The organism is Salmonella sp. SAL04162, assembly GCF_046551535.1.
Classification (GTDB): Bacteria; Pseudomonadota; Gammaproteobacteria; order Enterobacterales; family Enterobacteriaceae; genus Salmonella; species Salmonella enterica.
Window position 1 is genome coordinate 395,186 of the sequence record NZ_JBGDVX010000002.1, and the last position, 57,671, is coordinate 452,856.

The following is a 57,671-nucleotide window of genomic DNA, read 5'->3' on the forward strand; positions in this document are numbered from 1 at the left end:
CCCGAGCGACGCGCGCAATAGCATCAGTTTACGCCCTTTACGATCGGCGAGACTGCCCCACATCGGCGACACAATGGCGGAAATAAGAAACGTGATGCTAAACGTTAACCCGGACCACATTGATAACGCTTCATGGGAAGAGACGCCAAGCTGGGAAATATAAAGGGGTAAGAATGGCAGGATTTGGCTGATTGCCAGCCCGGTAAAAAAACATCCAAACCAAACGGAAATTAGATTAACTTTCCAGGATTCCATAAGACTCGTAACGGTAAGTAGCTGAAAATACGCGTTAGCTTAGCAAGCTCTCATTTTCCTGGTGGTTCCAGAGGTGCGATACGTCACACTTTGCTATTTTGTCTCCCCGTTCATCATTTTTGTGAAACATATCACATTATATAGCCGCGCAAGGCAGACGTTTATGCTTTAACGACACACGCCGTAGCCCCGCATTCCAAGATGAAAATGGTTAGCATGCGCAGCGTTATAGTCAGGCCCGAGCCCATTGCCATAATAATGGCAACTGGCGTTTAACATAGCGCGTAACCAGAGCCCCGTCTCCTCACGCCCCCAGCCGCGCAGAACAGTGATTTTTCGGCCATCCGATAGCTGAAACCCGCTGATATCCAGCGCTTCTGCGCTGGCATGTTCACTGCGACGTGCATCCGGGCGGTGATAAATATTACGGCAGGCATAGCTGCCCAGATGTTCGATGCGGGTCAGGCGGCGCTTCATCCACGTTTCTGTTAAAGGTTTTGCCTGCTGTTCGACAAACAGCGCGGAGCGCAGCGCCAACGGGCAGGAGGCTAAAAAACTGCTGCTCAGTTTGACCTGGCCAAAATCTCTGACGCGCACAACATGGGACAAGGGACATTCACCAGTGCTATCCGCAACAGGTTGTGATGAAATTAATCCCTGTTGATTGGCCGCCGTCAAAAGCTCCCGGCACTGCGACAGCGTAAGGCGCTGTAGTTTGAAGGTAGTGATCCAGCCTGGCGGATCGGCAAGTTGTAGCGGAGCAAAAGGATTATAATAAGAGGGAAGATAACGATATCCCAGTCCGCCAATGCCGCCCAACAGCACAATAATCAGAAAACCCTTACCTCTCACGCGGCCTCCGTTCTCACATCCCATAAACATTATGGCAGAAGCCCGCGAAACCCGCGTTTTGTCGTGGTAATGTATACGCTTTGCATTCGATGGAATGGGTTTTTAAGATGGCGAAATTGCGGGTAGGAATAGTATTTGGCGGTAAGTCGGCGGAACATGAAGTGTCTTTGCAATCAGCGAAAAATATCGTTGATGCGATCGATAAAACCCGCTTCGACGTGGTGCTGTTAGGGATAGATAAGGCAGGACAATGGCATGTTAACGATGCGGAAAATTATTTGCAGAATGCAGACGATCCGGCACATATCGCGCTACGTCCTTCGGCAATCAGTCTGGCCCAGGTGCCTGGCAAACACCAACACCAGTTGATTAACGCCCAGAACGGGCAGCCGCTACCGACGGTAGATGTTATTTTTCCTATCGTCCACGGTACGCTGGGCGAAGACGGCTCATTGCAGGGGATGCTGCGCGTCGCAAACTTACCGTTTGTCGGTTCAGACGTGCTGAGCTCCGCAGCCTGCATGGATAAAGACGTCGCCAAACGACTGCTACGCGATGCAGGACTGAATATCGCCCCGTTTATTACACTCACCCGAACGAATCGTCACGCGTTTAGTTTTGCCGAGGTTGAATCCCGTCTGGGACTGCCGCTGTTCGTTAAGCCCGCCAATCAGGGCTCTTCGGTCGGCGTTAGTAAAGTCGCTAACGAAGCGCAATATCAGCAGGCGGTCGCGCTGGCTTTCGAATTCGATCATAAAGTGGTGGTGGAGCAAGGGATCAAAGGGCGCGAGATCGAATGCGCCGTATTAGGTAACGATAACCCACAGGCCAGTACCTGCGGCGAAATCGTACTGAATAGCGAATTTTACGCCTACGATACTAAGTATATTGATGATAACGGCGCACAAGTTGTCGTGCCTGCGCAGATCCCTTCCGAGGTGAATGACAAGATCCGCGCGATCGCGATCCAGGCTTATCAGACGCTGGGGTGCGCGGGTATGGCGCGTGTCGATGTCTTCTTAACGGCAGACAATGAGGTCGTGATTAACGAGATCAATACGCTGCCAGGTTTTACCAATATCAGTATGTATCCAAAACTCTGGCAGGCGAGCGGATTGGGCTATACCGATTTGATCAGCCGCCTGATTGAGCTGGCGCTGGAACGCCATACGGCGAATAACGCCTTAAAAACCACGATGTAATAGCGCACGCCCGATAGCGCAACGTTTATCGGGCGTCTTTTACCTCATCATCTTCGCGCCGGCGAATGATGAACCCCGCCAGCCAGAAGCTGATAATCCACGTTACCAGCCCAACGCCATAGGTTTGCCATCCTTTCGCCTCAAAACCCAGCAATCCTACGACGCCATTCAAAATAAAGATAAGGCCAATAGAGAAGGCATAGTAGTGCCAGTCACGACGAATTTTTACAGGCAAACGCATAACGACTCCGACGTATTAACAGCAACAAAAACGTATTTTTGCATACTTCTGGCGAGCGAGTCTGTGGGGGATACGGAATTTCTTAAATGTTAATTGATTTTGATAAAAGTGATCGTTTTGTGACAACTAACAAAAATTTACGCGATGGATACATTCCGTATGTGAAATTACCATGATTCTGATATTGACAAACACAATGACCTGTCAGACTTCACAGTAAGCCGATGGCATAACGCCAGATCGTAGCCGATCATCCTGGAGGTCTTTATGGCTGATTTCACTCTCTCAAAATCGCTGTTCAGCGGGAAGCATCGAGAAACCTCCTCTACGCCCGGAAATATTGCTTACGCCATATTTGTACTGTTTTGCTTCTGGGCCGGAGCGCAACTCTTAAACCTGCTGGTTCATGCGCCGGGCATCTATGAGCATCTGATGCAGGTACAGGATACAGGTCGACCGCGGGTAGAGATTGGTCTGGGCGTCGGGACGATTTTTGGTCTGGTGCCCTTCCTCACAGGCTGCCTCATTTTCGCCGTTATCGCCGCGTTTTTACGCTGGCGTCACCGTCACCAATAAACCTTAGCGCGCTGGAGAAAATATCCCAGCGCGAAATTTATCGCCCCACACACCGCGCCCGCCGCTCATCAACTCGTTTAGCAAACCAGGCGGTCGTCAGCTTGCGCGTGATCTTCGGGCTTTCCAGTTGAATACCGGGCAACATTTCCCGCGCAAGCGTCTTGCCCGTTTTGGCCTCGGCCAGTTTATAGACTTTCTTGTAGAGCGCCGTTTTTTCAAACGCCAGGCTATCGCCTTTCTCCAGTTGGCTGCGAATTTCGCGCTCACTCATTCCCAACTGCCCTGCCAGTTTGCGCACCGCTAACTCTGTTTTGCCCGGTTCCTTGCTGTTATAACGAATCAGATCGCCATCCAGCGCCAGTTTTACCCCACTGGCTTTACTGACGGCATTCTGGAACGCAGCGTTACGGCTGGCGTACCATCCCGCGTTGAAGTCGGCGAAGCGGAAAACAGGCGCGCTGTAGTTCGCCGGGTAATTCAGCAAATGGTAGGTTCCAAACCACAATCCGCCACGGCGCGTAAAGACCTCCTGACGTACCGTACCCGTCATCTTCCACGGATAGCCTTTCGCGTGCTGTTCGGCAAAGGCAATGCTGACCTGCATCGGGCCGCCCGTATGCACCGGGTTATATGAGCCAAATAGCGTCTGCCCCATAGGGACCATATTGATAAAGTCGTCAAAAATAGCGCTAAGCTGTTTTTCGGTTTTTACCGTGTCCAGGCGTTCGCTATAGCTCTTGCCGTTGGGGGAGTTAATTTTCAGCGCGGTGTGCACCAGAAACAGCGGAATGTGTAGTAGTTCAGCGCGGCGATCAATCTCCTGCCAGGCGATTTTACTTAGTCCCGGCACGACAGGATCCGCCTGATAACCGGACTCCTGCTGGGCGACAGCCAGCACCGAACAGATATTTTCTACCGTCGGCGCCAGCCCCTGGCTCTTAAACGTTGTTGCGATATCTTTCGCCCAGGCCTCTCTGTCTTTGACACTGGCCGGCATTTTCTGACGTACTACGCTTGCCACGTCGACAGGCTTCTCGCCCTTGCTCACCGGCTGCCCGGATTGACTACTACAGCCAGCCAATATGGCAACCGCCAGAAAAGGCAGAGGATAAAGACGGGACGCCGCCGACATAACGTTTCCTTCTGTTAGCTAAAAGAGTGGGTCACTTCCTGAACTGGCTGACCATCCAACTGGCGTTCAAAGCTACGTAAACGTTTATAAATAGACATCAGCTCCACCAGAGTCGTCCAGGAGTTAATCAAATACTGGAACGAACCGCGCACCTGACCAAACACGTTGGTGATTTGCGTCATCAGCCCCAGCGTAATCGTACCGGCAACAATGGAAGGAAACAGCAGGAACAAACCGAAAACGTTATCGACCTGCAAATAGAGAATGCGCGCGATGTTGAAATACATATAGTGAAAGTAGAGACGGAAGTAGTTATGACGCACCGCGCTAAACAGTTCACGGACGGTTGGCGGCGTGGCGCGGCTGGCGTCATCTTCACCGTAGACCAGCTCCTTACGATAAGCGGCTTCCACTCGCTGATTTTTAAATTCCAGCCCCGGCAATTTGATCCCGACGACCGCCAGCAGGCCCGTCCCCATTAATGACCAGACTATGGCGGCAATGACCAGGCCGTAAGGGATATGCCCTACGATGGGTAAATCCGGCACATGCGCTGACAGGGTGACCAACACTGGCAGAAAGGCGATGAGCGTCATGATGGCATTGATAAAACTCACGCCCATATTCTCCAGTGTAGAGGCAAAACGCATGGTGTCTTCCTGTACACGCTGGGCGGCCCCTTCGATATGGCGCAGGTACTGCCAGTGCGCCATATAGTGCTCATTCATTGCGGTACGCCAGCGAAATACATAGTGGCTGACAAAGAAGTTGTTCAGCACACCGATCACCACGGCGATAAGCGCAATACCGAGAAACACCCCCACTTCATGATAAAATTGACCAAGAGTGACCTTGTGCGGCGAGCTGAGCGCCGTTTGAATCAAATCATAGAACGGCGCGTACCAGGCGTTAACCGCAACGCCAACCTCCACCAAAAACCAGGTGACAAAAATAATGAGCGAGGTGCCAAGTATCGACCAATACTGCCAGCGGTGCGGGCTATAGATGAACCAGAACGTTGCAAATAATCCCACGCAAATCAGGTAATAAGCATAAAAAATCAGATAGTCCAGCGACCAGAAGCGCGCTGCGCTGATAGGCACTTCATCGGATGCCCCTACAAGTCGCGCCACCCAATCTCCTCCTCCCGCCTGCCAGAAAATGACGGCGATCAGCGCCCAAACAAACGCCGACATGAAAAACGGCCCTGGCTTTGGGAAAAAAGATTTAAACATCATGCTCTCCTGCTAACTTCTTCTCTTTATTACGGCTGCTGTAACGGCGGCAATATCACGCCATGCCCACGCAAATGAAAGGGCTAAACCAGGCATTGTGACCTACGTTGTGACGCTTAGTTCGCACTTCTGCTCAACAGAATTGTTTCGACGAGTTTCATTCTAAGCAGGCAGGCTAGCGCTATCAGGTTATCACAAGCGCTCTATCACAAAAGTAAACATTCTTCATCACGAAAACCCGCCGTTACGTTTTTTCACCCACTTTTTTCTCTTTAACGTTTTGCAATGTGCCGCCGGGTAGTATAAATACGCATAACCACCGTTATTTCACTTATGGACATCACCGTTGAAACGTAGTCTGCTTTTTACTGCCATGCTGTTTGCGGCATCACTTACTTCTGTCCAGGCGGCTCAGCCGATTGCCGATCCGGTTTTTGCCTCTGATATCGTTGATCGTTATGCCGAGCATATCTTTTATGGTAGCGGCGCCACGGGCATGGCGCTGGTGGTGATCGACGGCAATCAACGCGTGTTTCGTAGTTTCGGTGACACCAGACCGGGCAATAATGTTCGTCCACAGCTTGATTCGGTCATTCGTATCGCTTCTCTCACCAAGCTAATGACCAGTGAAATGTTGGTAAAATTGCTCGATCAGGGAACGGTAAAATTAAACGACCCTCTCAGCAAATATGCGCCTCCCGGCGCGCATGTCCCGACGTATCAAGGCACGCCGATTACGTTGGTCAACTTAGCAACCCATACCAGCGCGCTTCCGCGAGAACAGCCAGGCGGCGCGGCGCATCGTCCGGTATTTGTCTGGCCAACCCGCGAACAACGCTGGAGCTGGCTCTCCACAGCAACGTTAAAAGTCGCGCCAGGCTCGCAGGCGGCCTATTCCAATCTGGCGTTCGACCTGTTAGCCGACGCGCTGGCGACCGCCTCCGGCAAACCTTATACGCAACTGTTTGAAGAAAAGATTACCCGCCCGCTGGGAATGAAAGACACCACGTTTACCCCCTCTCCCGATCAGTGTAAGCGTCTGATGGTGGCAGAGAAAGGCGCAAGCCCCTGTAATAATACGCTGGCAGCCATTGGCAGCGGCGGGGTCTATTCTACGCCAGGAGATATGATACGCTGGATGCAACAGTATCTGTCGTCAGATTTCTATCACCGTAGCCATCAGGCCGATCGTATGCAAACGTTGATTTATCAGCGCACACAGTTAAAGAAAATCATCGGGATGGACGTACCAGGTAAAGCCGATGCGCTCGGTCTGGGCTGGGTCTATATGGCGCCAAAAGACGGACGTCCTGGCATTATCCAGAAAACAGGAGGCGGCGGCGGTTTTATTACCTATATGGCGATGATCCCACAATATAATATTGGCGCTTTTGTGGTCGTAACCCGTTCCCCCCTCACGCGTTTTACCAATATGAGCGACGGGATTAACGATTTGGTTACTGAGTTAAGCGGCAATAAACCGATTGCTATTCCTGCATCCTGAGTCGTCGCGCCTCGCGCTATATCAGACGAGGCACAACATTTTTGTTAATATTCGGAGGGCAAACGGTTAATACTAATCAGTTTGCCTTTATTCATTTCAATGTAATTACCCTTACGCAGGGCCGCGAGAACTTCCGCCACCACCGATCGCGATACGCGCGTTCGTTGATGAATATAATTCATAACACCAATACGTGAGCGAAGTTCTTCATCCCACTCAATCATTGTCATTAACGTCGCACGAATCTGGTCGTAAGAATTATTACCAATGAGCTGCTTGTCACGAAGTTCCAGTACCTGGCTTTTCCATACTAACCAACAGAAGGCCTCACGCCACAGTTGGTTCTGCTCAATGATGGCGAGAGTTTGTGATGATGAGAGGCGATAACCGATGCAACCGCTCTCCGCAATTAATTTATATTGTGCCTCTTTTTTCGCCACACCATCGGCTAAGCCGAAAATAAAGGGGGCCTGCACAATACCAATAAGAACTTTATCACCCCGAACTAACGAAACAACCCCCTCTAAAATAACAAAGGTATGGGTATTACTTTCATCAGGTGAACAGATAATCTCTTTATCGTTAACAAACTCGAAACGCGTACCATGCTTAGAAAGGCATTTATCGAGTCTGTTGAATTCCTGTAGTGGCTTGCTTAAAGATAACATATGCATTCCTTGCAATAATGCCCGTCAAGTCCTTGACGGGCATTTTTCAGTTTAAATTACCTTTATTTCTCCTGAGAGAAAATGATTACCAGGTATATTTAACACCAACGTTTGCAGACCAGTCTTGATCAACATCACCGCCGCCGAGGTAGTTAGCATCGGTGTAGGCGCTGAAGTTCTTCGTGAAGCTGAACTGAGTACCCAGACCAACACGTACCGCAGAACCTTCTACGCCGTTGTCGATAGAGTCGCCGTTTACGTCAGCATCGTTGTTGGAGTCGTCGTAAACGTAAGCCAGTTTGAAGTACGGCGTCAGCGCCTGATCTTCGCTGTAAGTGAAGGTATAACCTGCATCTACACCGATTTCATAACGCATGCTGTCGTAGGACTGACCGTCAACTTTCATGTCGTTGCTCAGCTGGTAGTCGTCGCCAGACTGGAACAGACCGGATACGCTGCCGTAAGGCGTTACGTAGCCTGCATCACCCAGCTTCAGATCATAACCCAGTTTCAAGCCAAAGCCCCAGGCGTCAGAAGAGGTGTTGCCGTCAACGTAAGTACCGTCGCTCATGTTAGCAGACAAATCGTTGTTGAAGTGAGAGTAGCTCAAGTTACCATCAACAAAGATGTTGTTTGCGAAACGAGCGGAAGAGTAGATGTAGGCAGACTGGCTGTCCTGATCCACCTGACCGGTACGATCGCTCAGATCGCCTTTCGCGAAGCCTGCTGCCGCACCAACGATCCACTTAGCGTTGTTACCGTCAACTTTGGTATCAACACCGACCATGATGCCATTAACATCCTGATCGTAGTTAATGGTGCCGTTGTCGCCGTTGAAGTTACCGCCGAAGTAGCTTACCCATGCGCCGCCGTTATCCGCCAGGCCATGACGAGCGTTGGTCAGACGAGTACCAACGGTGTCTTGTTCCAGGTTCCAGATATTGGTGTTCGCAGAAGGAATGCTCAGCGCCATGTTAGCGTAGTCGGTCAGTTCCATCTGTTCCAGCACGACAGTGTTGCCTTCCTGCTTAGCCTGATAGGTGTAAGCACCCAGGTCAGCTTTGTTTGCTGCAGAGAAGGTCGCATCGGTGTTTACGTCATTGACATAAATCAGCTCGTTGCCTTTGTAATCCGCAACAGAACCGGCACCAGTAGCGTTGTCGATGCGAACTTTATAGTTACCAGTGGCCGCTACAACATTATCAACAGAGCTGTTATCCAGTTCGTCGCCGTTGTTGATATCGCCATTACCGTTGATGGTCAGGTGACCGTCAGAGTTCATCGCGATAGTACCGTAACCATAGTTAGCCTGAGTGGTATCCCAGGTACGGTCGTTCACCAGGTCAGCATTCAGAACATAATCACTGCTATGGATATTGAACACACCAGAAACAACATTACCGTTGTGATCAGCAGTATTGCCGCTGGTCAGTTCCAGTTTATCAGTGCTGAATACTTCGGTATCAAACTGACCAACATTCACATCCAACACACCACCGTTAGTTACGGTGATGGTATTGGCATACAGATTGGAATAAGTGCTCCATCCAGTAGATTCGGTCAAACCAACAGTACTATAGGAGTCAATTGTCAGGTGATCGGTGTCAACATAACCATCTTCACCAATGTTCAGTGAAGAACCATTAGTCAAATTAATGGTGTCTGATGTTAAATCAGAATTAGAAACATTAACCTGAGAACCATTGTTTACAGCCAGAGTATCAACAGTCGAGTCCCCAACGGTGTCCCATTCAGAACCATTGTTCAGCGTCACGTTAAACACGCCGCTCTGGAAAACTTCATTACCAACGATACGATTCCAGGCATTATCTTCCAATGTTGCGCCTGGAGTAAGGCTGTTCGTTTCAACATCATACATACGGGACGTTGTATCAACAGTATAAGTCGCCTGACCAACCCACTTACTGCCATTATCAAGTGTAAGGTTCAGTTCGTCGACGTTGAGGCCGTCATCAGCCCAGCCATGGTTGGTATCAGGAACACCATCACCGTTAGTATCATCACCATCCGCATCGAAATTGGCGTTCCAGTTACTGGTAAATTTGACATCACCCATCAGCGTAGAATTACTGAAGTACACATTGTTCTTCATTGCATAGTCTGAAGCACCATTGTCATCAGTGAAAGATAATGCAACGTCGCCAGCACCAGTATAATCGCTCGGCTCATCGGAATTGCCAAAGTGACCTGTGCCAAAAGTACCAGTGTCAGTAGTATAAGCACTATCCAGGATATAATCTGAACCGGAAGTTACAGTAGAGTCAAATACATTAATATTGTTATCCCAGTTATGGGATTCCGTCGTGTAAGTGTTGTTGTAAGTATTTCCCTGAGACAAGGCAATACCTGCAACACGGGAATTGTTGGAAATATTGATGTTGCTTTCTACATCAAGATTCACCGCCACGCCTTCGCTGACATCGAATGTTTCATTTGTGTACTTAGTTACATCACCATCCTTATAGGAATCAGTGAAGTAAAACGCTTCATAATCATCATCAATGGTGGAATTAGCGATGTTCAGCGTGAACACATCACCGTCATACCAGTTTCCGTCAACAGTATCAGTACCGTTGTTGAACCGATAATATTCAGAATACCCATCGTGATCCAACGTATCAAAACGATCGTAATAACCAATCGGCAGCATGGAAGTAATCGAGCCATGAATAACTGAATTACTAATATTCAGCTCATTACTGGTTGCGTCATTATAATCATGGTTCAGATAATAGGTAGAAATCGTACCGTTAACAGTGTCACCGTTGAACGTCTGATCGAAATCACCATTGGCATTGTTGTAGTAAACGAAACCGCTATAGTTTACATAGTTACCATCAACAGTGCCTGCGGCATCCATATTATTCCAATCAAGCGCGGTGGTAGGATTGTCGTAATAAGTCCAGGTATCGTAAGTAGTAGCATTCGCCTGAGAAGTGATTGCCAGAGTGCAAGCCAATGCTAATTGTGAGACTACAAGTTTCTTTTTCCAGGAGTGCATTTGTCATCCCTCCTCAGGGACGTAATATAGTTGATCCATCAATTATCAATGCATAAAAACATATAGATGTTTAGCAAGGAGGATTATGCGGCGTCATTGCTAAAAGGTTCAATTATTCTTTATCCTCAGTCCGGATTCGGACATGAATTAAAAAGACGTAATAAAAGGAAAATAGATAATTAAAAATTATTCTTTTTCATGAGGTTACAAGAAAATAAAAAAATAAAATACATATGAGATAAATATGGATTAAAGAAAAATAAAATAAATATGAATAATGTTAAAACCCACATTTACTTAAATGACGATGAAATAAAACTAAAAACAACGTAAAACTAATTCTTATTTAAAATGATATAGTACCTGAGGTATTAATCTCCGGTATATAAAAGAAGCGCCATGTTCTGCCGCCGCTGGGGCTGCGCCTGCTACGTTAAGAACCGTTTTCGTAAAACATCTGCCTGCAGATTCAGGTATACTGGGCCTTCGATTCCACAAACATCAGGCAGACCATGACAGACCTTATCCATCGCCCTCGCCGCCTGCGCAAATCCGCTGCGCTGCGCGCTATGTTTGAAGAGACAACACTTAGCCTGAACGACCTGGTGTTGCCGATCTTTGTTGAAGAAGAACTCGACGATTACAAAGCTATTGATGCCATGCCCGGCGTAATGCGTATCCCGGAAAAGCAGCTGGCGCGAGAGATTGAACGTATCGCAAATGCTGGTATTCGTTCCGTTATGACCTTCGGCATTTCCCACCATACTGATGACACCGGCAGCGATACCTGGAAAGAAGACGGTCTGGTGGCAAGAATGTCCCGCATCTGTAAGCAAACCGTGCCGGAGATGATCGTCATGTCCGACACCTGCTTCTGCGAATACACCTCGCACGGCCACTGCGGCGTGTTGTGCGAACACGGTGTGGATAACGATGCGACGCTGGCCAACCTCGGCAAGCAGGCCGTTATCGCGGCGGCGGCTGGAGCAGATTTTATTGCGCCCTCCGCGGCCATGGATGGACAAGTCCAGGCTATCCGCCAGGCGCTGGATGCCGCCGGTTTTACCGATACGGCAATAATGTCCTACTCCACCAAGTTCGCCTCTTCTTTCTACGGCCCCTTCCGTGAAGCAGCGGGTACCGCGTTAAAAGGCGACCGCAAGACGTATCAAATGAATCCGATGAACCGCCGTGAAGCGATTCGCGAATCACTGCTCGATGAAGCCCAGGGCGCGGATTGCTTAATGGTGAAACCGGCCGGCGCGTATCTGGACGTGCTGCGTGAAATCCGCGAACGCACAGAGTTGCCGCTTGGCGCTTACCAGGTGAGCGGTGAATACGCCATGATTAAATTTGCTGCTATGGCTGGCGCCATTGATGAAGAAAAGGTCGTGCTGGAAAGTCTGGGCTCGATTAAACGCGCCGGCGCCGATTTGATTTTCAGTTACTTCGCGCTGGATCTGGCTGAGAAAAATATTCTGCGTTAATTCTGTTACAGGGCGGCGCGCTGCCGCCCTTTCCCGACGTCCCCCCCCCCCCCCACTATTCAGTCGCTGACGCTAACCCGTTGCCGGACGCGGCTTATCGGCTTACGGCTATTCCTCGATCGCCTGGCGAATTTGCTGCAACGACGCAGGATCGTCAATGGTTGTCAGATCGCCCGGATCGCGGCCTTCGCAGATCGCCTGGATCGTGCGGCGAAGCATCTTTCCGGAACGCGTTTTAGGGAGCTGCGAAACAAACCAGACATGCGCCGGACGACCAAAGTGACCGATCTGGTTGTCCACCAGCGCCATAATCGCTTTTTCCTCGTCGCGCGCCGCCTCGCGATCCGCCAGCGTATCGCTCTGCTTCGGAATGACAAACGCCACCGCTACCTGCCCTTTCAGAGCGTCCTTTATCCCCACCACCGCCACTTCCGCTACGTTCGGGTAACCGGAGATACTTTCTTCTATTTCTCGCGTCCCCAGCCGATGGCCCGCAATATTAATCACATCATCGGTACGGCCCAGAATAAAGTAATACCCCTCGGCATCGCGGATTCCCCAGTCGAAGGTGGCATAAACCTGACGGTTAAACAGCGACCAGTAAGTCTTCACAAAACGCGCATCGTCGCCCCAAATAGTCTGAATACAGCCCGGCGGCAGCGGCCCCTCAATCACCAGCATGCCTTTTTCATTTATGCCGCAGGGGTCGCCGGTGACTTCATTGAGTAGCTGGACGTTATAACCGTACATCGGCACGCCGGGACTTCCCAGACGCGACGGCCTGTCGTCCAGCGCGCGGGCCAGCGCCATGATCGGCCAGCCGGACTCCGTCTGCCAATAATTGTCGATAACCGGTACGCCCAGCGTCTCCGTCACCCAACTGGCCGTCGGCTCGTCCAGCGGCTCACCGGCCAGATAAAGCGCCTCCAGCGAGGAGAGATCGTGATTGCGGATTTGCGCCGTCGGGAATTTTTTCAGCACGCGAATCGCGGTCGGGGCGGAAAACATCCGGTTAACCTGGTATTTCTCGACAATTTTCCACCAGACCCCGCAGTCCGGGTACGTCGGCAGTCCTTCGTAAACAATAGTCGCCATGCCTGCCAGCAACGGCGCGTAAACGATATAGGAGTGGCCGACGACCCAGCCGATATCCGATGCGCAAAAGAATACGCCGCCCGCCTTGCCGCCAAAAATGGTGTCCATCGAGGTTGCCAGCGCCACCGCATAACCGCCGACGTCGCGCTGGACGCCTTTCGGTTTGCCGGTAGTGCCGGAGGTGTAAAGAATGCATGAGGTTTCATTGGATTCCAGCCACGCCACCGGCACGCTCGCGCCGAGATGCTGCTGGCGCAACGTGGCAAAATCCAGATCGCGCCCATCCACCCACGCCATTTTCGCCAGCCCTCTGTCCACCAGCAGAACGTGTTTCGGCTGATGCTGCGCCTGCGCAATAGCGTCATCAAGCAGCTTTTTATACGGCAGGATTTTACCGCCCCGCGCTCCGGCATCCGCCGACACAATCAGCGCCGGTCTGGCATCGTCAATGCGCGCCGCCACGCTGTGCGAGGCAAAACCGCCAAAGACCACCGAATGGATCGCGCCAATGCGCGCGCAGGCCAGCAGGGTTATCTGCGCTTCGGCAATCATCGGCATATAGACCAATACGCGATCGCCACGCTGCACGCCCAGCGACAGCAGCATAGCGGCCACAGCGTTGACTTCATCATGCAACTGGCTGAAGGTAAATGTGCGCTCTTCATCGGTCTCTGATGAGACGGCAATCAGCGCCAGCGCCTCCGGCTGCTTATCCCGCCAGCGGTCGACGGCGTTATGACATAAGTTAGTGGTGCCGCCGCAAAACCAGCGGGCAAACGGTGGACGGCTATGATCCAGCGTCTGCGTAAACGGCTGTCGCCAGTCGATACGCCGGGCCTGCTCGGCCCAGAACGCCTCCGGTTCGTTAATGGAACGCTGATAAAATTCGCTAAAAGACATCACGCTCTCCTGTTGAACTTACGCCTTACTGCTGGCTGGCTCAGATGACATATAAATCGAGGTATTCGTTAACCGGCATCTGCTCCAGGCGGGCTCTGTCCAGGGAGACATCCAGAATGCGTTGCTGCTGGCGAGTCGGGAACTGACGCGCCAGGTTTATTTTAAATTTTTCGATAAGCTTCGGAATACCGTCGGCGCGGCGACGCGCATGACCAATCGGATACTCCACGACAACCTCGCCAAAGCGTGAGCCATCAGTAAACTCCACGGTGATCGCATTGCCGATAGCACGTTTTTCCGGGTCGTGATAGTCGGCGGTAAAAGCCGGGTCCTCATAACACACGATTTTCTCGCGCAGGGCGTCAATACGCTTGTCCTGCGCCACCTCGTCTTCATAATCCGCCGCGGTTAACCGTCCGAACAGCAACGGCACGGCGACCATATACTGGATACAGTGATCGCGGTCCGCCGGGTTATTGAGCGGGCCTTTTTTATCGATAATGCGGAGACAGGCTTCGTGGGTGCGGATGGTCACTTTCTCGATATCCGCTGCCGTTTTACCCGCGGCCTGCATCTGCTCATACAGCGTCATCGCCGCTTCGACGGCGGTTTGCGAGTGGAACTCTGCCGGGAAAGAAATTTTGAATAGCACGTTTTCCATCACGTAGGAGCCGTAAGGGCGCTGGAAACGGAACGTTTCACCTTTGAATGAAACGTCGTAGAAGCCCCAGGTTTTGGCGGTGAGCGCCGAGGGATAGCCCATCTCGCCGGTTTTCGCCATCAGCGCCAGACGTACCGCGCGCGAAGTCGCATCGCCCGCCGCCCAGGATTTGCGCGTACCGGTATTCGGCGCATGACGATAAGTGCGCAGCGACTGGCCGTCGACCCACGCCAACGATACCGCGTTGAGGATCTCATCGCGCGTCAGCCCCAGCATTTCAGCGACCACCGCGGTCGAGGCCACTTTGACCAGCAGCACATGGTCAAGCCCGACACGGTTGAAGGCGTTTTCCAGCGCGATGCAGCCCTGAATTTCATGGGCTTTGATCATCCCGCTCAATACCTGTTTCATGGTCAGCGGCGCTTTGCCGGCGGCGACGGCGTTGCGTGACAGCCAGTCAGCAATCGCCAGAATACCGCCGAGGTTATCAGAAGGATGGCCCCACTCGGCGGCAAGCCAGGTATCGTTAAAATCGAGCCAGCGGATCATCGCGCCAATGTTAAAAGCTGCCTGTACCGGATCGAGCTGGAACTGGGTGCCCGGCACGCGTGCGCCGTTGGGCACCACCGTGCCTGGTACGATCGGCCCAAGCAATTTTTTACAGGCCGGGTATTCCAGCGCTTCCAGACCACAGCCGAGCGTGTCGAGCAGGCAATAATGCGCGGTGTCGTACGCCACCTTTGAGGTGATGTCGTAGTTCATCACGTAATCCACGATATCGACGATTTCGCGGTCAAATTCCGGACGGATGTTCAGTTCTTGGGTAGACATAGGGTACGTTTCCTGCGTTTTATTTTTAATAAGAGTGAGTTAGCAACGATCGTCTATCGAGACAAACGGACGATCTTCCGGCCCGGTATAGTTGGCAGAGGGGCGAATAATCTTGTTGTCCTGACGCTGTTCAATAATGTGCGCCGCCCAGCCGGTAACGCGGGCGATGACAAACAGCGGGGTGAACATTTCGGTAGGGACGCCCATCATGTTGTAGGAGACCGCCGAAAACCAGTCGAGATTCGGGAACATCTTTTTGGTTTCCCACATCACCGTTTCCAGACGGTCGGCGATGTGGTACATCTTCAGCGAGCCGCCTTCTTCTGAAAGCTGTTTCGCCACCCGTTTGATCACCTGATGGCGCGGGTCGGCGATGGTGTAAACCGGATGTCCAAAGCCAATCACCACCTCTTTGTTTTCCACGCGTTTACGGATATCCGCCTCTGCCTCGTCCGGCGTTTCATAACGCTGTTGAATTTCCAGCGACACCTCATTCGCCCCGCCGTGTTTCGGGCCCCGCAGCGCGCCAATCGCGCCGATAATCGCGGAGTAGACATCCGAGCCGGTCCCGGCAATCACCCGGCTGGTAAACGTCGAGGCGTTGAACTCATGCTCGGCATACAGCACCAGCGAAATATGCATCGCCTTTTCCCAGCTTTGGGTTGGCTTTTCACCATGCAGCAGATGCAGGAAATGGCCGCCGATGGAATCATCGTCGGTTTCCGGCTGAATACGTTCGCCGTTGTGGCTGTAGTGATACCAGTAAAGAAGGATAGAGCTGAGCGAGGCCAACAGCTTATCGGCAATATCGCGCGCGCCGGAGACGGTATGTCCCTCTTTTTCCGGCAGGGTGCAGCCCAGCGCGGAAACGCCGGTACGCATCACGTCCATCGGGTGCGAGGCCGCCGGTAACGCTTCCAGAACGGTACGGACATTGGCGGGTAATCCGCGCAGCGCTTTTAACTTGCTTTTATAAGCGTTCAGCTCGTCGCGGGTCGGTAATTTTCCGTGGATCAGTAAATGCGCGACTTCTTCAAATTCGCAGTGCTCCGCCAGATCGAGAATGTCGTAACCGCGATAGTGCAGATCGTTACCGCTTTTTCCCACGGTACACAGAGCGGTATTTCCGGCAGGTACGCCAGACAAGGCGACGGATTTTTTGGGCTTAATGACATGGTTATTATTTTGCAGGATCGTGGTGTCGCTCATAGTGTCCTCGTCATTTTTTTAATGTGTAGGGTATTGAGGCGTGTAAGCCGGATAAACGTAGTGCCATCCGGCATTGCCTGATGGCGGCTTCGCCTTATCAGGCCTACAGGCTACGATTTTTTATTCCTGTACAGCGCGTCCAGCTTCTCTTCGAACTGGTAGTAATTGATGCTTTCGTACAGCTCGTTGCGGGTTTGCATGATGTCGATCACGTTCTTTTGCGTCCCTTCCTGGCGCAGCACGGTATAGACTCTTTCTGCGGCGCGGTTCATGGCGCGAAACGCCGACAGCGGATAGAGCGCCATCGCCACGTTTGCACTGCGCAACTCGTCGGTCGTAAACAGCGGCGTCGCGCCAAACTCAGTGATGTTGGCGAGGATCGGCACCTGCGCCACGTCGGCGAACTGGCGGTACATCGACAGTTCGGTGATCGCCTCCGGGAACAGCATGTCAGCCCCCGCGTCCACGTAAGCCTGCGCGCGATCGAGAGCCGCCTCCAGCCCTTCCACCGCCAGCGCATCGGTACGCGCCATGATCACAAAGTTCGGATCGGTGCGCGCATCCACTGCCGCCCGAATTCTGTCTACCATCTCCTCTTTCGAGACGATCGCTTTGTTTGGACGGTGTCCACAGCGCTTAGCGCCAACCTGGTCTTCAATATGCAGCGCGGCGGCGCCCGCTTTGGCTATGGACTTTACCGTCCGCGCGACATTAAAGGCGGAGGAGCCAAAGCCAATATCCGCATCCACCAACAGCGGCAGCGGGCAAACATCCGTGATGCGCCGGATATCGGTTAACACATCATCCAGCGTAGAAATCCCCAGATCCGGCAGTCCAAGCGAGCCTGCCGCTACGCCGCCGCCAGAAAGATAGATAGCCTGATACCCGGCCCGTTGGGCCAACAGAGCATGGTTAGCATTGATCGCGCCGACAATTTGTAATGGATTCTCTTTAGCGAGCGCGGCGCGAAATGCCTGCCCCGGCGAATGTAAAGACATATCTCGTCCTCATGTTAGTAAATTGTTACTCAAGATGTATTCACCAAAGCAAAGGCTATGCCAGGCAAAGAGGCAGCGAGAAAATTAAATACAATGAGATTTAAAAACAGGTGATTACAGTCATTTCTGTTATGAATAAGCGCGATTAAGGGAAAAGAAAAACGTGTCAGCTAACGTTTCATGAAACGAATCGTTCCGTTTCATTGCAACATTTATGAAACACGTTTAAAACAAAAAATCGCCCCTTAAAGATGAACCTACTGCGATGACGACTGCCCACAGCGCTCCGCGCGATAATAGCGATAAACCGGTGATCTGGACGGTCTCCGTAACGCGTCTGTTCGAACTGTTTCGGGATATCAGCCTGGAATTCGATCATCTGGCGACCATCACGCCTATTCAACTCGGCTTTGAAAAGGCGGTGACCTATATTCGCAAAAAACTGGCGACCGAGCGCTGCGACGCGATTATCGCGGCGGGTTCGAACGGGGCCTATTTAAAAAGTCGCCTGTCAATACCGGTGATCCTCATCAAGCCCAGCGGATTCGATGTATTACAGGCGCTGGCGAAAGCAGGAAAGCTCACCTCGTCTATCGGTATCGTGACCTATCAGGAGACCATTCCGGCTTTACTTGCCTTTCAGAAAACGTTTCACCTCCGTCTTGAACAGCGAAGCTATGTCACCGAAGAGGACGCGCGCGGGCAAATTAACGAACTTAAGGCCAACGGTATTGAGGCCGTCGTCGGCGCGGGATTGATTACCGATCTGGCGGAAGAAGCGGGAATGACTGCCATCTTTATTTATTCCGCGGCGACCGTTCGTCAGGCTTTCCATGATGCGCTGGATATGACCCGTCTGACACGGCGCCAGCGCGTGGATTACCCATCCGGCAAGGGATTACAAACCCGGTATGAACTGGGCGATATACGCGGCCAGTCGCCGCAAATGGAGCAGCTCCGCCAGACGATTACGCTCTATGCCCGCTCCCGTGCGGCAGTGCTGATTCAGGGGGAAACAGGGACCGGAAAAGAGCTGGCGGCGCAGGCGATTCACCAGACGTTTTTTCACCGCCAGCCTCACCGTCAGAATAAGCCATCCCCTCCCTTTGTCGCCGTCAATTGCGGCGCGATTACCGAGTCGTTGCTGGAAGCGGAACTGTTTGGTTATGAAGAGGGCGCGTTTACCGGTTCACGACGAGGAGGCCGGGCGGGGCTGTTTGAAATCGCACACGGCGGCACGCTGTTTCTGGATGAAATCGGCGAAATGCCCTTGCCGTTGCAAACCCGACTCTTGCGCGTACTGGAGGAAAAAGCCGTCACTCGCGTCGGCGGACACCAGCCGGTCCCGGTGGATGTCCGGGTGATCAGCGCTACGCATTGCGATCTGGATCGGGAGATAATGCAAGGACGTTTTCGCCCCGATCTCTTTTACCGCCTGAGTATTCTGCGCCTGACGCTTCCTCCTTTGCGCGAGCGGCAGGCTGATATTTTGCCGCTGGCGGAAAGCTTTTTAAAACAGTCGCTGGCGGCGATGGAAATTCCGTTTACCGAATCGATACGTCATGGATTGACACAGTGTCAGCCGCTTTTGCTGGCCTGGCGCTGGCCCGGTAATATTCGCGAACTGCGTAATATGATGGAGCGCCTGGCACTTTTTTTAAGCGTCGATCCCGCGCCAACGCTGGACAGGCAATTTATGCGGCAGTTATTACCTGAGCTTATGGTGAACACAGCAGAGCTGACGCCTTCAACCGTGGATGCGCACACGTTACAGGATGTGCTGGCGCGCTTTAAGGGCGATAAGAGCGCCGCGGCGCGTTATCTGGGGATTAGCCGCACCACTCTGTGGCGTCGTTTAAAAGCTGGTGCCAAAGACCAGTCGGATAATTAAGACAAATGACAGCGTCCTGAATGCCTGATGGCGCTACGTTTACTGCAGGCCGTCATCCGGCAAAACGGATGCCGGTTGCCAGGAATAAATATACCCGCCGGAAACCCAGGCGGGTATTTTTATGATGCAACGCTTTTATTTCTTTTTATAAATATCAGCCGTACCATGAATTTTATTTTCTGTCTGCCCGGACGTCAGCACCACCACATCCGCCCCTTTTTCATCCGCCTTTTTGATTAAATCTTCTCTGGCGTCCAGCGGCGACATTTCCCCGGTGGTGGAAATCGTGCCAATTTTCGTGTATTCGGAGGCGACTTTATCAAAGTCCGTTTTTTTCATGATTTCTGCGGCATAAACGTTTGTCACGACAAACGCTAATGCGCCAAGCATAACCTTGTAGCCAGTTTTCATAGCAAAACCCTCGTTTTATTATTACGCCATCATCGCTTTATCAGAACAAAAAGGCCGTTCGGACTGATTAAATAAGTAGTGTAGATTGCTGAAAAAATCCAGTCAGCCCCCGTTCTGTCGGCGTAACAACGCGGATTAAAACGCCCCTGCTTTGTGATCTCTCTCGCAATCATCTGGTTTGACTATTAATAAGATGAACGTTATTTCTTGAGACTATGGGAAGAGTTGTCTATGGAGCCGTTTCATGCCGTTGTGCTTACCGTCAGTCTGTTTGTGTTAACCTTTTTTAATCCCGGCGCGAATCTGTTTGTGGTGGTGCAAACCAGCCTCGCATCAGGACGCCGGGCGGGAGTCATCACCGGCCTGGGCGTCGCCACGGGAGACGCCTTTTATTCCGGGCTAGGGCTTTTCGGTCTGGCGACGCTCATTACGCAATGCGAAGCGGTATTTTCTCTTATCAAAATTGTCGGCGGCGCCTATTTATTATGGTTCGCCTGGAACAGTATTCGCCACCAGGCGACGCCGCAAATGAGCACGCTCCAGACGCCGATTGCCGCCCCGTGGACGATTTTCTTTCGCCGGGGATTAATGACCGATTTATCCAATCCGCAAACCGTACTGTTTTTTATCAGTATTTTTTCCGTAACGCTTAGCGCAGAAACGCCCACATGGGCAAGGTTAATGGCCTGGGCCGGAATTGTGCTGTCATCCGTTATCTGGCGTATTTTTCTCAGCCAGGCCTTTTCGCTCCCCGCAGTCCGCCGCGCTTATGGGCGAATACAGCGCATTGCCAGCCGTGTTATCGGCGCCATTATCGGGATGTTTGCGCTCAGACTTCTCTATGAAGGCGTGACGCACCGCTAATGTTTGCCCGGTAGCCTTTGCTACCGGACGATAAGCGTTATCAAAACGCCCATGAAACGCTGCCTACAATGCTACGCTCGGCACCAAAATAACAATAAGAGAGCGAATTACAGGCAGCGACATAGCGTTTGTCCGTCAGGTTATTTACGTTGAGCTGGGCGCTCAAGCCATTTAACCCAATGCTGGATAAATCATACCCTACCACCATATCGACCAGTGTATAGGACGGCAAGGTGTGGGTATTCAGGCGATCGCTGGTCACGCCGTTGACGTACCGAATGCCGGAGCCCAAAGTCAGCCCCTCTAACAGACCGCTTTTCACATCGTAACTTAGCCAGGCGCTGGCCTGGTTCCGTGGAGCATAAACCGCGCGCTTACCCTGCTCTTGCGGGCTACTTTTCTTATAACGGATATCAGTATAGGTATATGCCGCCTGCAAACGGACGCTATCCGACAAATGGCTAATGGCCTCCAGTTCAACCCCTTTAGACTCAATTTCACCAATCGAGCGGTACGGATCGGTAGGTTCTTCTTTGGTCGCGATATTGGTCTGGTTAATACGATACACGGCGGCGCTAAACTGGCTGTTCCCCCCCAGCGGTTCGTATTTTACCCCCGCCTCCCACTGCTTGCCTTTCATCGGTTCCAGCACATTGCCGTTTTCGTCGGCGAAGCTGGTTGGCGTAAACGCGGTAGAATAACTGAGATAGGGGGCGACGCCATTGTCGAACAGATAAAGCAACGCGGCACGGGTGCTGACGTTGTTTTTATCGAGATCGCTGCGTGAATCATGAAGTTTGTCGATGTTAGACACGCTGACCCGATCGTAACGACCGCCCAACGTAAAGCGCCAGCGATCCCATGACATCTGATCCTGTAAATAGTATCCGGTCTGCCGCAGCTTATGTTTTTCACGGCTATACAACGTAATGTAATCCGGCTGAGCGCCATAAACAGGGTTGAAAGCGTCAATCGGCGGAAACGCGCCATAATAGCCAGTAGTATGATTACTGCGATCCTGATAATCGATCCCCACCAGCAGACGATGATTAATCGCCCCGGTATCCACACTGCCGTCGAGCTGATTATCCAGCGCGATAGCCGACATTTTCTCCCCGGAGCCGGAATAGCCGCGATTCAGCGCCGTTTCATTCAACCAACCTGCGGCATAGACCTGATTCAACGTCACTTTGGTATGCAAATAGCGCAATTTTTGCCGTACCGACCAGCCGTTATCGAACAGATGCTCAATGTTATAACCCACCATATTTTCACGGCGATCGTATTTGTCGTAGTCATCTTCACCTTCAAAGAAAGTGTTAGAAATTTTTCCGCCGTTATAAGGTACAACCGTGCCTTGATAAGGCAGTCCGGAGTGGCTACCGCCTTCCGGATCACGGTGCAGATAGGCCATAAGATCAAGACGCGTCCGATCGGTAATTCGCCAGGTCAGGCTCGGCATCAGCGCATAGCGTTCCTCTTTCAAGGGGGTAAACTGCGAATCGGCGTAACGTGTCATGCCGCTAAGACGCGCCGCCACACGTTCATTGTCATCCAGTGGGCCGGTCACATCAAAAGCCGCCCCGCGCTGGTTGTGATTGCCGGCAAACAGCTTCACCTCTCCCCCGGCATCAAACGCCGGTTTTCGCGACGTCAGCGCGACAATGCCGCCTGGCGATGAACGTCCATACAGAACGGACGCCGGGCCGCGTACCACCTCAATATCTTCCAGAAACCAGGGGTCAACCACCAACGAACTGTGTGAATTGGTGTCGCCCATCATTTTTAACCCGTCGAGATAGACGTTATCCAGACTACCGTCCGAAAAACCACGCAATACGATGTAATCAAAGCGGTTAGAGGCGCCTATCTGATTACTGTATACGCCTGGGGTGTAGCTGACCGCCTGACGCACGCTGGTTGCGCCCTGCTCTTCAAACTGCTGGCGGGTAATAATGGATACCGACTGCGGCGTTTCAATATCTGGCGTCGCCAGCTTGGTCGCGCCACTCTGAACGGGCGAGGTGACAATGACGGTATCATTTTTTGTGGTTTCCTGGGCAAAAAGAGGAAAAGTCGCGCCGCCGATAGCTCCGCCTATCAATAGCGCCATACGCGTTGTCGCAAACATGAACATCTCCAAAGGCATCTTTATTGTAAATAAGAATTATTACCTTTTAGAGATGACGGACCACTATGCGTAACGCCAGATTGCCTATGCGCAATGATAAAAAATCACCCAAAGCGGCAGAAAACCGGGTTAGCGGCGGATATTACCGCTCTGGCGGAGCGCGTTACGCACAGTGTCGTGACGCCGTCAGAGACGCGTCACGCAGCTCGCCGGGCGAGCAGCCATAACGCCGACGAAATGCCGTCGCAAAGTTTGTGGCATGTTGATAGCCTGACATCCAGGCGGCCTGCTGCACGCTGTATCCCTCCATCAGATAACGACGCGCGCGCGCCAGGCGGCAATCGCGCAGATAATCAAACACGGTACACCCATAGGCATGGCGAAACTTGCACCGCAGACTACTTGGACTCATTGCCGCCCGACGCGCCAGTTCGTTCAGCGTGTAGGCTTTTTCCGGCGTCTGCTCCAGTAAACGCCGAATGAGCTCCAGCCGCTGATATTCACCGGTGACGGGAAGCCCGCGTTTTTGCTTCGCGGGCTGACATAGATTTAGCGCATAGCCCAGCAATTGCAGCATGATGCCTTCCAGCATTAACTGGCGTGACGCCGTATGAGGTCCGGGCTGCTGCGCATAGCGTAGCCCTGAAAGCAGAAACTCCGGCACCTGCCAGACCCTCGCCGAGGCCGCGCTATTTTCCCACTCGTCTGCCAGCGAGACAGGCAAACGCTCCCGCCATCCGCCGTCCGGGTACATTCCCAGCGACAGGGTGCGCAATTTACTGTCTGCGCCGTGATGGGCGCGTATCGTCTGCTGCTCACTCAGTTGCGAGCAAAACGCCATCCCCGCGCTCAACAAAAAGGTCTGCTCATTGACAGCCAGCGCGACGTTACCTTCCAGCACCACCAGCATATACAGCGGACTGCTATGGCGAGAGGTGGTTTCATAAGGTTGTAACACGTGAACATCCGAGCGTGTAATGCAAATCCCGCCGGGAAGCGCTATCTCTTCGATATCGCCATGAAGTACGGGACTACTCTGCGTATACTGCGGTAGCGCAGGGAAGCGGTAATCAATGCCATAACGCTCGCCAAACGCGATGAAGTCGCTGACGGAAAAGATCTTTTTCATCGCCGGGGCGGCGGAAGAGTGACAGGAGATCGGAGACATTATCAATACCGTTTATCTGCGTTATACCAGAGCGTTAGCCACTGTGTAACCATATCACTGCGGCCCGGGAACGACAATAAAGATGAGAATAATTATCAACCGCTATTGAGGGGAGAGATAAGGCGAGCAAAGGTGATCGATAAACGCCGATCTGTCGATAAAAACGCGCTTTCGCGAGAGACGAAAGCGCGTCCGGGGGGTATCAGTCAGGAGCGAAATCCTGCGGAGGTCATGAGCAGTCTGAATAACATTCCGACGCCCGCCAGCAGAAGCACGCTGGCGCACCATATCGCGACCATCCATACGACTCGCCGCGACCATTTTTTCACTTTAACCATCAGTGATATCCCTCTCCATGTCGCACTTTTCCACGGAAGACGTAGTAGCTCCAGAAGGTATAAGCCAGAATAATCGGGATGATTATCAGCGCCCCAACCAGCATAAAGCTTTGGCTTTGCGGCGGCGCGGCGGCGGCATACAGCGAAATATCCGGTGGAATAATATTCGGCCAAATACTGATGCCTAACCCGCTGAACCCCAGAAAAATTAACCCTAGCGTGAGAATAAATGGACGCGCATGGGATTCTGGTTTTTTCACGCTGCGCCATAGCCAGACGCTAAAAGCCAACACCAGCACAGGCACCGGCAGGAAGTAGTATAAATTGGGCAGCGTGAACCAGCGCTCGGCGATGTCGTCGTGGGTGAGCGGCGTCCACACGCTGACGCCTCCCATCACCAGCAACAAGACGATCAACAACGGGCGCGACAGCGCGCACATCCGGCTATGCAGCGGATCTTCGCTTTTCATAATCAGCCAGGTAGCGCCCAGCAGCGCATAGGTGACGACCAGACCGACGCCGCAGAACAGGTTAAACGGCGTCAGCCAGTCAAGCTGCGAACCGCTAAAGGTTCGCCCTTCCACCTGAAAACCGCTCACCACCGCCCCCACCACAACCCCCTGGGCAAAGGTCGCCAGGATTGACCCGACGATAAAGGATTTATCCCAGAACGCGCGATGCGACTCGGTGGCTTTAAAACGGAATTCAAACGCGACGCCGCGAAAGATAAGACCAAGCAGCATAACCACCAGCGGGATAGTCAGCGCGTCGGTGATGACGGCATAAGCCAACGGGAACGCGCCAAAAAGCCCGGCCCCGCCCAGCACCAGCCAGGTTTCGTTCCCGTCCCATACCGGCGCGACTGAGTTCACCATAACATCGCGATCGTGTTTATCGCGAATAAACGGAAACAGGATACCGACGCCCAGATCGAAACCATCCATCACGATATACATCAGCGTGGCGAACACGATAATAGCAAACCAGATAACCGGAAGATCGATGGTCATTCGCGTTTCTCCTGCTCAAGCGATTCTCCCACGGCAGAGATAGGACGCGCGGGTCTGCCATCGGTTTCAGCGGTCGGTGTCTCCGCCGGCTGCGGCCCTTTCTGGATAAGGCGAATCATATAAATATAGCCAACCCCAAAGACCAGGGAATAGACCACAAAGAAGGCCAGCAAACTGATGCTCATCTGCAAGGTGCTGTGCGCGGAAACCGCATCACGCGTTCGCAGCAGGCCATAGACCACCCACGGCTGACGTCCTACTTCAGTCGTCACCCATCCGGCAAGGATGGCGATAAGCCCGGACGGCCCCATCCACAGCGCAAAGTGCATAAAGGGCCGCGAATGATACAGTCGGCGTCGGTAGCGTAGCCACAGGCTGGCCAGCCCCAGGAAGATCATCAGTACGCCCATGCCCACCATCAGACGGAAAGACCAGAACACCACGGTAGAGTTGGGGCGATCCTCTTTGGGATAATCTTTTAGCGCAGGCACCTGTTTGTCCAGGCTATGCGTCAGGATCAGACTGCCCAACGCCGGGATCTCAAGCGCATATCGGGTCCGTTCCGCCTCCATATCCGGCCAGCCTACCAGCGTAAGCGGCGTTGGCTCGCCGGGCGTATTTTCCCAGTGCCCCTCAATCGCGGCAATTTTGACCGGCTGATGCTTCAGAGTATTAAGGCCGTGCATATCGCCAATCAATGCCTGAACGGGCGCCACCACGACCGCCATCCATAACGCCATCGAGAACATACGGCGGATAGCCGGCGTATCGTTACCTTTCAGTAAATGCCAGGCAGCGGACGCGCCGACAAACATCGCGCTACTTAAAAACGCCGCAACGGACATATGCAACAGGCGATACGGGAACGACGGGTTGAAAATCACCGCGAACCAGTCCACCGGGACCACCTGACCGTTGTGAATTTCAAATCCCTGCGGGGTATGCATCCAGCTGTTAGACGCCAGAATCCAGAACGTCGACATTAACGTGCCCAACGCCACCATACAGGTAGACAAGAAATGCAGGCCCGGCCCGACTTTGTTCCAGCCAAAAAGCATCACGCCTAAGAATCCCGCTTCCAGGAAGAATGCGGTGAGCACTTCATAGGTTAATAAAGGCCCGGTGATACTGCCGGCGAACTGGGAGAAACCGCTCCAGTTCGTTCCGAACTGGTAAGCCATGACCAGACCGGAGACCACGCCCATCCCGAAGTTGACGGCAAAAATTTTGAGCCAGAACTGATAGAGCGAGCGCCAGACAGGATTACGCGTTTTTAGCCATAGACCTTCCAGTACCACCAGGTAACTGGCTAAGCCAATCGTAATCGCGGGGAAAATAATATGAAAAGAGACGGTAAAGGCAAACTGGAGTCTCGCTAAAAAGAATGCATCAAACTCCATGTTCCCTCCCGTTTATATATAGTCACTTCGTGTAAAATATTCACTGTTCGCAACCAGGTTGAAACGAAACGGTTATTTTCCCCAAACGTAAAAACGTCGGGGAATATCCAGATAAATTACGATTTTTTTTGCGGCTGGCTGTCAGGCTTATCGCCCGACTCTGGCGCTTCGGAGGGGTCGTCTTTTTCGACAGCGAAACGGTAGTATCTATTTAGCATAACATGTCTCCCTTAGTTACATTCAATTGGCAATATCTACCTGGCCGTTATAAAAATAACGGCAAAACAAAAAAACAGCGTCCTCAAGACTATTTGCAATTTCAGCAAAATACGCTTAGCTGAAAGTTAAGAATAGACGTAAAACGATAACCTTCAAGTCAACGCGGTTTACGGGACGGGGGATTAGCACAGGGAGAATGACCGCAACGCTCGCTGCGCGGCGGCCATTTTATATGGTCTATCAAAAAGATAACCGTTAAGGTCCATTCAAACCCGTTAGTTTACCTTCCCCTCAATCAAACCATTGATCGTAGAAAATACCGCCGGCGCGCTGGTCGCTTCCGCAAACTCGACATTGATATTTTGCCGACGCAGCATATCGAAGAATTTACGTTGCGCATCAAGAATAACCTGATCGCCTACGCGCATATTTTCTGCTTTAGTTTCAACCAGTAAATAAACACTGTCGGCGTCCTGACGCTCAATACGGTACACAAAATCCGGCGTAGTAGAGCCCCCCGTATATTTGGGGATCTGAATGGCCCGCTTAGGCAGTTTGCCAAACACAGAAACCTGTTGCGGATAATCGTATTTTAATAGCGGCAATTCTGGATCGACGCTGTCATAACGCAACGGCGGTATTTGATAGAGAGAACGGGGATCGTCTATCGCATTCTCATCCACATTTTTCCCCACAATTTCAGCGCTAATCTCCTCTCTGAACTGCCGTGCCGTGGAATCAAATACCGACGTTGAAGCCTGAAAATCGAGAGGCAGATAATCGTGGCGCTGCGCAAAATGTGCATTAATCCGCGCCTGTAATGCGCGGGTCATATTGTCCAACGAGATCTCGCTTAAATAACGTGAATCTCCGTGCAAAACATCACGCAGCATCGCCATTAACACCGGGTGCAGGACGTTAACCGGCAGACTGGTACGTAACGCCAGTTGCTTAAGAAAATGGCCATATTTCATGCCCGCCATAAATTCGCTGGCGGCTAATTCGCCTTCCCGCTGCGCCACTTCAAAACGGCCATTATCTTCATTCGATACCAGCCGTTGTTGCACCTGGCTTGGCTTCTGGCGTATATACAGCGCCGGATCGCGCAGCACCTCGGCGGCAATCTGTTCCAAAGAAGCGCCGCTACGCTCGAATTGCAGCATATAACGGCGGGAAAACTGCTCCCAGATACTGCTAAGTTGTTCCCAATTCTCTTTGCGTAACCTGACCCGCAGCCGGGAGGCGGGCTTATTGTCACGAATACGATCCGCTCGCACCCGCGCCTGCGTCAGCTCAGGGTAGAACTCCAGTAGCCACGCAAAACCACTTTTGGTTTCTCCGTTAAGCGTGACGCTGGGTTTAAACTCATTACTCCGGTTGATCAGTTTTTTATCATCCAGATCTTCCAGCAAACGAAGCTCCGTAAACGCAGGATCGACTTTTTGTCGCTCGGTGACGATGAGTGTGATCATCGCCTCATCCAGTTTCTGCTCGTTAAGCTGAACTTTGCTGTCGCGATTAATCTCATCAACCAGCATACTGGCAAACGTTTTTTCATCATAACCAATCAGAAACGACAGCCGGGACGGCCACTCTTCCTGATGAACGCGATGACCGTTTTCATCTACCGGTAGCCGCAGGCCGCGCCCCACTTCCTGAATTTTGCTCGACTCGCTACCGGAAGAACGTAATTTAGCAATGACAAAAACATTCGGGTTATCCCAGCCTTCGCGAAGCGTCCATTTTGAAAACAGAAAGCGGCGCGTTTCCCAGTTGCCGTGATGGTCTGAAAAACTGAGCAACTTCTCTTTATTTTTCAGAATATCATCTACTTCAGCCTGGATCGCCTCATCGCCGCTTCCCCGGTCTTCGCCAAAGTAACCAGCGTGGACGTTTTGGTTATCCGAGTGCAGGCTGGCGAGCGTGGCCTGCAGAAACGACAGATACTCTACTTCTCGCGGCAGGGTCTTGCGCTGATAATCGTCAATCAGTTGCGTCAGTTTCTTTTTCAGCAAACGCTCAAAAGTGACTTTCAACCAGCCTTCGTCATCACGATAGCTTTTAATACTGTCAATAAAGAAAAGGCTTAAGGTCTTAATACGCGGGGCATTATTTTCTGGCTCATTGCTGCGTAAGAAATTTGCCTGCTCGGTATCAAAATGCTTATCGATAGCGTCCTGAATAATCAGTTCCTGGTAGCTCGCGCCAAAGGTTCCTGGCACCAGCGCCATCCCTGCCTCCAGCTCCAGATCGTTCGACAACATTTTACTGCCGGCATATTCGATACTGCCTTCAAATCCTGCATCGACATCGGCGAGATTTTCGCCCACGCCAACCTCGGCAATTTTGCTCCCCCGTCGGAGGATTAATTTCTTTGCCGTGACGCTGTCAACGATATAACGATTGTTGGCCTGTTCTTCGGGGAGATTCGGGTAATAAATATCAATACCTTTCACCAAACCATCGTTAAAACTGTCCACCGCGTTGAGATCAAACTGCGGTTGCCGGCGATAGTAATCTTTACGTACACATTTATTTTTACCCTTACCTTCGACAATATCCGGGAAGGTAGCGCCAAAGCGGACGATCATTTGCGGCTGAATAGCCTGAATCGCTCGATAAAATTTGTTATCTCGCGCAAAACGATGCGGTTCATCAATAATGACCACCGGTCGCGTCATTTGCAGCCCTTTAACAGGCGACGTCAGCCCACCCAGGAGCGTTTGATCGTAATCGTCTCGCGTCATACTGGCGGAATTGAGCATTTGCGCATTGATCAGCAAAACCTGAATCGTATGGCTATCACGACGGCTGGCATCAGTAAAACTTAATAACTGGGCCGGAAAATTTTTACGCCCCGACTTTACTTTAAAATCACCGGCGTTAATGGTGCAAAGTTCCATCCGCGTATTTTCGTAGAACTGTGAAAAATGCTGTCTGGCGTAATCGCTGATGATAAAGTTCCGCGCGCCTTCTTTAATGGCTGGCGTCGGCACCACCAGCACAAATTTGAAGAGGCCATAGTTCTGATGCAGTTCATACATCAACCGGGTATAGACATAGGTTTTACCCGTCCCGGTCTCCATTTTAACGTCAATATTGGCCTTATCGTCGTAACGTCCCTTAATCAGCGGATTAGCATAGTGATTATGATCGGCCTGCGCGTGATCGATACCGGTGAAACTCGCCAGAATCGCCGCTAACGCCTGTTCCTGATGGGGAAGTTCTTCCAGTAAAATATTCATCATCATCCCCTCTTAATAACGCTTCACCAGGTTCACTTTTTGATCAAGCTGTTTTAAGCCGATTTCCAGTTCACGAATGGATTCAAGGTCGAAAGAGTAGCCGTAAATGACAATAGTCTGAACCGGAAGCTGGTGCGTACCAATGTGGTTGAGAAGATCGCGGGTCTGCTCTGTTCCCCATCGTTCATCAATCAGATACAGGCGCGTATTATCAACATACCTGGCGCAATAGCCGGAAAAATCAACGGTCTGTACGTCAATATCCATTTTATAACCATCGGCGACCAGCCATGTCGTTAATAAGGTCTCTTCGCCGCTTGCGCCGCCCGGCACGCCCAATCCTCTGGCGGAAAAAGGATTGATCATGTCGGTAAATCCTGACTCGGTGAAAGCGGCCAGTTGACCGCTGGTATTGATAAAATGGCCGGTAGCAATATCGAAGCTATCCAGATCGTCCAGCGTCTGCTGTGTCGGAGTGGCAAAACGATAATGTTTAAAACCGAGGTCGCTATTGGTCGCGGGATTGTTGGCGCGGATCTTCGCCGCAACGCGTGTAATTCGCTCGCGGCTGATTTCATCAATAGTGTTATAACCTGCTTTTTTCGCGATAGTGTTATTGCTTAATGCCTGATCGATAGTACACAGAATAAACGTGCGCAGCCCCCCATCTTCTTCATTCAGCGCCATTACTGCATGGGCCGTAGTGCCGGAACCGGCAAAAAAGTCCAGAACGACGCCGTCTTTATCGATAGCGAGCTTGATGATTTTCTTCAATAATGCGGTCGGTTTCGGCGTATCAAAAACGTTGTCGCCGAAGAGATCCAGAATCTCCTTTTTCCCCTCTTTATTCGACGCGACGTTATCCCAGTAATTGGTCGTTGGCTGCCCTTTACTGTGGTGCGCGTACATGACTCGCTGGGGAATACCGCCGTTATCTTTGCCAAAATAGACCAGATTATCGGCCACCAGTTTTTGGTAACTGGCTTCAGGATAAGCCCATAGTCTTTCGTGTACCGTACCGTTCGGCGTGGTAATTTTATAGGTATAGCCGCCGCCGCTCAGCCCTTTTGACACCGTTAACGGCACCGGGCGCCATTTCCCTTCTGGAAACTGTTCGGTCGGTTCTTTATAGGATTTCTGAATATACTCTTTAGAAAGCGGTTCTAAACGTAAAGCGCCCTGACCGGTTTTGGCGTAAACAAGAATGTATTCCCCCTGGATGGAAACGTTATCAGAGTCGTTAGAAATCTCTTTTTTGCGCTTCCACATCACATTGGTGACAAATCCGCCTTCGCCAAAAATCTCATCCATCATTAATTTAAGATTGGCGTACTCATTATCGTCGATAGAGATAAAAATAAATCCGGTATCTTTCAGGAGATTCCTGGCCAGGAAAAGACGCGGATACATGAAAGATAACCACGCGGAGTGCGTCGATTTACCCTGAATGGATTTTAAACGTGCCAGTTCAGTATCATTAAGACCAAACATATCCTGCAACGCCCGATCGCTATATTCAAAATGATCGGGATAGACAAACCCGTCCGACCCGGTGTTATAAGGGGGATCGATATAGATCATATCGACGGTATCGGCGTAATTATTTTGCAGATGGCGTAACACATCCAGATTATCTCCGGTCAGAAAAAGATTATGGCTGTTTTTATTTTCTGCCAGAGTATTGTGTTCCACGTCAGGAACGATAACGGTAACGGATTTTTCACCCGCCTGTTTTTTTGCGTAATCTTTGCCAATAAAATCAATCTGATAACCGCTAGTCAGCTCATCAATATTACGCGCTTTCAACGCGCGCTCAAATTTGGCGAGATCAAATCCGCCTTTCGCGATCAGTTCGCCCTGCTCGTTATAGCGATCGGCGGTAAAAAATTCCGGTAATGCACGTTGTAACTCAGACAGAAAGGCGCTATTCGGGGCAACAGACTCGTTGTGTTTTTGGTTATCTTTCAACATGATATCTTCGCTCCGTTGACAATTTTAAGGTCCAACAATCAATTTCTTATAAAGAAAAAAGTAAGCGATGATTGTAATGGTCACGAAAGGCAGATGCCATCATTAACCTTTGTTGTTCGTTGAAAGGGCGTGAAAACTACGGGGGGAAGGCGTGCTCCCAGCGACAGTATGCGCCAGGAGCGTAGTGTTTACGTGCGATGACCGACGGCCGACTCCGGGAGTGCGTCGCTATCTGTACCGGAGATGACGACTCCCCGGGTCTCGCGACCAAATGCCACAAATACACAGATTAAAATAGCCACCGCGCCAGCCACGATCGCCATTGCCAACCCGTAATTGCCACCATGCGTTTCCGCGATGCGGGCCTGTAACGTCGCATTAACCGACGCCAGTAAATTACCCAGTTGGTAAACAAACCCTGGCAGCACGGCGCGCGCATTCGCCGGAACCAGCTCGTTCAGCCAGGTCGGTACGACTCCCCAGGCGCCCTGCACCATAAACTGCATCAGGAACGCGCCCAGGCCAATCGTGAATGATCCGCTGGAAAATGCCCATAGCGGGAGTACCGGAAGCGCAAGAAAGGCGGCGATCATGATCGCTTTTTTACGCCCAATACGTTCCGATAGCGTACCGTAGAAAATACCGCCGAGCATGGCGGCAATGTTATAAAAAATCGCAATGATACTGATCAGATGCGGATCAAAACCATGCTGCATCTTCAGGAAGGTAGGATAGAGATCCTGCGTGCCGTGACTGAAAAAATTAAAGAACGCCATGACCAGCACCAGATACAGACACAACTTCCACTGTTTGCGCAGAACAGGAAGCAGCGCGGTATTCTCTTTACGCGCTCTGGCCGCCAGCCAGACGGGGGATTCCGGCACTTTAAACCAGATATAAGGCAGTAAGACAACAGGCAGGGCGCCAATCAGGAACATGCCGCGCCAGCCTACCATACTGTAGAAGAGGCCAAAAATAACCGAGGCGAACAGATAGCCGCAGGGATAGCCCGCCTGAAAAATGCCCGACATCAGGCCACGCGAACGATCGGGAATGGTTTCCATCGCCAGTGATGACGCAACGCCCCATATCCCGCCCATCGCCACGCCGTACATGACCCGAAAAATCAGAAATGCCATGAAGGTGGGCGACCAGGCGGAAAGCAGTTCAAACACCGTGAAGAACAGAATATTGAGCATCAGTATCGGTCGACGTCCGTACTTTTCCGCCATTCGGCCAAATAGCAGCGCGCCAATGGGACGTACCGCCAGGGTCAGCATAATCGCAATGGAAACGTCCGATACGGAAGCGTGAAACCATTCGGCGAGATCGCTAAGTACAAAGACAAGGATAAAGAAATCAAACGCATCCAGCATCCAACTGGTAAAGCTGGCAAACGCCACATGTCGTTGTGTCGTCGTCCAGTTCAGGGGGGTGTACATAGGTAGTGTCCTGCATCAAAAAATAACATCAAGCTTTGAAGCGGCGAAACGCTGGAGCGCTCCCGTCGTCAAAGCGACGTAACAAGGTAGCGTTGCGCTACTTATTTGTTATCTTTTTGTATATAGCAGGTAAAATGTTAGCAAAAATAGACAAATCATTACATATTATTAACAAAGCTTACTGGCACATGATTTGTCACATTTTTTATGGGGATTATCTCACACAAAGAAAAGCGAAGCGTGGCTAGCGTATCGCGACCGGCCTGTCGCCAGACCGATCGCCCTTGACGATTACCTTTCGCGCGGCGGGAAACCGGCCTTTTGCAGGGCAGCGGCAATCTGCTCCGCGGATAGCGACGTTTCAACGTCAACCAGACGCGTCGCCGGGTCGGTTCTCACCGTCGCATTAGCATCGAGAGTCAGAATCGTCTTTTTTACCGTACTGGCGCAGCCGCCGCAGGTCATGTCATCAATATGGAACTGCATAGTGAACTCCTTTTGTGTGGGAACTGTTGCCAGTCTGGGCCTTGCCAGTGTTGGAAGGTCAAGCGTAATCTCAGGACTTACAGACGCTTTGCCAGTCCGTGGCGACGAGGACGGCGCAACACCGCTCCGGTACGCGCCTCCGGCTCGCTATCGTCAGGTTGTCCAAGCGTATGCAGAATGGGGCAATCTGGCAGCGCGTCGCCGGCGCAGCAGTGAATCAGCGCTTTGAGGGTTTGCGCCATGTGCTGCATGTTCTGGATACGTCTGTCCAGTTCATCAATGTGCGTCTGCGCCAGGCGTTTGACGTCAGCGCTTTGCCGCGACTGGTTATTCCAAAGATTCAGTAAGTCGCTGATTTCAGCAACTGAAAAACCGAGGTCGCGCGCGCGGCGTATAAAATGCAATTGATTAACATCAGCCTGGGTATAGGCCCGATAGCCGGAATCCGTCCGACTTGCCGCGGGAATCAGACCAATCTGTTCATAGTAGCGAATCATTTTGGCCGAAACTTTCGATGCTTTAGCTGCTTTACCGATGTTCATGACGCTCCTCCTCAGGTCGTGGATGTGTCGGATGGGGTTGCCATCGGCGCCCGGAAACGGCGCAGCCGCAAAGCGTTGCCCAGCACGAACACGCTCGACATCGCCATCGCCCCTGCGGCGAATACCGGGGACAATAATATGCCCCAGACCGGAAATAGCGCGCCTGCCGCGACAGGAATCAGCGCCGTATTGTAAGCAAAGGCCCAGAACAGATTCTGGTGGATATTGCGGATGGTCGCTTTAGACAGCGCGATAGCATTCGGCACGCCTTGCAGGTTGCCGGACATTAGTACGACGTCGGCGGATTCCACCGCCACATCGGTGCCGGTGCCAATCGCCAGCCCCACGTCGGACTCCGCCAGCGCTGGCGCATCGTTGATGCCATCGCCGACAAACGCCACCTGCCCATACGCCGCTTTCAGGCGCCGTATCGCCTCGACTTTCCCTTCCGGCAATACCTCGGCAACCACGTCATCAATCCCTAACTGTCTGGCGATAGCCTGTGCCGTGCGGGCATTATCGCCAGTGATCATGGCGACCTTAATGCCGAGCTGATGTAAAGCGTTAATTGCGGCGGGCGTACTGGGTTTGATCGGATCGGCCACGGCGATAATCGCCGCCAGTTGACCGTCAATAGCCGCATAGAGCGGCGATTTCCCTTCCTGTCCTAACCGTTCGGCGGTGGTGGCGAAGCCGCTAATATCCACGCCAATTTCGCGCATATAGCGATCGGCCCCCACGTCAACACGTGTACCGGCAACGGTAGCGTATACGCCCATCCCGGTCACCGATTCGAAGCCGCTCATGCCTGGTAGCGCGATCCCTTCCTCTTCTGCCGACACGACAATCGCACGGGCAATCGGATGCTCTGAACGCGATTCTACCGCCGCGACTTTCGCCAGCACCTCACGGCGTTCAAAGCCGCTGGCCACGTCGAGATCGGTCAGTACCGGGCGGCCTTCGGTAAGCGTCCCGGTTTTGTCTACGGCCACCACCTTAGCGTCTTTGAGTAGCTGTAACGCCTCCCCCTTACGGAACAGCACGCCCATTTCCGCCCCACGACCGGTTCCCACCATAATGGAGGTCGGCGTCGCCAGGCCCATCGCGCAAGGACAGGCGATAATCAGCACCGCAACGCCATTGATTAGAGCGAAAGTCAGCGCTGGCGACGGCCCAAACGCCAGCCATACCACAAAGGTCAGCGCAGCAATAAGCATTACCATTGGGACAAACCACAGCGTCACTTTATCCACGACGGCCTGAATCGGCAGTTTTGAACCCTGCGCCTGTTCCACCAGACGAATGATTTGCGCCAGCATGGTCTGTCCGCCGACGGCGGTCGCCCGCAGCGTGAGCGCGCCTTTTTGGTTTACGGTACCGCCCACCACCGCGCTTCCTGCGGATTTCTCTACCGGTATCGGTTCGCCGGTAATCATCGACTCGTCAACGAAGCTGCGGCCTTCGGTCACTTCGCCGTCAACCGGGATCCGCTCGCCTGGCCGAACCTCCACACAGTCGCCCAGCACAACTTCGTCGACAGGGATATCCACGATGCGGCCCTCGCGTAACACATGCGCGACCCGCGCCTGTAGCCCCACCAGACGTTTAATCGCTTCGGAAGTCCGCCCCTTCGCCCTTGCCTCCAGAAAGCGCCCCAGCAGAATAAGCGCGACAATCACTGCGGCGGCCTCGTAATAGACGTTTACCGTCCCTTCAGGCAACAGGTCGGGCGTAAAGGTCGCCACCAGCGAGTAGCCGAATGCCGCTGCGGTTCCCACGGCGACCAGCGAGTTCATGTCCGGCGCCAGACGCGCCAGCGCCGGGAACCCTTTAAGGTAAAAACGGCGACCGGGGATCGTCAGCACCAACAGGGTCAGTGCAAATTGCCAGTACCAGCTTTGTTGCATGCCAATCGTTTTTATCACCCACTCGTGCATACCAGGAATAAGGTGCGAGCCCATTTCAAGCACAAAAACGGGGAGCGCCAGCACGCTGGCGAGAATCAGATCGCGCTTCAGCCTGACGCGCTCGGCCTCTTTTTTCTCTTCAGAGTCGTCTTCGCCCTGCCCCGCCGTCTCTACCGGTCGCGCCTCATACCCCGTTTTTTCAATCGCCGCGATCACCGCCTCCGCCGACGCCGTCCCGCGGACGGTAGCGCGCTCCGTCGCCAGATTCACCGTAGCGTCCGTTACGCCAGGCACAGCCTTAATACCTTTTTCAACGCGAGCGACGCACGACGCGCAGGTCATACCTTCAATAAGTAAGCTTATCGTGTCGTGACGATTTTCTGACTGACTCATGACGACTTCCCCATCCTGACTATTCGGTATCAGAAAGCCTAAAGCTTGCCATTGTGGGAAGGTCAAGCGTATTCAGGCTGCACGGTTCGGCGAGAATGTGAGATGGCTCATAAAAGAGGATGATGCGAGACATTTACGCCACGATGCCGACCCACGCCCCGAAAAAACCCGTCAGGAACGCTTGACCTTTCCTTCGTTGTAACGCCTAGCCTTTGTCAAAAATTCTGCGGCAGCGTTGCGGAATGGCCGACACGCTGCGGTAAAGAGGGAAACGACATGCGTAGAACATTCAAAATTATGTTGATAGCCGGCGTCATCGCCGCCATCGGGGGCGTGATTTACATGGCCGGCGAAGCACTATGGGATAAAGGCAACGCCGTCGGCCCCCCGGCCAGCGCGCCGCCTCCACCGTCGGTACCGGTTGCTAAAGCCCTTAGCCGCACACTCGCGCCTACGGCGGAATTCACCGGTTTTCTGGCCGCGCCGGAGACCGTGGAGCTGCGTTCGCGCGTGGGAGGAACCCTTGACGCCGTCAGCGTTCCGGAAGGACGTCTGGTAAGCCGCGGACAACTGCTGTTCCAGATCGATCCGCGCCCGTTCGAGGTCGCCCTCGACACCGCCGTCGCGCAATTACGTCAGGCTGAAGTACTGGCCCGCCAGGCGCAGGCGGATTTCGATCGCATTCAACGACTGGTCGCCAGCGGCGCCGTATCACGTAAAAACGCTGACGATGTCACCGCCACGCGTAATGCGCGACAGGCGCAGATGCAATCGGCCAAAGCCGCCGTCGCCGCAGCGCGCCTTGAACTATCCTGGACCCGTATTACCGCGCCCATTGCCGGACGCGTTGACCGTATACTGGTGACCCGGGGCAATCTGGTCAGCGGCGGCGTAGCGGGTAACGCCACGCTTCTGACGACTATCGTGTCTCACAATCCCATGTATGTGTATTTCGATATTGACGAAGCCACCTGGCTGAAGGCGTTACGGCATACCCGCTCCGACAAAAATCCACCGGTAGTCAACATGGGGTTAACCACCGATAACGGGCTGCCTTATCAGGGCGTACTCGACTTTATGGGCAATCAGATGAACCGCAGCACCGGCACTATCCGGGCGCGCGCCGTGATTCCTGACCCCGACGGAATGCTTTCTCCCGGCCTGTTTGCCCGAATCAGTTTGCCCATCGGCGAGCCGCGGGAAACCGTGCTGATTGACGATCTGGCGGTGAGCGCCGATCAGGGCAAAAACTATGTGCTGATCGTCGGCAAGGAGAATCAGGTGGAGTATCGTCCGGTTGAGTTGGGACAAATGGTCGATGGACTCCGCGTCGTTACACAGGGAGTACAGCCGGGAGAAAAAATCATCCTCAAGGGGCTGGTGCGTCCTGGCATGACCGTTGCGCCGCGTCTGGTGCCGATGCGGCAGAATATGCCCGACAAACAGACCGCGACATTGACTAAAGCGGACGGCGACAGCGCGTCGAAGGCGGTGCGCCAATGAAATTCACCCACTTTTTCATCGCACGGCCCATCTTCGCCATCGTCCTGTCGCTGTTAATGCTGCTGGCTGGCGCTATCGCCTTTTTAAAACTGCCGCTGAGTGAATATCCGGCCGTTACGCCGCCCACGGTACAGGTTAGCGCCAGCTACCCCGGCGCTAACCCGCAAGTGATTGCCGATACGGTAGCCGCGCCGCTGGAACAGGTAATCAACGGCGTTGACGGCATGTTGTATATGAATACCCAGATGGCCATTGATGGTCGCATGGTTATCTCTATCGCCTTCGAACAGGGAACCGATCCTGATATGGCGCAAATTCAGGTGCAAAACCGGGTATCCCGCGCGCTGCCCCGCCTGCCCGAAGAAGTCCAGCGAATTGGCGTTGTAACGGAGAAAACGTCCCCCGATATGTTGATGGTGGTCCATCTTGTCTCGCCGCAAAAACGCTATGACTCGCTTTACCTGTCTAACTTCGCCATCCGGCAGGTTCGCGACGAACTGGCCCGTTTACCCGGCGTCGGCGATGTTCTCGTCTGGGGCGCGGGCGAGTACGCCATGCGCGTCTGGCTGGACCCGGCGAAAATCGCCAACCGCGGTCTTACCGCCAGTGATATCGTTACGGCGTTGCGGGAACAAAACGTACAGGTCGCCGCCGGTTCCGTCGGGCAACAGCCGGAGGCCTCCGCCGCTTTTCAGATGACGGTAAACACGCTGGGCCGCCTGACCAGCGAAGAACAGTTCGGCGAGATTGTGGTAAAAATCGGCGCTGACGGCGAGGTGACGCGTCTGCGTGATGTCGCCCGCGTCACGCTGGGCGCAGATGCCTATACGCTGCGCAGTTTACTGAATGGCGAAGCGGCGCCAGCGTTACAGATTATTCAAAGTCCGGGCGCCAATGCAATTGACGTATCTAACGCGATTCGCGGCAAAATGGATGAGTTGCAGCAAAACTTCCCGCAGGATATCGAATACCGGATTGCCTATGATCCTACGGTCTTCGTGCGCGCATCGCTACAATCGGTGGCGATTACGTTGCTGGAAGCCCTCGTGCTGGTCGTCCTTGTCGTGGTGCTGTTCCTGCAAACCTGGCGGGCGTCCATTATTCCTCTGGTGGCGGTTCCCGTTTCGCTGGTCGGCACCTTTGCCTTGATGCACCTGTTTGGCTTTTCGCTGAATACGCTTTCGCTGTTTGGTTTGGTCCTGTCGATAGGTATCGTTGTCGATGACGCCATCGTTGTGGTCGAAAACGTGGAACGGCATATCTCGCAGGGCAAAAGTCCCGGAGAGGCGGCAAAGAAGGCGATGGATGAAGTCACTGGTCCCATTCTTTCTATTACCTCGGTGCTAACGGCGGTCTTTATCCCTTCCGCATTCCTGGCGGGCCTGCAGGGTGAGTTTTATCGTCAGTTCGCGTTGACCATCGCTATTTCGACCATCCTTTCGGCCATTAACTCGCTGACGCTCTCCCCTGCGCTGGCTGCCATTTTGCTAAGACCGCACCACGATACTGCGAAGGCTGACTGGCTAACGCGGTTGATGGGCACGGTCACTGGCGGTTTTTTCCATCGCTTTAACCATTTCTTCGACAGCGCGTCGAACCGCTATGTTAGCGCCGTCCGTCGGGCCGTGCGCGGCAGCGTCATTGTGATGGTGCTCTATGCTGGCTTTGTGGGGCTGACCTGGCTTGGCTTCCATCAGGTACCGAACGGGTTTGTGCCTGCGCAGGATAAATACTATCTCGTCGGCATCGCCCAGCTCCCAAGCGGCGCATCGTTGGATCGCACAGAGGCGGTCGTGAAACAGATGTCCGCTATCGCGCTGGCAGAACCCGGCGTTGAAAGCGTCGTCGTCTTCCCCGGTCTGTCGGTTAACGGCCCGGTAAATGTGCCAAATTCGGCGCTGATGTTCGCCATGCTGAAACCCTTTGACGAGCGTGAAGATCCTTCGCTTTCCGCTAACGCTATCGCCGGAAAGCTAATGCACAAATTTAGCCACATTCCCGACGGGTTTATTGGCATCTTCCCACCGCCGCCGGTTCCAGGGCTTGGCGCGACGGGCGGCTTTAAATTGCAGATTGAAGATCGTGCGGAACTGGGATTTGAAGCGATGACAAAGGTGCAAAGCGAGATTATGTCTAAGGCGATGCACACGCCCGAACTGGCCAATATGCTGGCCAGTTTCCAGACAAACGCCCCGCAATTACAGGTGGATATCGACCGGGTAAAGGCGAAATCAATGGGGGTATCGCTCACCGACATCTTTGAAACGTTGCAAATTAACCTCGGCTCGCTTTACGTCAACGATTTCAACCGATTTGGCCGCACCTGGCGGGTGATGGCGCAGGCCGATGCGCCATTCCGTATGCAGCAAGAGGATATCGGCCTGCTTAAAGTCCGCAATGCGAAGGGCGAGATGATCCCGCTTAGCGCTTTCGTCACGATTATGCGCCAGTCAGGGCCGGACAGAATCATCCATTACAACGGCTTCCCCTCGGTAGATATTAGTGGTGGACCGGCTCCGGGCTTCTCCTCCGGACAGGCGACGGACGCGATTGAAAAGATCGTGCGTGAAACGTTGCCGGAAGGGATGGTCTTCGAATGGACCGATCTGGTTTATCAGGAAAAACAGGCCGGCAACTCCGCGCTTGCTATCTTTGCGCTGGCGGTGCTGTTGGCCTTCCTGATCCTGGCGGCGCAGTATAACAGTTGGTCGCTGCCCTTCGCCGTCCTGCTTATTGCGCCTATGTCATTACTCTCAGCCATTGTCGGCGTGTGGGTATCTGGCGGAGATAACAATATCTTTACGCAGATTGGTTTCGTGGTGCTGGTCGGCCTGGCGGCCAAGAACGCCATTTTGATTGTCGAGTTTGCCCGCGCCAAAGAACACGACGGCGCAGACCCGCTGACCGCCGTGCTGGAAGCGTCACGCCTGCGTCTACGTCCTATCCTGATGACCTCTTTCGCCTTTATCGCAGGCGTAGTACCGCTGGTACTCGCGACGGGTGCCGGCGCGGAAATGCGACATGCGATGGGCATCGCCGTGTTTGCCGGAATGTTGGGCGTCACGCTCTTTGGCCTGTTATTGACGCCTGTATTTTACGTGGTGGTTCGCAGGATGGCATTAAAGCGTGAGAACCGCGTTGATTCACATGATCAGCAAGCATAATGATGGGAATGGCATAATGAAGATCACTTTTACAGGCTATCGGCAGACCGCCACGCTGGCGACGCTTGCTTTCGTCACCACGCTTGCTGGCTGTACGATGGCGCCGAAGCACGAACGCCCCGCATCGCCGACTGCGATGGTCTATCCCTACGCAACGTCAACCGTTTCTGGCGCGCCGGATGCCGCTGACATTGGCTGGCGTGATTTCTTCCACGATCCGCTTCTACAGGAACTGATCGCGATCGCGTTACGCAATAATCGGGATTTACGCAAGGCAGGGCTCAATGTTGAAGCCGCCCGGGCGTTATACCGTATTCAGCGCGCGGAGATGCTGCCGACGCTCGGCATCGCCACCGCCATGGACGCCGGTCGCATTCCCGCCGATCTCAGCGTCACGGACGAGCCTGAGATTAACCGACGCTACGAGGCGGCTGGGGCGACGACGGCCTGGGAACTGGATCTCTGGGGGCGAGTGCGAAGCCTTAGCGACCAGGCATTAGCCGCCTATATGGCGCTTGATGAGACGTACATTGCGGCGCGAATGAGCCTGGTTTCCGAAGTCGCCAGCGCCTGGCTGACGCTACGGGCTGACCGGGAGCTGCTGCGCTTAACCGAAGATACGCTGGCCGCGCAAAAAAGTTCATACACATTGACAACCCAGCTTGCCCGGACAGGCAACGCCACACAGCTCGATCTGCGTATGGCGGAGATCGCGCTGCGTTCTGCGGAAATCAATCGCGCGGCGTATACGCGACAGTTGGCGCGGGATCGTAACGCGCTTGAATTGCTGTTGGGCCAGCCGCTCACGCCTGAACTGTCGCGTCGACTAAACGAGGCGGTCACGCTTACGGAAGGCGCGATCCCGACCACTCTGCCAGGCGGATTACCGTCAGATCTGCTGGTACGCCGCCCGGATATTCGCGCCGCCGAGTACAGGCTGCGCGGCGCAAACGCCCGAATAGGCGCAGCGCGCGCCGCCTTCTTCCCGACAATCAGCCTGACAGGCACGGCGGGAACGGCCAGCGCGTCTCTTAGCGGGCTCTTTGAACCGGGATCGGGAAGCTGGCGTTTTCTACCGCAAATCACCTTGCCTCTCTTTCACGGCGGCGCATTACGCGCTGACCTGGACAGGGCGCATGTCCAAAAACAGATTGAAATCGCCAGGTATGAAAACGTTATTCAGCAAGCCTTTCGCGACGTGGCGGATGGTCTGGCGGGACAGCGTACGCTGAATGACCAGGTGCAATCAGAACAACGCGCGGTTGAAGCCAGTCAAATCGCCTATGAGCTGGCCGGACTCCGTTTTCAGGAAGGCATCGATGACTACCTTACGCTGCTTGATACCCATCGTATGCTTTATGGCGCGCAACAGCGCCTGGTACGCACACGTCTCATGCAACAGCTGAATATCATTAATCTGTATAAAGCATTAGGCGGCGGTTGGCGGGAATACAGCGAGAAAAAGCAAGGTTAGCCCAAATAGCGCGCGTCGCCAGTGCGGCGCGCGCACTAAACAGGCATATATTGCCTGCAAAATAAGGTTAACGAGGGCAACGATAAACGTTCCCGCTTAACGTGACATTCGTTTGTTTGCTTGAGCCCGAACCGTGCCATGAACTTCCTGTCTGGCCTGCACGCTGGGTTAACAGGACTACCGTATTTCCGCCCATTTTATAAGCTTTGTTTTTCAGATCGTTACGGGCACCCGTTTCCAGGTTACTGTTGGAAGTCCAGCCACCGGTAAAGAAATTCCCCTGGCTGCCCGTGATATCCCCTAAGTAGCTGCATTCCTTACCTGGCTCGCTGGTCATCACCCGTACCTGTTCAGCGCCATAATTCAACGAATTAGCGCTACATGCGGTTAAAGCCAAGCCGACGAAACATACTAAGATCTTTTTCATACTAATACCTGGTCTATTAATCATTAAATAATAACGCGTTCTTGCTTCTGAACGCCGTCAAGGAACTATATTTAAGATGTAACGAATGTCTTTCATTTGCTGAAGAAAAGTCTCTGTCATGATGCTATCATGTATGCTTGAGGCTATTTCTTGTTCAGTTTTTTCAATATGCTCTCTGAGCCTTATTTTTGTTTTTTCGTCAAGCGCCGAGATAAGTATCTTAATGGCAAGCAGCAAAGTAGGATTGATGCTTTCACACTCTCTCATCGTTAACTTTTTCATCTTGTTTGCTTCAAGCCTGATCGGCGTTTTTGTCTACACGGCAAATTTTAGATGCGAAGATATGGCGACTTCTTTGGTAAATAAATAGCAAATGGAAAAAGCGTTTGAAGCCATATTTACGACAGATACGCAATCTATGAATGTACAAAGTCTTACGACTCATGCCATAGCTACTGGCGATCTGACTCATCGACTTTTTATATAAAAAGTGCCATAACAACTCCTCCTCCTTTTTTGTCAACGGCGCAAGTTCACCGACCGCTACATCGTTTGCACAAGCGTATTTAATGAAATGTTCAATAAAAAAAGGCTTTGCCAAATCGGGATCGATATCAGGATCTCTATCGCAGCCATGTGGATAAAGTTTTCCAATATCTCTGCGCGTGAGCCAGATTCGACGAGCATGTGGATAATGCTGCATGAGCGCCTTAAAACCTTTCCAGACCCCCTGAATCAAAACTCGTCCATCAATAATAATTATGATATCTTCGCTAGCTGATATCTGACACGAATTATATTCTCCATTGAGTGGGAACATAAAGCACTTCCCATCCTCAAAGAGTGAAGCGATGCCTAAATAAGTATAATAATCATCCGTTAAAACTATACCTATCGTTTTTAACGGAAGTTGTTCCGATAGTGAATTTATCATAATTTCATCAATAGAATAACGCTACGGTGAGTGTTTTATCTTCCTCTTAAGATTACCTGAGCGATCATAACCATCCCTATTCTGTAGCAGCGCCATATTATTTTTAATTCCTTGCCATAAACGTAACGCTTATACTTTTAATATCAGAAGCGATAACCTACGCTGACACCAAATGTATTGGTATCCACAGCGAAGAAACGACTGGCTTCCCATGATGCATCGATAGATATACTCTTAACTGGATTAAATATTACGCCAGCGCCGTAGGCAAAGGAGTCTTCTTTTGAGTGTTTATTAAATTTCATCGTCGCTATACCCGCATTGCCGTACAGGCTCACATAGTCATTAAAACGATATGTTGGTCCAAACATCAAAGAACCATAGTCCACAGAATCGGAACCATTTTTATGCAACTTCCCCTCTTTCCAGGTGTAGTTCTCCATTTCATTGCGCGTCGCGGTGAATGAGCCTAACATCCCCCAGGTCTCATTGAACTCGTAACGATATTTAAAATTAAAGCCTCGCAGATCTTTGCTATCGCTATTTTTCAATGAACTGAGATGAGTTTGTGCATAACCAAACGATACGGTGTGCTGATCGTTAGCCAAAGCTAAAGGTGACGCTAATAATAAACCTAAAAAAACAAGGAACGAAGACCGTCTTTTCATTAAAACCACTCCATTTTTGATATATAATTAAGGCGGTACCGGAACTTATGGCACACAAATAGCATTTAGATTAAGAGCACCTAATGCGCTTATTACCAGTCATGCCAACTGCGGAGGTAATATAACCTGATATATTCGATAATGGATATGAAATCAGTCTTACAGAGTTCTTACTTTTTTATTAATAGCGGATTCATAGTTGCTTCAGACCCGCTCCTGGCATCTTATCCGTCAGGCGGGCTGCGAGAGGTTATCAGCGAGTATCAGTTACCTCCATGAAGAGTAAAAAATTCATAACTAATTGTTTTATATGTATTTTAATTGATTATTGAGTTAACCTTTACCTTTGCGGAGGGCAATTTCGCAACTCGCTTTCTGACGCATTCAGACAACATTCAGATCTACTGCGCGGTACAAACGTTATAAAGCTGCCGATTAAGAGAATAGAAAAAGGTTTTCTCACCCACTTTAGATATTCGAATCTCATTAGCCGCTTCCGGATGCAAAACCCGTAAATGTGATAACAGATCGCCAGCCGTGTCCGTGGCAAAGACTTTTACCTGGGATACTTCGAACGTATAAACACCAGGCGCTGTTCGATGTAAATTTTTCATATACACGTCCCGGTATAATATTTTTACACCGTTATCTTTTGTTTTTATTTCATATTGAAGCGTAATTCTCTTCATCTTAAAATCAAGAACAAGACTGCCATCGGCATGGATATCTTTAGGCTGTATCGTCGTTACCGTTCTTGTCGTACATAAAAATTCATTAGTATTAATAGAACTATGATTACTGTTTCGTACCCAAACTACCATCAGTACGACTGAAACAGCCAACATACCAAGCGTCGCCACGCTTAATAACGTTCTTTTATGGAAATGCATTTCGGCTCCGCTATATCAAGTTGGTTAAGACACTGGACAAAAATATTTGTATTAGGAACGCGAATGTAATAAATGATTTTTCCGTTTTGTTTATGTATTTCATTACTCATCTCGGAGTACGCTTCAACGATATCCGTCAGATGGGTTTTATCATGCCCGACACTATAAAAAGTGTATCCATCATACGAACCCTGGAGGGTAAAGTAATCAATATTTTCACCCTTAACTTTATACATCATAAAAAACATCAGAAGCGCGGCCAGGCAAAAGTAGAGCCAATCTTTTTTATTCACAGCGCCCGGTATTGGGGTAATAATAGTGTCATCGTGTCGCACTTCAACCGTCGATAATTCTGTTTCAGCAACAGCAGGCAACGGCATATTTTGCGCCTCATCACTCAACGGTTCAATGGAAACTGAGAGTAAAACACCCACGCGGGGACGAGTCACAACAGACGCCCCCTTAAGACCAATTTTATCAAATGATCCTCGTAGCTGGTTAATCAGTTTGTAATAACTGGCATCAGAGACCACGACACCTTTGCGCCCCCAGACATAGTTAATTAAATCATCTTTTTTAAAAAGGCCTTCATGAAAAGCGATAAGCAAACTGCGTTCCGATTCAGATATCGTTATCGACTCTCCGGCGCAGGAAAGCGTCATTCGTTCACAATCAAGAATAACTCTTTTGTCAATCAGATAATTGTTCTGACTCATAAAAATATCCGCCCCAGTGCTATCACGTTTCTTCACGGCATAAACATATTACCAGGATATATCGCGCTATTGAATTTTTTTCCGTAGCGAGCTCCTGTATTATTCAGCCACCAGGCCGCTCGCGGATCCGTTTTCCCCCTTGAGTAAACCATTTTGCCTCTGGGCCGACTTGCCAAGCCAGCTCATAAAGTCATTAGCCCCCATCGGCCTGGCATAAAGAAATCCCTGAACGAATCCTACCCCGTGGCTTAAGATGTAACGCAATTGGTGCTGGGTACTGACCCCTTCGGCAACCACATTGAGCCCCAGTCGCTGACTCAGCGTAATGATAGTATCCAGGACAGGAACATCATTGCTGCTGGTATCAATGGTATCGATAAACGTTCTGTCTATTTTAAGGTAGTCTACAGGTAATTGTTGGAGATAGGAGAGTGAGCAATAGCCGGTCCCAAAATCATCAATCGCTATTAACACGCCTTTTTCACGGAGCGTTGAAAGTTTTTCTGCGACCTGTGAAGGTTCTACAATCAGGCTACGCTCGGTGAGCTCCAACATAAGCGTTATCGTTCCCAAACGAGTCCTGAGCACCTCTATATCTTGTATAAAACCGTCATCCATAAGATGCGCAGGCGATATATTTACGCTGATATAGAAATCATCCGGTACAGTCCAGTTTATCACGTCATGAGCAATCAGTTCGAACAGATGACGAGAGAGTGGAATAATCATGCCTTCATTTTCTGCGGCGGTAATAAAAATATCCGGGGTTATAAAACGGCCATCCGGTTGCGGCCAGCGCATTAGCGCCTCCACGCCACCGCAACTACCGTATTTAACATTAAAAACAGGTTGATAATGTACCGTAAACTCATTGTGTGTTATTCCCCTGGCAATCTCCCGGGCCAGAGATAAACGTTTTAAATACCAGCGCCTGTAGAACAACATCATCCCTACAGAAAGACACAATGACAGCGGAACAAAAATAAAAAGGTTTTGTAACCAGTATGCCGATAACGTTGAGAAAGGGGTTCGTACCATCAGCTGGATAGTGTGATCGGTTGAGGTGAACCGCTGCGTTAAAAACGCCTTACCGCGCAACGTCGCAGCGCTGGTAATCGCCTCCCCTGCGCCGAATGTCAGGCTAAAGGCTGATGCTCTCTCTGCAGCCAATATCTCCATGAGCTCCTGGACATACTGCGAATCCACAATGACGAAAGCCGCTTTATTCGCTGCTACTTTTTTCACATAAACCACAACAAGGCGATTGGGTCCTTCGGCCATACTACCGATAGATCGCAACCACCGTTCCGGATAAGAAGCAGGTAAAGAAAGCCCTGCCAGCCGGGAAAAATGATAGCGTTCGGTTCCTGTGACAAAGGAGCAAGTGATATCACCATTTTCCAGAAACCCAATGTCACGGACATAAGGAGTGAAGGCCCGCGTTCTGGACAGTTCTTTCAGCGTGTCAGTGCAGGAACTCTCAGCCAGTCTGGCGGCTTTTCCGGCGACTTGCCAGGAGGCGGCAGATATATCCGCGCTAAACCGCAGCAGCGTATTGGCGCTGACGGCGATATCTCGTTTTAGCTGGAAGATACCCGCGAGTAACCCCACCAATATCATTACGATCAGTGGAACGGCAATAAACAACATCAGAAATAGCTTTCTTACTTTCAAATCATTGCCCTCTTACCGGCCTTCCTTTTGCCACTGTACGCTTTTATAGGATAACTAAAGTAACATTAATATAGAAAAGCAATATTGAGAGATAGGTTATACGTTCTTAATGATAGCAAGATAGCACTCCCTGTGCCGAAAATAGACAAGAAAATATCAATACCCAACAGGTGCAGGATACTATCGTTAAAATAAGCGATAGCAGATATCTAAAATACAGACGCATTCAATATGTTAGCCTGATACCAGGTTCGCTGCCTGATGAGGCGTAACCATCATGGAACGAATTCCCATCAATACAGGGATTATTGGCTACAACTCAACGTTACTACTGGTGGTACACACATTATACAAATGCCGATTAAGCGAAAACATGTAGGTATTTTTCCCAATTTTTACCATCTTTAACTCATTAATCGTACCAGGCTGTAACAGTCTCAACCAGGAAAACAAATCGCCAGCAGTATCAGACTCAAAAGTCTTAACTGAATTAACTTTAAAAGTAAATGTTTTCATACCCGTTCTGCGCAGTTTGCTGATGCAGATGTCACGAAAAAAAAGCCGTTTTTCTTTCGTATCGGTAGTAACATCGTAGTGTAGGGTAATCCTGCCGGATTTAAGATCCAGCACAAGTCCACCATCCATGTACAATTTTCGTGGCGCAATATACACTTCTGATTTTGTCGTGCATATAAGATTATTGGTTCTATAAGAGTCACGATTTACCCACTCAAGCGCTATTACCGATCCGATTGCGACAATGGCGATAAATATTACAAATATAATCAGTAACGTTCTTTTACTGTAATACATTTTGGCACCGCCATTTCAACAGGATTTAAGCATTGCAGAAAAATATTCATGTTAGGCTCCCTGATATAATAAAGATGGCGTCCATTTTGCCGGTAAATTTTAATTTTTAGAGAGTTAAAAGCAAAAACTACTTCACTTAATGTGACCTTATCCTCTTTTGTTTTATAGATTGCATAATCGTTATATTCGCCAAGATATGTAAAAAAACTATCAGAGCTGTTACGAACAGGCGCTTTATATATAGTAAATACACCATAGAGCAATGCCAGAAGAATGGCTCCTGTTAATACCACAAATACGCTGTGACGTTTAATTTTGTAAAATATGTTCTCCCGAGTCGGGGTGCCCTTAACGTTTTCATCACTCACCTTGAGGGAGGTGATTTTTTTTATAGGTTCAATGGCAACAGACAGCGACACCCCCACCCGAGGGCGAGTTACGATATCAGATGGCTGTAGACCGATGCTACTAAAATCATTTCTCATTTGATTAATGAGTTTATAGTAACTTGATTCTGAGACGCAGCCTCCACGATTTTCCCAAACAAAATGAATAATATCTTCTTTTTTGTAAAGACCATGCCAAAAAGCAAGAAGCAGATGGGTCTCAGCTTCTGATATTCTGATTATCTCATTACCATGCGATAAGGTCATCTTCGTACTATCAAATACAACACGCTTATCAAGTAAAAATATGCTTTCATTCATGACAATCCTAAAGGTAACTGCATCCATCATTCAGACGACATATTATCATGCTCAAAAAAGAATTCAGCCCCCTAATTAACCTGAGTTTAACTTATAAGTCTCACTTATAGTAAACAATAATTGACACAAGTATTACCTGCACATTACAAATCAAACAGTTATAGGTAAATCTGAACACTTTTCTTTACCTTAACGCAAACTCAGGAAACTTCTGAAAGGCCAAAAGTAAGAAAAAAGTAAGACTAATTATACTGTTTCAGAAGCACATTTCAGAAAATTTACCTTAATCTCACCATCGTATTATCCATCGGGAGGTTTAACTGATACGGATTTTACATAGCAAAAATGTGCAGGTTTGTATTGCAACATAGTCTATCTATTCAGACGCGGAGAGAATTGTTATCGGATTACACTCAATCAAATGATAACACTATCAGTTGTACTAATGAGATGTATGGACGAAAGCGCTTATCGCTCTATTTCATGATAAGAGAAATAAGTCTGTTTGTTTTATATCGCATTATCAATAGTCAGGAGGGTATAGCTCACATCCAAAAATAGAGTTAATGATCGTTATTTTTACCACTCCTCCATAAGCACGAAACATTCGGGCGAATTGCACTCGTCCTGAAAAAGTAAAGATTAATACAGGAACATTATCATATGTCTATGAAAAAGTATTTAGCAATGATCACAGGCTCACTTCTTGTCTCCAGCAGCGCGATGGCTGTTTCTGATAACACCATCACCTTTCAAGGGGAAGTCTCTGATGAAACATGCTCTGTCGTGATTAATGGTAATCAGGCTAAACCCGTCGTGTTATTACCAACAGTAAGTACTAAAGATTTATCAGAACAAGGGAAAACTGCGGGGCCAATAACGTTTGATATTGGGCTGTCCGGGTGTACCGGCTCTAAGGACAAAACAACAAAAATTTCCACTGTCTTTGTCGGTAATCAGGTCACCAGTAACGGTAACCTGGGTAATACTGGCAGCGCGAAAAATGTTGAAGTCCAATTACTCGACACTTCAGGGGAGCCAATCAATCTGACCGGCGGCTTTACTGGCGACGGCGACCTACAGCTGGAACCAAATGCTTCTGAAGCGAGCGCGACTTATACCGCGCGGTATTACTCTACCGGGAAAGCAGAGGCGGGGACAGTCGCTGCCACCCTTCAATACGCCGTTTCGTATAAATAATTGTCGCTACGGTCTGGCGTTGAAACGCCAGACCATTTTCAATCGCCAGGGAGTTGTTGAGATGAAAATGGATACCCGACATTCCGCATTATATTACTTAATAGTTTTTCTATTGCTGGCCCTACCCGCCACAGCATCGTGGGCGAGCGTTACTATTTTGGGTAGCCGAATAATTTACCCATCAACAGCCTCCTCCGTAGATGTGCAGTTAAAAAATAATGATGCAATACCTTATATCGTACAAACCTGGTTTGACGATGGCGATATGAATACCAGCCCGGAAAATAGCAGCGCGATGCCGTTCATTGCCACGCCGCCGGTATTTCGTATTCAACCCAAAGCAGGCCAGGTTGTACGCGTAATTTATAACAACACGAAAAAATTGCCGCAGGATCGTGAGTCAGTATTCTGGTTTAACGTATTACAGGTACCACCAACGAATATTGGCAGCGACGGCGGGCAAAATAAAATGTTGGTGATGCTGCGCTCAAGAATAAAACTTTTCTATCGTCCTGACGGGCTAGGTAAACCTGATAATCTGGCGAAAAAACTACAGATTAAAACGGTAAATAAGGGTTCCGGAAAAAGCGGTATTGTTATTGTTAATCCGCAGCCCTGGTTTGCCTCTTTAAGTAACCTGAATGTAAAAGTGAACGGCGCTTCGTATAACCTGGATGCTGACATGATTGCCCCTTTTTCCAGTCAAACCTGGTGGCTGCCGGGCAAACGGTCACTCAAATCCTTCTCCGGTACAGTCACCGTTACTTTGGTTAACGACCTGGGCGCAAGGATAAGCGAGAGCTACGATGTCCCCCACCATTAATTTGAACCGCAAAAGCCTTGCGCTATTGATCGCCATAGTTTGCTCAGGCTCCGCGCAGGGTGAAGAGTATTATTTTGATCCTGCGCTACTTCAGGGGGCCACTTACGGACAAAATATTGCCCGTTTTAATGAACAGCAAACGCCTTCCGGAGACTATCTTGCCGACGTTTACGTTAATGGCACGCTGGTAACCTCGAGCACTAATATTCGATTTAATGCTGTAAAAGAGGGTCAACAGACGGAACCCTGTCTGCCCTTATCGGTGATGAAAGCGGCACAGATAAAATCACTCCCCGCGACCGACGCTGCGACCGAGTGTCGCCCGCTCAGGGAGTGGGTACCTCATGCCGGCTGGCAATTTGATAGCGCCACGCTTCGCCTGTTGCTGACGATTCCAATGACCGAACTTACGCACAAACCGCGCGGTTATATCTCCCCTTCAGAGTGGGATAGCGGCGCGCTGGCGCTGTTTTTACGCCATAACACAAACTGGACCCGCACCGAAAATACCGACAGCCATTATCGCTACCAATACTTATGGAGCGGTTTAAACATGGGCGTTAACCTTGGACTTTGGCAGGTCCGTCATCAAAGTAATCTGCGCTATGCCAATAGCAACCAGAGCGGAAGCGCCTGGCGCTATAATAGCGTTCGAACCTGGGTGCAAAGACCTGTCGCGTCTATTAACAGTATTCTGTCGCTGGGCGATAGCTATACGGACTCCAGCTTATTCGGCAGTCTGTCTTTTAACGGAGCTAAACTAGTCACCGACGAGCGGATGCGCCCGCAGGGCAAACGCGGTTATGCGCCGGAAGTTCGGGGCGTAGCGGCCAGTAGCGCGCACGTGGTAGTAAAACAACTGGGGAAAGTGATTTATGAAACCAACGTTCCGCCGGGCCCATTTTATATTGACGATCTGTACAACACCCGTTATCAAGGCGATCTGGAGGTAGAGGTTATCGAGGCCAGCGGTAAAACCTCACGTTTCACCGTGCCTTATTCTTCCGTGCCGGATTCGGTTCGCCCCGGTAACTGGCACTATTCGCTGGCCTTCGGCAGGGTTCGTCAGTACTACGATATTGAAAATCGGTTCTTTGAGGGAACGTTCCAGCACGGCGTTAATAACACCATTACCCTCAACCTCGGTTCACGAATTGCGCAGCGTTACCAGGCATGGCTGGCGGGCGGTGTCTGGGCCACCGGTATGGGCGCGTTCGGCCTTAACGCCACCTGGTCGAATGCGCGCGCAGAGCATAATGATCGCCAGCAAGGCTGGCGCGCGGAACTCAGTTACAGCAAAACGTTTACCACCGGCACTAACCTGGTACTGGCGGCTTATCGTTATTCAACCAACGGCTTTCGCGATCTTCAGGACGTGCTCGGCGTACGCCGGGAAGCAAAAACGGGGATTGATTACTACTCCGACACGCTGCATCAGCGCAATCGCCTGTCCGCGACGGTAAGCCAGCCGTTAGGACGGCTTGGCACGCTTAACCTCAGCGCCAGCACCGCAGACTACTACAATAACCAATCGCGTATAACACAGCTACAAATGGGGTATAGCAACCAGTGGCGGAATATAAGCTACGGGGTGAATATCGCACGACAGCGCACCACCTGGGATTACGATCGCTTTTATCACGGCGTTAACGAACCACTGGACGTGAGTAGCCGACAAAAATATACCGAAACCACAATGTCGTTTAATGTCTCTATACCGCTGGATTGGGGCGAAAACAGAACGTCTGTCGCCATGAATTATAACCAGTCCAGTCAAAGTCGTTCCTCAACCGTATCCATGACCGGCAGTAGTGGTGAAAACAGCGACCTGTCATGGTCGGTTTATGGCGGCTACGAGCGTTATCGCAATAGCAATAGCGATAGCAGCGCGCCAACGACGTTTGGCGGTAATCTACAACAAAACACCCGGTTTGGCGCACTTCGCGCCAACTATGACCAGGGTGATAACTATCGTCAGGAAGGGCTGGGCGCGTCCGGCACCCTGGTACTTCACTCTGGAGGTCTGACGGCTGGCCCCTATACCAGCGATACCTTTGCGCTTATTCATGCCGATGGCGCGCAGGGCGCGATCGTACAAAATGGCCAGGGCGCTGTGGTTGATCGCTTTGGTTACGCCATTCTGCCTTCATTATCTCCTTACCGCGTCAATAACGTTACGCTCGACACCCGTAAGATGCGCAGCGATGCCGAACTGACGGGAGGAAGTCAGCAGATTGTGCCCTATGCTGGCGCCATCGCGCGTGTCAATTTCGCCACTATCAGCGGCAAAGCAGTGCTGATCTCCGTGAAGATGCCGGATGGCGGCATACCGCCAATGGGCGCTGATGTTTTCAACGGTGAAGGCACAAACATCGGCATGGTCGGCCAGAGTGGGCAGATTTATGCCCGTATCGCCCATCCGTCGGGTTCTCTACTGGTGCGCTGGGGAACAGGGGCAAACCAGCGTTGCCGGGTTGCCTACCAACTCGATCTTCACACCAAAGAACCGTTTCTCTATCTGAACAAAATCTGCGAGAAGGAATAGCACAATGCTTTTTAGTTTCCGAACGCTATTGTTTATCACCAGCCTGTTCGTCAGCGCCGGAACATGGTCGTCATGTATCAAAGTCACCGATAAGAGCGCGCTCTCTGACGCGGCGATAAAAGCGGGCTACACGGCGCAAAACTGGATCGGCGCAACTGACACGAATACCGGTAATATTGGTTTGCCAACGGTGATTAGCATCAGTAATAGTGAAACATTTCAACCCTCCGGCACACTATTGGCCAGTGGGATAGGTAACTTCCTGACGGCCGCCACCGGCACGCCCTATTCCAGTAAACAGGTACTTTACCGCTGCGATACCGCCGATGCCGGGAAGCTCTATGAGATGTATTCGACAAATGGCGATAGCGCTTTTGCGGGGGCATTTTTTACTCCCGAAGTAGAAGGCGCTTATTATGATGTGGAGCGTAATGTTGCTGTCCGTATGACAAACCTCAGTACCGGCGAATATTACAGCCGTTTCTGGAAAGAACGCCAACTTACCGCAGACAGTTGGTTTCAGGATGACAAATATATTTATATTCCTGCCAGCGCGTTTAGCAACGTGTTATATGAGATGTTTAAAATTGACTCAAGAAAATATTTTGCCTACCAGAATCCAATGGACCGAGATACCTGGACGCAGCCTCGGGGTTATATCGCCTTTAAAGGCCCAGGCTTGATTACCGAGCGGATCCAAGCGGGACTGGATCATGCCAGCGATTATTATGGCTGGCCCGGCTATTGGCCCGGGGCATGGAGTACATATAATAGCGTCACCTATGTTCGCGGCGCGTTATGTAAAATCACAGATTATCCTGCGATCGTGAAAATTCCCCCTGTCGCCGTCGGCATATTAGCCGCCGGAGGCAATAGCCAGGCGCCTTTCCACGTCAGCCTGGAATGTGAGTCCGGTGCCGTGTCCAGTGCCCTCCCGTCCACCAGCGCCGCTAATGTCGCAATGGGGTTTGTCGTTAATCAACCCACCGCCGTGGCGGCGGCGCGTCGCCTGGGGCTAACCACATCCGCAGGCGGTCTGTCGTGGCTACTGGACACCCATTATGGCGAACCTGGCGTAGCTTCCGGAGTGGGTATCCGCATCTATAACGATGCCGGTACGCCGATTAACCTGTTACCCGATCGGATCAAGACAGGCACTGGCAACGCCCGAGGCTGGTATGGCTATAAAGATTTAACTACACGGGTATCATCCGGTTCAGTAGAAACCTACAGCGGTGATTTTACTGCCTCGCTTGAGGCGATCGGCGGACAAACAGTAACGGCAGGAAGCGTGAATGCGCAATTACAGGCAGTGGTTAGTTTTCAGTAAAGTCATATTAACGCTACTTGGGTTGACGGGATGGTATGGCCCGGCACAAGCCGCCGTTAATATTGACAGAACCCGAATTATTTTTGCTTCAGATGATATCGCTCAATCGTTGACACTATCCAACGATAATACAACGCCGATGCTGTTACAGGTATGGACCGACGCCGGAAACATTGACGCCTCTCCGGATAATAGCAAAACGCCGCTGGTGGCGCTGCCGCCGGTATTTAAAATGCAGCCAGGGGAACTGAGAACGCTTCGCCTGCTCCTGAGTTCCCGCCAGCAGCTTGCAACGGACCGGGAGAGTCTCTTCTGGCTAAACATTTATCAGATACCGCCACTCCCCCATGACATTAAAAACAACCCGCGAAAACTGGTATTACCGCTTCGTTTGCGGCTAAAAATTTTAATTCGCCCGACCGGGCTAAAAGCGCCAACGGAAGCGGAGGAGAAAAAATTACGTTTTATTGCTAAAGAGAATACTATACGGATAGTTAACCCCACCTCGTGGTATATGAGTTTAACGCTAACGACGGATGACAAGAAAAGTATCGGCGATATCATGGTTGCGCCGAAAACAGCACTTGATGTGCCGCTAACACGCTCGCCAACGCCGGGAGCATCGATAAATTATGCAGTAATCAATGACTCCGGGAACTGGCGACAATATACCGCCATACTGGAAAAATATATTAGTAAGAGTGATTTTATTCCTGAGTTTTGATGGGAAATATTCAGGGATACGGTCGTATCCCTGAGACAAGCCAGAATTCAGCATGTACCATTGTCAAAAATAGCATTAAGCTGATATTTTTCTTTTTGCACGGCATCTTTGTTCTGTTGAGTTCCCTTCTCCTCAACAGACATATCCCATACGTTTTCATTATCTGACTCAATTAATGTGTAGAACGTATTATTATTACGCATCATATAACCGCGAAAATTATTTTCGATGCCCGTTGTCACAGGCTTAGCAGGCCCTGAAGTAACAGACTCCGTCTCTTTATTGAAAAGCTGGTATTGAATATTTGCGCAGTTTAAATCACAGGGAGAACATTTAAGATTTAAAACAAGCAGTATCGTGTTATTTTCAAAAACAAGGGCATAATGATTGCTGGCAGATGAACATAACGGGAATAGCGCGAGAAGGAGAATTATTATCAATTTCATATTATTATATAGACTCCGTCAAAGAAAACTGTCATTTCACTTGTTCTTCTGTTAACTCACCCTTTCATTTCACGCCCCTGAGAATAGCGAAAGGCGTACCATGCAGAACGAATGCTTTCCGGACTGACGTCCTCATAGACATCTATACCATGCTAAGCAAGTATGCGAGAAAGAAAATGAGAAGATTGTTATGAAAGAAAAGTTTGTAACTACTTGATTGAGATGGTGCCGATAATAGGAGTCGAACCTACGACCTTCGCATTACGAATGCGCTGCTCTACCAACTGAGCTATATCGGCCCTGAGAAGGGTGTGTTCACACGGGTGAATCACGGGGTAGAAGGTTAA

General features: G+C 51.1%; 47 protein-coding genes, 1 tRNA gene and 2 pseudogenes (1 of these 50 cut by a window edge). 14 read left to right on the top strand and 36 right to left on the bottom strand.

The window, feature by feature from the left end; all coding sequences use genetic code 11:
- Positions 1-255, bottom strand: partial view of a multidrug efflux MFS transporter gene (locus ACLJRH_RS06200; protein WP_000446772.1) — the 5' end (the start) only. The gene continues 957 nt to the left of window position 1, outside the view; the window shows 255 of its 1,212 coding nt (coding positions 1-255); its start codon is at positions 253-255; its stop codon lies beyond the left edge, outside the window.
- Positions 256-423: 168 nt separating this feature from the next.
- The gene (locus ACLJRH_RS06205; RefSeq protein ID WP_023136408.1) at positions 424-1,137 is read right to left on the bottom strand and encodes an extensin family protein; all 714 of its coding nucleotides are present in this window, start codon (positions 1,135-1,137) and stop codon (positions 424-426) included.
- A gap of 77 nt (positions 1,138-1,214) precedes the next feature.
- Here ACLJRH_RS06205 and ddlA point away from each other — a divergent pair, with 77 nt between their 5' ends.
- Positions 1,215-2,309, top strand: coding sequence for a D-alanine--D-alanine ligase (ddlA, locus tag ACLJRH_RS06210; RefSeq protein WP_001096588.1), 1,095 nt, complete (start codon positions 1,215-1,217; stop codon positions 2,307-2,309).
- 25 nt (positions 2,310-2,334) lie between these two features.
- Here ddlA and ACLJRH_RS06215 read toward each other — a convergent pair whose 3' ends face one another.
- Complete coding sequence (locus tag ACLJRH_RS06215) at positions 2,335-2,550, bottom strand: DUF2754 family protein (RefSeq protein WP_001239240.1); 216 nt, start codon at positions 2,548-2,550, stop codon at positions 2,335-2,337.
- Between the two features lie 267 nt (positions 2,551-2,817).
- On the opposite strand from ACLJRH_RS06215, the gene ACLJRH_RS06220 reads away from it, so the two are divergent.
- Positions 2,818-3,126, top strand: coding sequence for a YaiY family protein (locus tag ACLJRH_RS06220; protein WP_000763139.1), 309 nt, complete (start codon positions 2,818-2,820; stop codon positions 3,124-3,126).
- 37 nt (positions 3,127-3,163) lie between these two features.
- Here ACLJRH_RS06220 and yaiW read toward each other — a convergent pair whose 3' ends face one another.
- Positions 3,164-4,258, bottom strand: coding sequence for a surface-exposed outer membrane lipoprotein YaiW (yaiW, locus tag ACLJRH_RS06225; protein ID WP_023136407.1), 1,095 nt, complete (start codon positions 4,256-4,258; stop codon positions 3,164-3,166).
- A 14-nt stretch (positions 4,259-4,272) separates the two neighbouring features.
- Positions 4,273-5,493 carry a peptide antibiotic transporter SbmA gene (gene sbmA / locus ACLJRH_RS06230; RefSeq protein WP_000477023.1) on the bottom strand — a complete coding sequence of 407 codons (1,221 nt, stop codon included), beginning with the start codon at positions 5,491-5,493 and terminating at the stop codon, positions 4,273-4,275.
- 346 nt (positions 5,494-5,839) lie between these two features.
- Between sbmA and ampH the strand changes: the two genes are divergently transcribed.
- Entirely contained in the window at positions 5,840-6,997 is a 1,158-nt protein-coding gene (ampH, locus tag ACLJRH_RS06235; protein WP_023136406.1) for a D-alanyl-D-alanine-carboxypeptidase/endopeptidase AmpH, read from the top strand.
- 44 nt (positions 6,998-7,041) lie between these two features.
- Here the strand turns inward: ampH and iprA are convergent, their stop codons facing one another.
- Together iprA and ACLJRH_RS06245 are read right to left on the bottom strand one after the other, a co-directional pair.
- Entirely contained in the window at positions 7,042-7,665 is a 624-nt protein-coding gene (gene iprA, locus ACLJRH_RS06240) for a hydrogen peroxide resistance inhibitor IprA (RefSeq protein ID WP_000950236.1), read from the bottom strand.
- Between the two features lie 85 nt (positions 7,666-7,750).
- A complete protein-coding gene (locus tag ACLJRH_RS06245; RefSeq protein ID WP_000556519.1) occupies positions 7,751-10,687 on the bottom strand; it encodes an autotransporter outer membrane beta-barrel domain-containing protein in 2,937 nt (978 codons plus the stop codon).
- Positions 10,688-11,199: 512 nt separating this feature from the next.
- Here ACLJRH_RS06245 and hemB point away from each other — a divergent pair.
- Positions 11,200-12,174: a porphobilinogen synthase gene (gene hemB / locus ACLJRH_RS06250; RefSeq protein WP_000130724.1), complete on the top strand. Its 975-nt coding sequence runs from the start codon at positions 11,200-11,202 to the stop codon at positions 12,172-12,174.
- 108 nt (positions 12,175-12,282) lie between these two features.
- Here hemB and prpE read toward each other — a convergent pair whose 3' ends face one another.
- The 4 genes from prpE to prpB all read right to left on the bottom strand — a co-directional run bounded on the left by prpE (position 12,283) and on the right by prpB (position 17,868).
- Entirely contained in the window at positions 12,283-14,169 is a 1,887-nt protein-coding gene (prpE, locus tag ACLJRH_RS06255) for a propionate--CoA ligase (RefSeq protein ID WP_000010219.1), read from the bottom strand.
- Positions 14,170-14,209: 40 nt separating this feature from the next.
- The gene (locus tag ACLJRH_RS06260; protein WP_000107076.1) at positions 14,210-15,661 is read right to left on the bottom strand and encodes a bifunctional 2-methylcitrate dehydratase/aconitate hydratase; all 1,452 of its coding nucleotides are present in this window, start codon (positions 15,659-15,661) and stop codon (positions 14,210-14,212) included.
- Positions 15,662-15,700: 39 nt separating this feature from the next.
- Positions 15,701-16,870, bottom strand: a complete 1,170-nt coding sequence (gene prpC / locus ACLJRH_RS06265; protein WP_001285878.1) for a 2-methylcitrate synthase — start codon at positions 16,868-16,870, stop codon at positions 15,701-15,703.
- A gap of 110 nt (positions 16,871-16,980) precedes the next feature.
- A complete protein-coding gene (gene prpB / locus ACLJRH_RS06270) occupies positions 16,981-17,868 on the bottom strand; it encodes a methylisocitrate lyase (RefSeq protein WP_023137190.1) in 888 nt (295 codons plus the stop codon).
- 265 nt (positions 17,869-18,133) lie between these two features.
- Between prpB and prpR the strand changes: the two genes are divergently transcribed.
- Complete coding sequence (gene prpR / locus ACLJRH_RS06275; RefSeq protein WP_000205283.1) at positions 18,134-19,759, top strand: propionate catabolism operon regulatory protein PrpR; 1,626 nt, start codon at positions 18,134-18,136, stop codon at positions 19,757-19,759.
- A 135-nt stretch (positions 19,760-19,894) separates the two neighbouring features.
- Here the strand turns inward: prpR and yahO are convergent, their stop codons facing one another.
- Positions 19,895-20,170: a DUF1471 family periplasmic protein YahO gene (gene yahO / locus ACLJRH_RS06280; RefSeq protein WP_000848026.1), complete on the bottom strand. Its 276-nt coding sequence runs from the start codon at positions 20,168-20,170 to the stop codon at positions 19,895-19,897.
- Positions 20,171-20,401: 231 nt separating this feature from the next.
- Here yahO and ACLJRH_RS06285 point away from each other — a divergent pair, with 231 nt between their 5' ends.
- Positions 20,402-21,034, top strand: coding sequence for a LysE family transporter (locus ACLJRH_RS06285; RefSeq protein WP_000433131.1), 633 nt, complete (start codon positions 20,402-20,404; stop codon positions 21,032-21,034).
- Positions 21,035-21,074: 40 nt separating this feature from the next.
- Here ACLJRH_RS06285 and foxA read toward each other — a convergent pair whose 3' ends face one another.
- The 13 genes and pseudogenes from foxA to golT all read right to left on the bottom strand — a co-directional run bounded on the left by foxA (position 21,075) and on the right by golT (position 37,286).
- Positions 21,075-23,183, bottom strand: a complete 2,109-nt coding sequence (gene foxA, locus ACLJRH_RS06290) for a ferrioxamine B receptor FoxA (protein ID WP_001127717.1) — start codon at positions 23,181-23,183, stop codon at positions 21,075-21,077.
- Between the two features lie 145 nt (positions 23,184-23,328).
- The gene (gene foxR / locus ACLJRH_RS06295; protein WP_023137189.1) at positions 23,329-24,333 is read right to left on the bottom strand and encodes a ferrioxamine uptake transcriptional regulator FoxR; all 1,005 of its coding nucleotides are present in this window, start codon (positions 24,331-24,333) and stop codon (positions 23,329-23,331) included.
- Between the two features lie 95 nt (positions 24,334-24,428).
- Positions 24,429-24,621 (bottom strand): annotated as a pseudogene (locus tag ACLJRH_RS06300) (hypothetical protein).
- Positions 24,540-24,725, bottom strand: coding sequence for a DUF2474 domain-containing protein (locus ACLJRH_RS06305; protein WP_305954967.1), 186 nt, complete (start codon positions 24,723-24,725; stop codon positions 24,540-24,542). The pseudogene ACLJRH_RS06300 and the gene ACLJRH_RS06305 overlap by 82 nt, the downstream one beginning before the upstream one ends.
- Positions 24,671-25,681 (bottom strand): cytochrome d ubiquinol oxidase subunit II, encoded by a 1,011-nt coding sequence (cydB, locus tag ACLJRH_RS06310; protein WP_000151047.1) that lies wholly within the window; start codon positions 25,679-25,681, stop codon positions 24,671-24,673. Before cydB ends, ACLJRH_RS06305 begins: the two co-directional genes overlap by 55 nt.
- Positions 25,678-27,081, bottom strand: coding sequence for a cytochrome ubiquinol oxidase subunit I (locus ACLJRH_RS06315; protein WP_000393711.1), 1,404 nt, complete (start codon positions 27,079-27,081; stop codon positions 25,678-25,680). Before ACLJRH_RS06315 ends, cydB begins: the two co-directional genes overlap by 4 nt.
- A gap of 116 nt (positions 27,082-27,197) precedes the next feature.
- The gene (ssaA, locus tag ACLJRH_RS06320) at positions 27,198-27,299 is read right to left on the bottom strand and encodes a small effector SsaA (protein ID WP_000934834.1); all 102 of its coding nucleotides are present in this window, start codon (positions 27,297-27,299) and stop codon (positions 27,198-27,200) included.
- 276 nt (positions 27,300-27,575) lie between these two features.
- Positions 27,576-30,548 carry a type III restriction-modification system endonuclease gene (locus ACLJRH_RS06325; RefSeq protein WP_001628403.1) on the bottom strand — a complete coding sequence of 991 codons (2,973 nt, stop codon included), beginning with the start codon at positions 30,546-30,548 and terminating at the stop codon, positions 27,576-27,578.
- A 9-nt stretch (positions 30,549-30,557) separates the two neighbouring features.
- Positions 30,558-32,516, bottom strand: coding sequence for a site-specific DNA-methyltransferase (locus ACLJRH_RS06330; protein WP_023137187.1), 1,959 nt, complete (start codon positions 32,514-32,516; stop codon positions 30,558-30,560).
- A 188-nt stretch (positions 32,517-32,704) separates the two neighbouring features.
- Positions 32,705-33,958, bottom strand: a complete 1,254-nt coding sequence (locus ACLJRH_RS06335; RefSeq protein WP_000288504.1) for an MFS transporter — start codon at positions 33,956-33,958, stop codon at positions 32,705-32,707.
- A 291-nt stretch (positions 33,959-34,249) separates the two neighbouring features.
- Entirely contained in the window at positions 34,250-34,444 is a 195-nt protein-coding gene (gene golB / locus ACLJRH_RS06340; protein ID WP_001159470.1) for a gold resistance metallochaperone GolB, read from the bottom strand.
- Between the two features lie 77 nt (positions 34,445-34,521).
- Positions 34,522-34,986 (bottom strand): Au(I) sensor transcriptional regulator GolS, encoded by a 465-nt coding sequence (gene golS / locus ACLJRH_RS06345; RefSeq protein WP_001020583.1) that lies wholly within the window; start codon positions 34,984-34,986, stop codon positions 34,522-34,524.
- Between the two features lie 11 nt (positions 34,987-34,997).
- Positions 34,998-37,286, bottom strand: a complete 2,289-nt coding sequence (golT, locus tag ACLJRH_RS06350; RefSeq protein WP_023137186.1) for a gold/copper-translocating P-type ATPase GolT — start codon at positions 37,284-37,286, stop codon at positions 34,998-35,000.
- A 276-nt stretch (positions 37,287-37,562) separates the two neighbouring features.
- Here golT and mdsA point away from each other — a divergent pair, with 276 nt between their 5' ends.
- From mdsA to mdsC, 3 genes are read left to right on the top strand one after another with little or no spacing between them, the layout of a single operon-like run.
- Positions 37,563-38,789, top strand: coding sequence for a multidrug efflux RND transporter periplasmic adaptor subunit MdsA (mdsA, locus tag ACLJRH_RS06355; protein ID WP_023137185.1), 1,227 nt, complete (start codon positions 37,563-37,565; stop codon positions 38,787-38,789).
- Positions 38,786-41,953 carry a multidrug efflux RND transporter permease subunit MdsB gene (gene mdsB, locus ACLJRH_RS06360; protein WP_023137184.1) on the top strand — a complete coding sequence of 1,056 codons (3,168 nt, stop codon included), beginning with the start codon at positions 38,786-38,788 and terminating at the stop codon, positions 41,951-41,953. The genes mdsA and mdsB overlap by 4 nt, the downstream gene beginning before the upstream one ends.
- Positions 41,954-41,969: 16 nt before the next feature.
- Entirely contained in the window at positions 41,970-43,427 is a 1,458-nt protein-coding gene (gene mdsC, locus ACLJRH_RS06365; protein WP_023137183.1) for a multidrug efflux transporter outer membrane subunit MdsC, read from the top strand.
- 67 nt (positions 43,428-43,494) lie between these two features.
- On the opposite strand, the gene ACLJRH_RS06370 is transcribed toward mdsC, so the two are convergent.
- The 9 genes and pseudogenes from ACLJRH_RS06370 to ACLJRH_RS06410 form a co-directional block, all read right to left on the bottom strand.
- Positions 43,495-43,854 (bottom strand): DUF4156 domain-containing protein, encoded by a 360-nt coding sequence (locus ACLJRH_RS06370; RefSeq protein WP_000722978.1) that lies wholly within the window; start codon positions 43,852-43,854, stop codon positions 43,495-43,497.
- A 57-nt stretch (positions 43,855-43,911) separates the two neighbouring features.
- On the bottom strand, positions 43,912-44,136 hold the full coding sequence (locus tag ACLJRH_RS06375) for a membrane protein (RefSeq protein ID WP_000737124.1): 225 nt from the start codon (positions 44,134-44,136) through the stop codon (positions 43,912-43,914).
- Between the two features lie 10 nt (positions 44,137-44,146).
- Positions 44,147-44,788 carry a helix-turn-helix transcriptional regulator gene (locus ACLJRH_RS06380; protein ID WP_023223320.1) on the bottom strand — a complete coding sequence of 214 codons (642 nt, stop codon included), beginning with the start codon at positions 44,786-44,788 and terminating at the stop codon, positions 44,147-44,149.
- Positions 44,789-44,931: 143 nt separating this feature from the next.
- The gene (locus ACLJRH_RS06385; protein ID WP_000830237.1) at positions 44,932-45,456 is read right to left on the bottom strand and encodes an Ail/Lom family outer membrane beta-barrel protein; all 525 of its coding nucleotides are present in this window, start codon (positions 45,454-45,456) and stop codon (positions 44,932-44,934) included.
- Between the two features lie 401 nt (positions 45,457-45,857).
- Positions 45,858-46,346: a hypothetical protein gene (locus tag ACLJRH_RS06390; protein ID WP_000545418.1), complete on the bottom strand. Its 489-nt coding sequence runs from the start codon at positions 46,344-46,346 to the stop codon at positions 45,858-45,860.
- A complete protein-coding gene (locus ACLJRH_RS06395) occupies positions 46,319-47,062 on the bottom strand; it encodes a transcriptional regulator (protein WP_001527382.1) in 744 nt (247 codons plus the stop codon). The genes ACLJRH_RS06390 and ACLJRH_RS06395 overlap by 28 nt, the downstream gene beginning before the upstream one ends.
- A 99-nt stretch (positions 47,063-47,161) precedes the next feature.
- On the bottom strand, positions 47,162-48,736 hold the full coding sequence (locus ACLJRH_RS06400) for an EAL domain-containing protein (protein ID WP_072105317.1): 1,575 nt from the start codon (positions 48,734-48,736) through the stop codon (positions 47,162-47,164).
- A gap of 512 nt (positions 48,737-49,248) precedes the next feature.
- Positions 49,249-49,549: pseudogene (locus tag ACLJRH_RS06405) on the bottom strand (hypothetical protein).
- Complete coding sequence (locus tag ACLJRH_RS06410) at positions 49,522-50,256, bottom strand: transcriptional regulator (RefSeq protein WP_001005861.1); 735 nt, start codon at positions 50,254-50,256, stop codon at positions 49,522-49,524. The pseudogene ACLJRH_RS06405 and the gene ACLJRH_RS06410 overlap by 28 nt, the downstream one beginning before the upstream one ends.
- 663 nt (positions 50,257-50,919) lie before the next feature.
- Between ACLJRH_RS06410 and ACLJRH_RS06415 the strand changes: the two genes are divergently transcribed.
- From ACLJRH_RS06415 to stbE, 5 genes are all read left to right on the top strand, one after another.
- Complete coding sequence (locus ACLJRH_RS06415) at positions 50,920-51,456, top strand: fimbrial protein (RefSeq protein ID WP_000062033.1); 537 nt, start codon at positions 50,920-50,922, stop codon at positions 51,454-51,456.
- 61 nt (positions 51,457-51,517) lie between these two features.
- Positions 51,518-52,279 (top strand): fimbrial biogenesis chaperone StbB, encoded by a 762-nt coding sequence (gene stbB / locus ACLJRH_RS06420; protein WP_000781489.1) that lies wholly within the window; start codon positions 51,518-51,520, stop codon positions 52,277-52,279.
- Positions 52,263-54,824, top strand: coding sequence for a fimbrial outer membrane usher protein (locus ACLJRH_RS06425; protein ID WP_023223322.1), 2,562 nt, complete (start codon positions 52,263-52,265; stop codon positions 54,822-54,824). The genes stbB and ACLJRH_RS06425 overlap by 17 nt, the downstream gene beginning before the upstream one ends.
- A 4-nt stretch (positions 54,825-54,828) precedes the next feature.
- Positions 54,829-56,154: a fimbrial usher protein StbD gene (stbD, locus tag ACLJRH_RS06430; RefSeq protein ID WP_000899094.1), complete on the top strand. Its 1,326-nt coding sequence runs from the start codon at positions 54,829-54,831 to the stop codon at positions 56,152-56,154.
- Positions 56,120-56,878 carry a fimbrial biogenesis chaperone StbE gene (gene stbE, locus ACLJRH_RS06435; protein WP_001247022.1) on the top strand — a complete coding sequence of 253 codons (759 nt, stop codon included), beginning with the start codon at positions 56,120-56,122 and terminating at the stop codon, positions 56,876-56,878. Before stbD ends, stbE begins: the two co-directional genes overlap by 35 nt.
- A 47-nt stretch (positions 56,879-56,925) precedes the next feature.
- Here the strand turns inward: stbE and ACLJRH_RS06440 are convergent, their stop codons facing one another.
- Together ACLJRH_RS06440 and ACLJRH_RS06445 are read right to left on the bottom strand one after the other, a co-directional pair.
- Positions 56,926-57,324 (bottom strand): hypothetical protein, encoded by a 399-nt coding sequence (locus ACLJRH_RS06440; RefSeq protein ID WP_023136369.1) that lies wholly within the window; start codon positions 57,322-57,324, stop codon positions 56,926-56,928.
- Positions 57,325-57,547: 223 nt separating this feature from the next.
- Positions 57,548-57,623: transfer RNA gene (locus ACLJRH_RS06445), tRNA-Thr, on the bottom strand.
- Between the last annotated feature and the right edge of the window lie 48 nt (positions 57,624-57,671).

Bases quoted from the DNA above. Each gene is read 5' to 3' on its own strand.
- ACLJRH_RS06205 (WP_023136408.1), bottom strand. From the start codon at position 1,137: ATGTTTATGGGATGTGAGAACGGAGGCCGCGTGAGAGGTAAGGGTTTT.
- ddlA (WP_001096588.1), top strand. From the start codon at position 1,215: ATGGCGAAATTGCGGGTAGGAATAGTATTTGGCGGTAAGTCGGCGGAA.
- ACLJRH_RS06215 (WP_001239240.1), bottom strand. From the start codon at position 2,550: ATGCGTTTGCCTGTAAAAATTCGTCGTGACTGGCACTACTATGCCTTC.
- ACLJRH_RS06220 (WP_000763139.1), top strand. From the start codon at position 2,818: ATGGCTGATTTCACTCTCTCAAAATCGCTGTTCAGCGGGAAGCATCGA.
- yaiW (WP_023136407.1), bottom strand. From the start codon at position 4,258: ATGTCGGCGGCGTCCCGTCTTTATCCTCTGCCTTTTCTGGCGGTTGCC.
- sbmA (WP_000477023.1), bottom strand. From the start codon at position 5,493: ATGTTTAAATCTTTTTTCCCAAAGCCAGGGCCGTTTTTCATGTCGGCG.
- iprA (WP_000950236.1), bottom strand. From the start codon at position 7,665: ATGTTATCTTTAAGCAAGCCACTACAGGAATTCAACAGACTCGATAAA.
- ACLJRH_RS06245 (WP_000556519.1), bottom strand. From the start codon at position 10,687: ATGCACTCCTGGAAAAAGAAACTTGTAGTCTCACAATTAGCATTGGCT.
- hemB (WP_000130724.1), top strand. From the start codon at position 11,200: ATGACAGACCTTATCCATCGCCCTCGCCGCCTGCGCAAATCCGCTGCG.
- prpE (WP_000010219.1), bottom strand. From the start codon at position 14,169: ATGTCTTTTAGCGAATTTTATCAGCGTTCCATTAACGAACCGGAGGCG.
- ACLJRH_RS06260 (WP_000107076.1), bottom strand. From the start codon at position 15,661: ATGTCTACCCAAGAACTGAACATCCGTCCGGAATTTGACCGCGAAATC.
- prpC (WP_001285878.1), bottom strand. From the start codon at position 16,870: ATGAGCGACACCACGATCCTGCAAAATAATAACCATGTCATTAAGCCC.
- prpB (WP_023137190.1), bottom strand. From the start codon at position 17,868: ATGTCTTTACATTCGCCGGGGCAGGCATTTCGCGCCGCGCTCGCTAAA.
- prpR (WP_000205283.1), top strand. From the start codon at position 18,134: ATGACGACTGCCCACAGCGCTCCGCGCGATAATAGCGATAAACCGGTG.
- yahO (WP_000848026.1), bottom strand. From the start codon at position 20,170: ATGAAAACTGGCTACAAGGTTATGCTTGGCGCATTAGCGTTTGTCGTG.
- ACLJRH_RS06285 (WP_000433131.1), top strand. From the start codon at position 20,402: ATGGAGCCGTTTCATGCCGTTGTGCTTACCGTCAGTCTGTTTGTGTTA.
- foxA (WP_001127717.1), bottom strand. From the start codon at position 23,183: ATGCCTTTGGAGATGTTCATGTTTGCGACAACGCGTATGGCGCTATTG.
- foxR (WP_023137189.1), bottom strand. From the start codon at position 24,333: ATGTCTCCGATCTCCTGTCACTCTTCCGCCGCCCCGGCGATGAAAAAG.
- cydB (WP_000151047.1), bottom strand. From the start codon at position 25,681: ATGACCATCGATCTTCCGGTTATCTGGTTTGCTATTATCGTGTTCGCC.
- ACLJRH_RS06315 (WP_000393711.1), bottom strand. From the start codon at position 27,081: ATGGAGTTTGATGCATTCTTTTTAGCGAGACTCCAGTTTGCCTTTACC.
- ssaA (WP_000934834.1), bottom strand. From the start codon at position 27,299: ATGCTAAATAGATACTACCGTTTCGCTGTCGAAAAAGACGACCCCTCC.
- ACLJRH_RS06325 (WP_001628403.1), bottom strand. From the start codon at position 30,548: ATGATGAATATTTTACTGGAAGAACTTCCCCATCAGGAACAGGCGTTA.
- ACLJRH_RS06330 (WP_023137187.1), bottom strand. From the start codon at position 32,516: ATGTTGAAAGATAACCAAAAACACAACGAGTCTGTTGCCCCGAATAGC.
- ACLJRH_RS06335 (WP_000288504.1), bottom strand. From the start codon at position 33,958: ATGTACACCCCCCTGAACTGGACGACGACACAACGACATGTGGCGTTT.
- golB (WP_001159470.1), bottom strand. From the start codon at position 34,444: ATGCAGTTCCATATTGATGACATGACCTGCGGCGGCTGCGCCAGTACG.
- golS (WP_001020583.1), bottom strand. From the start codon at position 34,986: ATGAACATCGGTAAAGCAGCTAAAGCATCGAAAGTTTCGGCCAAAATG.
- golT (WP_023137186.1), bottom strand. From the start codon at position 37,286: ATGAGTCAGTCAGAAAATCGTCACGACACGATAAGCTTACTTATTGAA.
- mdsA (WP_023137185.1), top strand. From the start codon at position 37,563: ATGCGTAGAACATTCAAAATTATGTTGATAGCCGGCGTCATCGCCGCC.
- mdsB (WP_023137184.1), top strand. From the start codon at position 38,786: ATGAAATTCACCCACTTTTTCATCGCACGGCCCATCTTCGCCATCGTC.
- mdsC (WP_023137183.1), top strand. From the start codon at position 41,970: ATGAAGATCACTTTTACAGGCTATCGGCAGACCGCCACGCTGGCGACG.
- ACLJRH_RS06370 (WP_000722978.1), bottom strand. From the start codon at position 43,854: ATGAAAAAGATCTTAGTATGTTTCGTCGGCTTGGCTTTAACCGCATGT.
- ACLJRH_RS06375 (WP_000737124.1), bottom strand. From the start codon at position 44,136: ATGAAAAAGTTAACGATGAGAGAGTGTGAAAGCATCAATCCTACTTTG.
- ACLJRH_RS06380 (WP_023223320.1), bottom strand. From the start codon at position 44,788: ATGATAAATTCACTATCGGAACAACTTCCGTTAAAAACGATAGGTATA.
- ACLJRH_RS06385 (WP_000830237.1), bottom strand. From the start codon at position 45,456: ATGAAAAGACGGTCTTCGTTCCTTGTTTTTTTAGGTTTATTATTAGCG.
- ACLJRH_RS06390 (WP_000545418.1), bottom strand. From the start codon at position 46,346: ATGCATTTCCATAAAAGAACGTTATTAAGCGTGGCGACGCTTGGTATG.
- ACLJRH_RS06395 (WP_001527382.1), bottom strand. From the start codon at position 47,062: ATGAGTCAGAACAATTATCTGATTGACAAAAGAGTTATTCTTGATTGT.
- ACLJRH_RS06410 (WP_001005861.1), bottom strand. From the start codon at position 50,256: ATGAATGAAAGCATATTTTTACTTGATAAGCGTGTTGTATTTGATAGT.
- ACLJRH_RS06415 (WP_000062033.1), top strand. From the start codon at position 50,920: ATGTCTATGAAAAAGTATTTAGCAATGATCACAGGCTCACTTCTTGTC.
- stbB (WP_000781489.1), top strand. From the start codon at position 51,518: ATGAAAATGGATACCCGACATTCCGCATTATATTACTTAATAGTTTTT.
- ACLJRH_RS06425 (WP_023223322.1), top strand. From the start codon at position 52,263: ATGTCCCCCACCATTAATTTGAACCGCAAAAGCCTTGCGCTATTGATC.
- stbD (WP_000899094.1), top strand. From the start codon at position 54,829: ATGCTTTTTAGTTTCCGAACGCTATTGTTTATCACCAGCCTGTTCGTC.
- stbE (WP_001247022.1), top strand. From the start codon at position 56,120: ATGCGCAATTACAGGCAGTGGTTAGTTTTCAGTAAAGTCATATTAACG.
- ACLJRH_RS06440 (WP_023136369.1), bottom strand. From the start codon at position 57,324: ATGAAATTGATAATAATTCTCCTTCTCGCGCTATTCCCGTTATGTTCA.